The sequence below is a fragment of the Streptomyces sp. NPDC006372 genome, from assembly GCF_040612515.1.
In the GTDB taxonomy this organism is placed as follows: domain Bacteria; phylum Actinomycetota; class Actinomycetes; order Streptomycetales; family Streptomycetaceae; genus Streptomyces.
Genome location: NZ_JBEXQJ010000031.1, coordinates 57672 through 112940 on the forward strand (window position 1 = coordinate 57672; position 55269 = coordinate 112940).

Annotated in this window: 53 protein-coding genes (2 of these 53 running past the window's edge); 16 read left to right on the top strand and 37 right to left on the bottom strand. The window is 70.8% G+C overall.

The window, feature by feature from the left end:
* The 3 genes from ABZ016_RS33135 to ABZ016_RS33145 all read right to left on the bottom strand — a co-directional run.
* Positions 1-241: the start of an LLM class flavin-dependent oxidoreductase gene (locus ABZ016_RS33135; protein WP_356920396.1), read on the bottom strand. It extends 641 nt beyond the left edge of the window; 241 of the gene's 882 nt are visible here — the first part of the coding sequence; the start codon lies at positions 239-241; its stop codon lies off the left edge, out of view.
* A 94-nt stretch (positions 242-335) separates the two neighbouring features.
* Positions 336-1385 (bottom strand): hypothetical protein, encoded by a 1050-nt coding sequence (locus ABZ016_RS33140; RefSeq protein WP_356920397.1) that lies wholly within the window; start codon positions 1383-1385, stop codon positions 336-338.
* On the bottom strand, positions 1373-2032 hold the full coding sequence (locus ABZ016_RS33145) for a hypothetical protein (RefSeq protein WP_356920398.1): 660 nt from the start codon (positions 2030-2032) through the stop codon (positions 1373-1375). Before ABZ016_RS33145 ends, ABZ016_RS33140 begins: the two co-directional genes overlap by 13 nt.
* Before the next feature lie 221 nt (positions 2033-2253).
* Between ABZ016_RS33145 and ABZ016_RS33150 the strand changes: the two genes are divergently transcribed.
* Entirely contained in the window at positions 2254-2643 is a 390-nt protein-coding gene (locus ABZ016_RS33150; RefSeq protein ID WP_356920399.1) for a DUF192 domain-containing protein, read from the top strand.
* 9 nt (positions 2644-2652) lie between these two features.
* On the opposite strand, the gene ABZ016_RS33155 is transcribed toward ABZ016_RS33150, so the two are convergent.
* The 14 genes from ABZ016_RS33155 to ABZ016_RS33220 form a co-directional block, all read right to left on the bottom strand.
* Complete coding sequence (locus tag ABZ016_RS33155; protein WP_356920400.1) at positions 2653-3300, bottom strand: OmpA family protein; 648 nt, start codon at positions 3298-3300, stop codon at positions 2653-2655.
* Positions 3301-3308: 8 nt separating this feature from the next.
* Positions 3309-3884 carry a hypothetical protein gene (locus tag ABZ016_RS33160; RefSeq protein WP_356920443.1) on the bottom strand — a complete coding sequence of 192 codons (576 nt, stop codon included), beginning with the start codon at positions 3882-3884 and terminating at the stop codon, positions 3309-3311.
* Positions 3885-3918: 34 nt separating this feature from the next.
* Positions 3919-4524, bottom strand: coding sequence for a pilus assembly protein TadG-related protein (locus ABZ016_RS33165; RefSeq protein WP_356920401.1), 606 nt, complete (start codon positions 4522-4524; stop codon positions 3919-3921).
* Entirely contained in the window at positions 4521-4754 is a 234-nt protein-coding gene (locus ABZ016_RS33170) for a hypothetical protein (protein WP_356920402.1), read from the bottom strand. The genes ABZ016_RS33165 and ABZ016_RS33170 overlap by 4 nt, the downstream gene beginning before the upstream one ends.
* A 138-nt stretch (positions 4755-4892) precedes the next feature.
* On the bottom strand, positions 4893-5840 hold the full coding sequence (locus ABZ016_RS33175; protein WP_356920403.1) for a response regulator transcription factor: 948 nt from the start codon (positions 5838-5840) through the stop codon (positions 4893-4895).
* Between the two features lie 20 nt (positions 5841-5860).
* The gene (locus ABZ016_RS33180; RefSeq protein ID WP_356920404.1) at positions 5861-7378 is read right to left on the bottom strand and encodes a histidine kinase; all 1518 of its coding nucleotides are present in this window, start codon (positions 7376-7378) and stop codon (positions 5861-5863) included.
* A gap of 17 nt (positions 7379-7395) precedes the next feature.
* Positions 7396-8283, bottom strand: coding sequence for a DUF5936 domain-containing protein (locus ABZ016_RS33185; RefSeq protein ID WP_356920405.1), 888 nt, complete (start codon positions 8281-8283; stop codon positions 7396-7398).
* A gap of 16 nt (positions 8284-8299) precedes the next feature.
* Positions 8300-9244 carry a type II secretion system F family protein gene (locus ABZ016_RS33190; RefSeq protein ID WP_356920406.1) on the bottom strand — a complete coding sequence of 315 codons (945 nt, stop codon included), beginning with the start codon at positions 9242-9244 and terminating at the stop codon, positions 8300-8302.
* 9 nt (positions 9245-9253) lie between these two features.
* Positions 9254-10591 carry a CpaF family protein gene (locus tag ABZ016_RS33195; protein ID WP_356920407.1) on the bottom strand — a complete coding sequence of 446 codons (1338 nt, stop codon included), beginning with the start codon at positions 10589-10591 and terminating at the stop codon, positions 9254-9256.
* A gap of 16 nt (positions 10592-10607) precedes the next feature.
* The gene (locus ABZ016_RS33200; protein ID WP_356920408.1) at positions 10608-10961 is read right to left on the bottom strand and encodes a TadE/TadG family type IV pilus assembly protein; all 354 of its coding nucleotides are present in this window, start codon (positions 10959-10961) and stop codon (positions 10608-10610) included.
* Position 10962: 1 nt separating this feature from the next.
* Entirely contained in the window at positions 10963-11343 is a 381-nt protein-coding gene (locus ABZ016_RS33205) for a pilus assembly protein (RefSeq protein WP_356920409.1), read from the bottom strand.
* Positions 11340-12590 carry an AAA family ATPase gene (locus ABZ016_RS33210; RefSeq protein WP_356920410.1) on the bottom strand — a complete coding sequence of 417 codons (1251 nt, stop codon included), beginning with the start codon at positions 12588-12590 and terminating at the stop codon, positions 11340-11342. Before ABZ016_RS33210 ends, ABZ016_RS33205 begins: the two co-directional genes overlap by 4 nt.
* Before the next feature lie 9 nt (positions 12591-12599).
* Entirely contained in the window at positions 12600-13307 is a 708-nt protein-coding gene (gene cpaB / locus ABZ016_RS33215) for a Flp pilus assembly protein CpaB (protein WP_356920411.1), read from the bottom strand.
* A 70-nt stretch (positions 13308-13377) separates the two neighbouring features.
* Positions 13378-14211 (bottom strand): hypothetical protein, encoded by an 834-nt coding sequence (locus tag ABZ016_RS33220; RefSeq protein WP_356920444.1) that lies wholly within the window; start codon positions 14209-14211, stop codon positions 13378-13380.
* Between the two features lie 283 nt (positions 14212-14494).
* Between ABZ016_RS33220 and ABZ016_RS33225 the strand changes: the two genes are divergently transcribed.
* Positions 14495-16183 (top strand): glycoside hydrolase family 18 protein, encoded by a 1689-nt coding sequence (locus ABZ016_RS33225; protein WP_356920412.1) that lies wholly within the window; start codon positions 14495-14497, stop codon positions 16181-16183.
* Between the two features lie 12 nt (positions 16184-16195).
* Here ABZ016_RS33225 and ABZ016_RS33230 read toward each other — a convergent pair whose 3' ends face one another.
* From ABZ016_RS33230 to ABZ016_RS33250, 5 genes are all read right to left on the bottom strand, one after another.
* Complete coding sequence (locus ABZ016_RS33230; protein ID WP_356920413.1) at positions 16196-16630, bottom strand: hypothetical protein; 435 nt, start codon at positions 16628-16630, stop codon at positions 16196-16198.
* A gap of 17 nt (positions 16631-16647) precedes the next feature.
* Positions 16648-17964 (bottom strand): Nramp family divalent metal transporter, encoded by a 1317-nt coding sequence (locus ABZ016_RS33235; protein ID WP_356920414.1) that lies wholly within the window; start codon positions 17962-17964, stop codon positions 16648-16650.
* 158 nt (positions 17965-18122) lie between these two features.
* Complete coding sequence (locus ABZ016_RS33240) at positions 18123-18605, bottom strand: ATP-binding protein (protein WP_356920415.1); 483 nt, start codon at positions 18603-18605, stop codon at positions 18123-18125.
* 96 nt (positions 18606-18701) lie between these two features.
* A complete protein-coding gene (locus tag ABZ016_RS33245) occupies positions 18702-19613 on the bottom strand; it encodes an MEDS domain-containing protein (protein WP_356920416.1) in 912 nt (303 codons plus the stop codon).
* A 51-nt stretch (positions 19614-19664) separates the two neighbouring features.
* Positions 19665-22418 (bottom strand): LuxR C-terminal-related transcriptional regulator, encoded by a 2754-nt coding sequence (locus ABZ016_RS33250; RefSeq protein WP_356920417.1) that lies wholly within the window; start codon positions 22416-22418, stop codon positions 19665-19667.
* Between the two features lie 278 nt (positions 22419-22696).
* Between ABZ016_RS33250 and ABZ016_RS33255 the strand changes: the two genes are divergently transcribed.
* A complete protein-coding gene (locus ABZ016_RS33255) occupies positions 22697-24049 on the top strand; it encodes a M14 family metallopeptidase (RefSeq protein WP_356920418.1) in 1353 nt (450 codons plus the stop codon).
* Here ABZ016_RS33255 and ABZ016_RS33260 read toward each other — a convergent pair.
* The 5 genes from ABZ016_RS33260 to ABZ016_RS33280 all read right to left on the bottom strand — a co-directional run bounded on the left by ABZ016_RS33260 (position 24046) and on the right by ABZ016_RS33280 (position 28356).
* Complete coding sequence (locus tag ABZ016_RS33260) at positions 24046-24570, bottom strand: hypothetical protein (RefSeq protein WP_356920419.1); 525 nt, start codon at positions 24568-24570, stop codon at positions 24046-24048. The genes ABZ016_RS33255 and ABZ016_RS33260 overlap by 4 nt on opposite strands.
* 65 nt (positions 24571-24635) lie before the next feature.
* The gene (locus ABZ016_RS33265) at positions 24636-26117 is read right to left on the bottom strand and encodes a gluconate:H+ symporter (RefSeq protein WP_356920420.1); all 1482 of its coding nucleotides are present in this window, start codon (positions 26115-26117) and stop codon (positions 24636-24638) included.
* 102 nt (positions 26118-26219) lie between these two features.
* Positions 26220-26630: a RidA family protein gene (locus ABZ016_RS33270; RefSeq protein WP_190902330.1), complete on the bottom strand. Its 411-nt coding sequence runs from the start codon at positions 26628-26630 to the stop codon at positions 26220-26222.
* On the bottom strand, positions 26627-27388 hold the full coding sequence (locus ABZ016_RS33275; RefSeq protein ID WP_356920421.1) for an IclR family transcriptional regulator: 762 nt from the start codon (positions 27386-27388) through the stop codon (positions 26627-26629). Before ABZ016_RS33275 ends, ABZ016_RS33270 begins: the two co-directional genes overlap by 4 nt.
* Positions 27385-28356 (bottom strand): sugar kinase, encoded by a 972-nt coding sequence (locus tag ABZ016_RS33280; protein ID WP_356920445.1) that lies wholly within the window; start codon positions 28354-28356, stop codon positions 27385-27387. Before ABZ016_RS33280 ends, ABZ016_RS33275 begins: the two co-directional genes overlap by 4 nt.
* A 243-nt stretch (positions 28357-28599) precedes the next feature.
* Here ABZ016_RS33280 and ABZ016_RS33285 point away from each other — a divergent pair, with 243 nt between their 5' ends.
* A complete protein-coding gene (locus ABZ016_RS33285; RefSeq protein ID WP_356920422.1) occupies positions 28600-29877 on the top strand; it encodes an amino acid deaminase in 1278 nt (425 codons plus the stop codon).
* Positions 29878-29888: 11 nt separating this feature from the next.
* Complete coding sequence (locus ABZ016_RS33290; RefSeq protein WP_356920423.1) at positions 29889-31502, top strand: D-aminoacylase; 1614 nt, start codon at positions 29889-29891, stop codon at positions 31500-31502.
* A gap of 28 nt (positions 31503-31530) precedes the next feature.
* Here ABZ016_RS33290 and ABZ016_RS33295 read toward each other — a convergent pair whose 3' ends face one another.
* Complete coding sequence (locus ABZ016_RS33295) at positions 31531-32457, bottom strand: serine protease (protein WP_356920424.1); 927 nt, start codon at positions 32455-32457, stop codon at positions 31531-31533.
* Between the two features lie 408 nt (positions 32458-32865).
* Here ABZ016_RS33295 and ABZ016_RS33300 point away from each other — a divergent pair, with 408 nt between their 5' ends.
* Both ABZ016_RS33300 and ABZ016_RS33305 read left to right on the top strand, forming a co-directional pair.
* Positions 32866-34077, top strand: a complete 1212-nt coding sequence (locus ABZ016_RS33300; RefSeq protein WP_356920425.1) for a pyridoxal phosphate-dependent aminotransferase — start codon at positions 32866-32868, stop codon at positions 34075-34077.
* A 125-nt stretch (positions 34078-34202) separates the two neighbouring features.
* Positions 34203-34619 carry a hypothetical protein gene (locus ABZ016_RS33305; protein ID WP_356920426.1) on the top strand — a complete coding sequence of 139 codons (417 nt, stop codon included), beginning with the start codon at positions 34203-34205 and terminating at the stop codon, positions 34617-34619.
* 178 nt (positions 34620-34797) lie between these two features.
* Here the strand turns inward: ABZ016_RS33305 and ABZ016_RS33310 are convergent, their stop codons facing one another.
* Together ABZ016_RS33310 and ABZ016_RS33315 are read right to left on the bottom strand one after the other, a co-directional pair.
* Complete coding sequence (locus ABZ016_RS33310) at positions 34798-36531, bottom strand: Ig-like domain repeat protein (RefSeq protein ID WP_356920427.1); 1734 nt, start codon at positions 36529-36531, stop codon at positions 34798-34800.
* A 242-nt stretch (positions 36532-36773) separates the two neighbouring features.
* Positions 36774-38603 (bottom strand): phosphoenolpyruvate carboxykinase (GTP), encoded by a 1830-nt coding sequence (locus tag ABZ016_RS33315; protein ID WP_356920428.1) that lies wholly within the window; start codon positions 38601-38603, stop codon positions 36774-36776.
* Positions 38604-38931: 328 nt separating this feature from the next.
* Between ABZ016_RS33315 and ABZ016_RS33320 the strand changes: the two genes are divergently transcribed.
* From ABZ016_RS33320 to ABZ016_RS33330, 3 genes are all read left to right on the top strand, one after another.
* A complete protein-coding gene (locus ABZ016_RS33320) occupies positions 38932-39645 on the top strand; it encodes a hemolysin III family protein (protein ID WP_356920429.1) in 714 nt (237 codons plus the stop codon).
* A 181-nt stretch (positions 39646-39826) separates the two neighbouring features.
* Positions 39827-40453 (top strand): TetR family transcriptional regulator, encoded by a 627-nt coding sequence (locus ABZ016_RS33325; RefSeq protein ID WP_356920430.1) that lies wholly within the window; start codon positions 39827-39829, stop codon positions 40451-40453.
* Positions 40454-40486: 33 nt separating this feature from the next.
* Complete coding sequence (locus tag ABZ016_RS33330; RefSeq protein ID WP_356920431.1) at positions 40487-41218, top strand: Mut7-C RNAse domain-containing protein; 732 nt, start codon at positions 40487-40489, stop codon at positions 41216-41218.
* Positions 41219-41293: 75 nt separating this feature from the next.
* On the opposite strand, the gene ABZ016_RS33335 is transcribed toward ABZ016_RS33330, so the two are convergent.
* Complete coding sequence (locus ABZ016_RS33335) at positions 41294-43327, bottom strand: thioredoxin domain-containing protein (RefSeq protein WP_356920432.1); 2034 nt, start codon at positions 43325-43327, stop codon at positions 41294-41296.
* A 226-nt stretch (positions 43328-43553) separates the two neighbouring features.
* Here ABZ016_RS33335 and ABZ016_RS33340 point away from each other — a divergent pair, with 226 nt between their 5' ends.
* Complete coding sequence (locus ABZ016_RS33340; RefSeq protein ID WP_356920433.1) at positions 43554-46751, top strand: tetratricopeptide repeat protein; 3198 nt, start codon at positions 43554-43556, stop codon at positions 46749-46751.
* An 85-nt stretch (positions 46752-46836) separates the two neighbouring features.
* Here the strand turns inward: ABZ016_RS33340 and ABZ016_RS33345 are convergent, their stop codons facing one another.
* Both ABZ016_RS33345 and mca read right to left on the bottom strand, forming a co-directional pair.
* Entirely contained in the window at positions 46837-47115 is a 279-nt protein-coding gene (locus ABZ016_RS33345; RefSeq protein WP_356920434.1) for a hypothetical protein, read from the bottom strand.
* The gene (mca, locus tag ABZ016_RS33350; protein WP_356920446.1) at positions 47108-47968 is read right to left on the bottom strand and encodes a mycothiol conjugate amidase Mca; all 861 of its coding nucleotides are present in this window, start codon (positions 47966-47968) and stop codon (positions 47108-47110) included. Before mca ends, ABZ016_RS33345 begins: the two co-directional genes overlap by 8 nt.
* Before the next feature lie 168 nt (positions 47969-48136).
* Here mca and ABZ016_RS33355 point away from each other — a divergent pair, with 168 nt between their 5' ends.
* Both ABZ016_RS33355 and greA read left to right on the top strand, forming a co-directional pair.
* A complete protein-coding gene (locus ABZ016_RS33355) occupies positions 48137-48535 on the top strand; it encodes a DUF4307 domain-containing protein (protein WP_356920435.1) in 399 nt (132 codons plus the stop codon).
* Positions 48536-48711: 176 nt separating this feature from the next.
* The gene (gene greA, locus ABZ016_RS33360; RefSeq protein ID WP_356920436.1) at positions 48712-49209 is read left to right on the top strand and encodes a transcription elongation factor GreA; all 498 of its coding nucleotides are present in this window, start codon (positions 48712-48714) and stop codon (positions 49207-49209) included.
* Positions 49210-49264: 55 nt separating this feature from the next.
* Here greA and ABZ016_RS33365 read toward each other — a convergent pair whose 3' ends face one another.
* From ABZ016_RS33365 to ilvA, 3 genes are all read right to left on the bottom strand, one after another.
* A complete protein-coding gene (locus ABZ016_RS33365; protein ID WP_356920437.1) occupies positions 49265-50122 on the bottom strand; it encodes an ABC transporter permease in 858 nt (285 codons plus the stop codon).
* Positions 50119-51108 (bottom strand): ATP-binding cassette domain-containing protein, encoded by a 990-nt coding sequence (locus ABZ016_RS33370; protein ID WP_356920438.1) that lies wholly within the window; start codon positions 51106-51108, stop codon positions 50119-50121. Before ABZ016_RS33370 ends, ABZ016_RS33365 begins: the two co-directional genes overlap by 4 nt.
* Positions 51109-51257: 149 nt before the next feature.
* The gene (ilvA, locus tag ABZ016_RS33375) at positions 51258-52487 is read right to left on the bottom strand and encodes a threonine ammonia-lyase (RefSeq protein ID WP_356920439.1); all 1230 of its coding nucleotides are present in this window, start codon (positions 52485-52487) and stop codon (positions 51258-51260) included.
* Positions 52488-52650: 163 nt separating this feature from the next.
* On the opposite strand from ilvA, the gene ABZ016_RS33380 reads away from it, so the two are divergent.
* The 3 genes from ABZ016_RS33380 to ABZ016_RS33390 all read left to right on the top strand — a co-directional run bounded on the left by ABZ016_RS33380 (position 52651) and on the right by ABZ016_RS33390 (position 54284).
* Positions 52651-53157 (top strand): MarR family transcriptional regulator, encoded by a 507-nt coding sequence (locus tag ABZ016_RS33380; RefSeq protein ID WP_356920447.1) that lies wholly within the window; start codon positions 52651-52653, stop codon positions 53155-53157.
* A gap of 349 nt (positions 53158-53506) precedes the next feature.
* Positions 53507-54010 (top strand): sigma factor-like helix-turn-helix DNA-binding protein, encoded by a 504-nt coding sequence (locus tag ABZ016_RS33385; protein WP_356920440.1) that lies wholly within the window; start codon positions 53507-53509, stop codon positions 54008-54010.
* A 25-nt stretch (positions 54011-54035) separates the two neighbouring features.
* A complete protein-coding gene (locus ABZ016_RS33390) occupies positions 54036-54284 on the top strand; it encodes a hypothetical protein (protein ID WP_356920441.1) in 249 nt (82 codons plus the stop codon).
* A gap of 18 nt (positions 54285-54302) precedes the next feature.
* Here ABZ016_RS33390 and ABZ016_RS33395 read toward each other — a convergent pair whose 3' ends face one another.
* Positions 54303-55269: the 3' portion of a cystathionine gamma-synthase gene (locus tag ABZ016_RS33395; RefSeq protein ID WP_356920442.1), read on the bottom strand. 188 nt of this gene lie beyond the right edge of the window; only the last 967 of its 1155 coding nucleotides appear in the window; its start codon lies beyond the right edge, outside the window — the gene reads right to left on this strand; its stop codon occupies positions 54303-54305.

Genomic DNA, 55269 nt, shown 5'->3' on the forward strand with positions numbered 1-55269 from the left:
GCGAAGCGATCTCCATCGCCGTGATGGCGACGTTCCGCAACGGCACGGGCAACAGCCCGACCCCGACCCGAACCCGCTCGGTCCAGGCGAGGGCAGCGGCGGCGGTGGAGACACCTCCCTCTCGGAAGCAGTCCTCCCAGAGCCAGAGCTCTTCGAGCCCGGCTTCATCGGCGACCCGGGCGACGGATCGAAGCCGCTCGGGGGCGAGCTGGGGGCGGAAGACGGCGCCGAGTGTGGTCATGGGGTCTTCCTATCCGGGCCGGGAGGCACCGGACAAGGCATTTTGCGCCTTGCGGGGTCCATCCCTCGGCCACTGGGCCAGGCCCCCGAGCTCGTCAGCGGTTGACGGACTGGATCTCCTGGACGACGACGGCCTGATCGGCGCCGAACGTACCGTCAGGCAGGAGCCGTTCGCCCTGGACACCGGTGCCTGTCCAGTGAATCTTCCAGGTCACCGTCGCCTGGAGCTGGTACGAGCGATCGCCGGAGGAACGCAGGTACTTCACACCACACGGTGGAGTCTCGCCGGCCTTGCCCTTCGCGTACGGTTCACCGATCGAGCCGTCCGCATTGATCCGGCACTCGCCCGAGCCGGGGTAGGTGACGGCGTCATCCGTGCCCGGCTCGATCTTCAGAGAGACCGGTTCAGCGGTGGTCGTCGCCTGAATGTTCAGCAGGGGGACGCTGGCCGTCACCGACACCGGCTTGAACTTCGCCGCGTCCAGCCAGGCCCAGGTCGGCAGGTTCACCTTGGTGGCTTCCTGGGGTGCGAGTTCGACCGTGGTCGAAGGCACACGGATTTCGGCGTACGCGAGTTGGGCGAGCACCTCTGGCGTGATGGCGTCGGGAACGTTGGGGGGCGGCGGGTCTCCATTGTCCACCCAGAAGATCTCCTCGTCGCAGTCGAGGGCCCCTGGATCTCCTTCACGCCCAGGCGTGACATACGAATCCCACCAGTAGCCCTCTCCCTTCTTGTCCTTGTTGAAGTCCTTGTAGGGATGACCATTGACATAGCGGTCGCGTTGCAGGGCGTCCCACTGGTAACCCGTCGACTCCGCCTGCCAGACCGGTTCCAGGGTCTTCTGCAGCTGATCGGGGGTGTACTTCGGGGCGTAGTAGCAGGCAGGCGGTGTCCAAGTCGTAGCTGACTTCACAGAGCCTGCTGACTGGCCCGACCCATTGTCAGAACGATCGAAAACGACGACTCCTGCCGTGGAGGAGAGGGTGCCGCTGCCGTCTGAGTCACCCTTGACATTCGGATTGGCGGGTGCTTGAGCTCCGCCACCGATGATGTTGTCGGCGAAAGCCGGGGTACCACTCAGCAGTAGCGATCCGATCGAAAACGATAGGATCGCGGTCCGGGCAACTCCGCTCAAGGCTGGCATCTGTCGCTCCCCCTCTGCGAGAGAATCTTCTCGATGACCCACACGCCTTCGTCGTTCTTCCGCAGCTGGGTGTTGTAGAGAACGTAACTGTTCTTCGAAGCCGGCGTTTTGTTGACCTTCTTCGTCTTCAGGTACATGTCGTAGGCCTTGCTCTGGTCCTCGCAGTACACGAGCGACCCACGATCCTTGCCCCGGGCGCTCACGACGGGGTCGTAGAAGCGGTACGCGCCCGTGACGCGCGCTTTGGCCTTGACGTACGCCTCGATGAACGTCTGTGTCCCTGCGGCGGCTTCACCCTCGTAGTAGTAGAGGTATGCCTTGTCGAGCGCGTCCTGGTTGACGATCGCCAGGTCGACGGCCTTGATGGACTGCTCACTGTCCGCCAGGATCGCGTCCTTCTCCTTGTTGCCGGTCTTCGGCCAGTCGAACGTGTAGGAGAGGTCGGACGGGAGCTCGATCTTGGGCCGACCGGCGGGGGCCGGGTCGGATGCGGTCGGGGATGCCGACGCCTCACTTCCCGTGTCGGCGCCCGCGATCTTGTCGTTGTCCTTGTTCTTGGAGCTGTCATCGCTCCCGCACGCGGACAGCGTCAGGGCCGCAGCGGCGGTCAGCGTGAGCGCTGCGAGGAGGGTGGGGCGGCGGTTCACGGTCGGCTCCCGGTCAGAGGCGAGGCTTCTCTTGAGCGAACCAAAGCTATACAGCGGTGGGGGGCCGCACCAGGGTGAAGCTGGTGAACTGACGGGGTGTATGGGGAGGAATCGGCGATTCGCCGACCGGTTCGAGCAGTAACGGTTGCGTAATACCTTCGGGGTCGGGCAGGCAGTGCAGTGCACTGCAGTGTCGCGTGCGGCGGTCGGAGGGGGCCTGTATGGCGGGGCGTTGGCGGGACGGGTGTGGCGAGTTGGTGGTGCACGGGGGTGGGCGCGGGGCGAGCGTCACCGTGCCGTTGGAGATTGCCGCCTCATATCGGGCCCGGACGAAGGGGCTGTTGGGGCGGGAGTTTCTCGACGGGGCGATGCTGCTCTCCCCTGCCAGTGGCGTGCACACCTTTCGTATGCGCATGCCGATCGATGTGGCCTACCTCGATCGTCACCTTCGTGTCATCGCCGTGCGCACGATGCCGCCAGGGCGGCTCGGGATGCCTCGGGTGCGGGCTCGGCATGTGGTGGAGGCGATGGCTGGGGCGATGAAGGGGTGGGGAGTGCGGGAGGGGGTGCGGGTTGAGGTCGTCTCGTCCGGGGTGGAGGTCGGGCCGTGAGGGAGGTACTCAGCTCGCCGAGCGCGGGAAGCTGACCTCGACCCGGCGGTTCTTCTTGCGGCCGGATTCCGTGGAGTTGTCCGCGATCGGGTACTGCTCGCCGTAGCCGCGGACCTCGTACGTGACGTTGGAGTCGGTCAGTTCCTGGTCCAGGACGTTCTGTACGGCGTTGGCGCGTTTGCGGGACAGGACGTCGCCGTGGGCGGAGGAACCGAGGTTGTCCGTGAAGCCGAAGACGCGGATCTTCGTCGCGTTCTGGGTCTTGATCTCCTGGGCGATCGCGGAGATCCGGGCCTTCGAGTCGGCGCTGAGTTTCGCGCTGTCCTTGCCGAAGAGGACTTCGGCCTGGAGGGCGAACTTGACGTCGGCGTTGGTGTCTTCACGACGCTCGTCGCCGCTCTGTTCTTCGACGACCTGTTTGATGTCGAGGACTTTGGGTTCGGCGAGGGTGGCGCCTTCGGGGAGCTTGAGGTCGGGGTCGTTCCGGTCGACCTCGACGGGGGCGGAGGCGGTGGCCTCGGTGCCAGGGGGGACGCCGGGCGTTTCGTCCGCGTGGGCCGACACGGCGCCGTGAATGTTCGTGGCGACCATGAGGGCGGCGGCGGTGAGGACCAGGGCGAGGCGTGGAGTCGCCGTCCGGGTGTGCGTGGGGGTCATGGTCGGCCTCACCCGGAGATCTTGATGGTGCCGCTGGAGAATGTCGGTAGTTGCAGGGTGAGGTCGGTTGCGCTCGTGGGCGGGGTGGGGAACTGCATGAAGACGGGGATGGTCGATCCGGACTCGATCGTCGTGAGCCCCGTGGTGGTCAGTGGGCGTCCGTCCGTGTCACGCAGCACGTAGTAGCGCTTCTTTCCCTGCGAGTCCACGAGCGTCGCGCCGCCGAGCGAGGTGCCGTGCTTGAGGATCTCCGTTTCGTCACCGCGCAGTGCGGCGGGGATGACCAGTGAACCTGATCCGTCGTTCTTGAACTGGCCGTTCACCGTGATGAAGCCACCTGCGTCCCGCTGTGCTGAAGTGATCTGGAGAAGCAGGCCGTCCTTCCCCTTGAGTTCGGCCAGAGGCGCCTCTGACTTCCCGTTCTGAGTATCCGGCGCGGAGCCACGTTCCTTGGAAGCGGAGGTCGAGGTGTCCGGCTTCTTGTCATCCCCACCACCGCAGCCGGCCGTGCCGAGGGCCAGTCCGGCCACCACGGTCAACGCGACCATCATCCTGCGGGCCCCCGCAGTGAACCGAATACTCATCTGTCCGCTTCCTTCGTCACTCGTCGTTCGCTTCTCAGTCGGCCAGGTGGACGTCAAACAGGTCCTCAGGTCCCGGAAGATCGGTGAGATCGTCGGGATTCAGGTCCCAGTTCTTGTTGTCCCTGCAGGTGAGTCGCGGCAACACGTCATCCTCCGCGTCCTCAGCAAGAGGCTTGAACGTGCAGAGGGGCTCAATGACGGCCTTGGCGTTCGCTGTCGACCTCTTCTGCGCGGTGGCTGGGACGATGGACTCGCCCATCGGCTTCCTGGTCTGCACCTCGACCTGGTAGCCCAGGGGCGATCCATTGTCCACGCATCCGCGAACATCGGCGTCGTTCTGACCGGCGAGTTGACCTGCGCGCTCACACGGGTCCTCTGCCAGTTGCACGTCCCCTTCGAAGATGTCGTTCCACGCATCAGGGTCGAGAACGGCCTCGACCCACTCGTCCGCAAGCTGGTCCCGGAGGTCTTGGGCCGCTGCCAGCGCCGCAGCGTCAGCCGCTGTCTGAGCGCCACCCCGATTCACCGTGGCCTGACCTACAGCGAAGTACGCGAGCGCAAGGAAGAGCAGGCCCCCCACCACCGTGATGTAGATGGGGAAGGCCTGCCCTTGGTCGCCGTACTTGCGAGGTCGGGTCAATTTCCAACCCGGTTGACCAGCGCCGTGATCTTGTCGAGGATCGTCGAGCCGATACTGGTGCCCGTGATCGCCAGCACAATAGCCACCACCACCGCGATGATCCCCAGATACTCGACCGCCGTCTGCCCCCTGTCGCCCGCGCGGCGGCGCATCGCCCCGGTGGTCGTGTTCTTCCAGCCGTTCACACGGACCTTGGTCGCGACGGCCGTCTTCAGCATCAGGTCGCTCATGTGGTTCCCCTCCGGTTACGGCGGTGCCGACATCGATAGGGGGAACGTACGGTTCGGCCGCCCGCCCCCGTAAGGGCCCCAGGGCCCAATTGCGGGCCCAATCGCGTGCAGACGGCCTCCGGTTCCTCCCCCAGGGCGTCACCGGAGGTCACCCCGGACCGCGGTGTGCGTCCCGTGCCGTGCCGTGCCGAGCCATTTCGCGGCGGCCTCGGAGCGGCTGGTGCTGTGGAGCTTGGCGAAGATGCGGTTGATGTGGTTCTTGACGGTCTTTTCGCTGATGAAGCACGTGGCGGCGATCTGCTGGTTGTTCATGCCGGACGCGATGAGGTCCATGATCTCCGCCTCCCTCGTACTCAGCTGGAACCGCGACCTGTCGGGAGCGGCCGGACGGCCACTCGTCCACTCCGAGGAAAACTGTCCCACATGCGGTTGCGCTTGCGAAGTGTTTTCCGGAGAAGTGGGTGGGAGCGGGATGTGCGGCAGGTTGAAGTCTGCTGGTGGAGCAGCTGTTTGGGGACTTGTATGCGGTTTCGCGGAGGTGGTGGTTCCGTATGCAGTCGCACTCGGGGGTTGAGTGACCAGGCCCTCGGACTCTCGTAGGCGGGCCAGGAGCGCGCCCGCTGCCGTGGGGGTGAAGTGGGCCCTGCCCTGCCTGATGTCCCGGACCGCGTCGATCAGCTGGTCGGCGGTGAACTCGCCGTGGACGAGGTAGCCGCCGGCGCCTCGGCGGAGGGCCTCCTGGACGATCTCCGACTCCCTGCTGTACGTCAGCATCACGACCGGGGCGATCCGCACCAGGTACGGGAGGGCCGAGATGCCGTCCACTCCGGGCATGCGGACGTCCAGGAGGACCACGTCCGGGCGGTGCTGGTCCGCCGCCTCGCAGGCCTGGCGGCCGTCCGCCGCCTCCGCCACGACCGTGATGTCCGCACGGCCGGAGAGGAGCGCGGTGAGGCCGGCCCGGACCACGGGGTTGTCGTCCGCCACGACGACTCGGAGGCCGGACGACGGCTGTGCGGACGCGGGCTGGGGTGGCGGTGATGGCGGGGGTGCGCCCGGGTGGGGGTGCGGTGTCCGGTCCGGCATCGGGTGCCTCCTCTCGGGGGTCAACGCGGTTGTTCCGTCGGGGTGGTCAGGGCCGCCAGAGGGAGTTCCAGGCGGACTTCCGTGCCCTGGGGGTGGGCGCCGCGGCCCATGCGGATGCGGGCTCCCACCGCGGCGGCGCGTTCCACCATGCCGACCATGCCGAAGTGGCCCGAGCGGCGGAGTTCTTCCAGGGTGGTGGAGGAGGGGAGGCCGCAGCCGTCGTCGTACACGCTGATGCAGAGCTCGGCGCCCTGGATGCCTGCGCTGACCTCGATGCGGCTGGGCTGGGCGTGGCGGTGGGCGTTCTCCATGGCCTCGGAGACGATGGTGAGGAGCTGGCGGGCCACCGCGGGTGGGACGGAGGGTACGGGTCCGTGGCCGGTGGGGCGGTAGACCGTCGGCAGGCCGGTCGCGGCGCTGAAGGCGTGGGTGCGGGCGGCCAGTTCGGCCAGGACGTCGGTGGCCCGATCCGGGTCCGCTTCGCGGCGCAGGTCGGCCAGGAGTTCGCGGGATTCGGCGGCTGCCCGGCGGGCCGACCGGGCCACGAGTGCTGCCTGTCGTCTGACGAGGTCCGGGTCCATGCGGTCGGTGTCCGCCGAACCGGCCAGGCTGTCGGCGGCCAGGGCCACGCCGTGCAGGGTCTTGGCCACCGAGTCGTGCATCTCGCGGGCCAGCCGGGCGCGTTCGGCGCTGACCGCTTCGGTGACGGCGAGCCGGGCCTGGACGGTGGTGAGGGCTTGGGTGGCCGCGCCGAAGCGGAACATGAGGGTGCGCAGGCTCGAGCCGACGGCACCGGCGATGACGCAGAGGCCGGGCAGGAAGGACGCCTCGGCGATGCCGGGGTGCGGGTTCTGCTGTGCCGCGTGGATCAGGAGCAGGAGCAGGGCCTGGAGGCTGGCGAAGACCGCGGCTCCCCTCCAGCCGTAGACGAGGCCTGCCAGGAGCGGGGTGCAGACGCTGACGTAGGCCAGGGTGCTGTCGGGGCCTGCGGCGATGAGCAGGAGGGCGCCGAAGAGGGTGTCCGCGGCGAGGAGCGTGGGGTGGCGGAGGAGGAGGGGGCCGAAGCGTTCCCAGTCCCTGAAGAGGACGTAGGAGGTCATGAACGTGACGACCACGGCTGCGCCGACGAGGCGGGTGGCGAGGCCGTCGTTGGCGTTGAGGAGGGCCGTGGGAGTGGCCAGGGCGATCATGGCCAGGCGGAAGCCGAAGACCTGGCGGCACAGGGCTTGTAGCGCGTTGACCTGGAGCGGGATCGCCGGGTTTGCGGGGGCGGGGGCAGGTGCGGGTGCCGGTGCAGACGCTGGTGCGGGTTGGTCTGTGAGTGGGATCGAGTGGGCGTCCACGCCGACCGTGCGGCTTTCGCCGGCAGGTGCGGGTGCCGGGGCGGGTGGCCGCTGGGGGGCCTGGGCGTCGTCGGGGGTCGGTCGGCCGTTCACCTCCCGGCTCGGCGGCGGTGCCGTTGGCTCCGGCGGTGTCGTGGCTGCCGGGCCGCGTCGGCGTAACCGGCGCAGCCCGTGTCGTTCCCCTGTCATCGCCATACCGTCGCCGCCCCTTCCTACTTGCCCGTGACCGCGCCGAAGTCCGTGCCCGAGCCGAGGATCAGGCCGGCGCCGAGGAGGAGCATGGTGGCCGGGACCATGAAGGTGGTGATCATCATCGTGGCCTTGGGGACGGCCCGGGCCGCCTTGCGGCGGGCGTTCTGCGCGTCCGTACGGCGCATGTCCTTGGCGAGGGACACCAGCGTGTCCACGATCGGCGCGCCCAGTTCCTCGCCCTGCTGCAACGCCGTGACGAACATGGCGACCTGCTCGGAGTCGTTCCTCCTCCTCAGCTCCGCGAAGGCCTCGCGGCGGCTCATGCCGAGGTCCATCTGGCGGAGGGTGATGCGGAGTTCGTCGGCCCAGGGACCCTCGTACTTGGACGCGACCCGGTCCAGGGCCTGGCGGAAGCCGAGGCCCGCGCTCACCACGACCGCGAGGACGTCCAGGAAGTCCGGCAGGGTCCGTTCGATGACGTCCTTGCGGATGCGGATGGCGGACCAGATGCCGACCTCCGTCCAGAACGCGCCGAAGGCCAGCAGGAGCAGGGCGACCAGCCACTGGCCCCGCATCAGGAACACCAGGAAGCCCAGGCCCCCGAGGAAGCCGTAGACCGCTCGGCGTGCCGCGTAGCGGTCGATCGTGAGGCCGCCGGGGTTGCCCGCCAGGTCGATCTTGCGGCGGTACCTGGCGACCTGCTTGGGGCCCATCAGGCGGAGCACCGCGGGGGCGTAGCGCATGCCCATGCGGTCGATGAGCGAGTCGACCGCTCCGGTGCGGGTCGCGCCGACCTCCAGGGCGAGGGCGAGATCGCCGGGGAGTTTGGCCTCGGCCCGGTACATGCGGATGCCGGCGAAGACGCCCCAGACGCTGAGGCCCGTGAGCAGGGCGAGAAGCAGTCCCATGGTTTTCCTCCGGCCCTCAGACGTCGATGCGGGACAGTCGGCGGATGAGGACGAAGCCGACGGCGTAGAGGGAGAAGGCGATGATGACCGCTCCCTGGCCCAAGGGTGAGCCGGTCATGCGGTCCAGGGCGCCGTCCTTCACCCCGTTCATCAGGAAGAGCGAGCCGACGCCCAGGACCGGGACGGCGTACGACGTCATGGTGACCTGGGAGAGCTGGGTGCGGACCTCCCGTCGGGTCTCCTTGCGTTCCTCCAGCGTCTCGGTCAGGTTGCGCAGGGCGCTCACCACCTGGCCGCCCGCCCGGTTGGAGAGCACCAGGGTGGTGACCAGGACGACCAGCTCGCGGGAGGGGAGGCGGTCGGCCATCTCGCTCAGTGCGTCGTCCATCGACGCGCCGACGGCCAGCTGGGCGGAGACCTTGCCGAGTTCCTCGCCGGCCGGGGCCTCCATCTCTTCCGCCGCCATGCCGATCGCGGTGCGCAGGGCGAGACCCGCCTGGGTGGCGTTGGCGAGGATCCTGGCCATTTCGGGGAGCTGGTTGATGAACTTCTCGATGCGTTTCTGGCGCTGCCAGTTGAGGAACTGGATCGCCACCCCGATGCCCAGCAGGCCCGCCAGCGGGCCGAAGAACGGCGCCAGGGCCGCCTGGCCGATCAGCCACAGGCCCGCGACCGTGGCGAGCATGTAGACGAAGAACTCGCCCGGCGTGACGTCCAGGCCGGTCGCCGCCAGGCGGAGTTCCAGCTTCCTGCCGAGCCCGGTGCGCCGCAGCCGGCGGTCCAGGTTGGTGAAGTGCCGGCGGCGGCCCCCGTCCGGGTCCTGGCCGGTGGCGGACAGGCGGTCGACCAGCGCCTGCCGCTGTGCCTTGCCGGAGGCGTAGGAGTGCAGGCCGGCCACCGCGAGGACGCAGGTCAGCAGGGTGATGCCGGTGGTGAGCGTGATGAGCTGGTGCAGATCCATCGGTCGGTCCTACCTGGCTTCTCGGGTGGCCAGCTCGTCCGCGGAGCGGGCGATGCCGAAGGCCTGCGGGATGGGCTGGTTCGCCATGTAGAGGCGGTCGGCGGTACGGCGTGGGAGGGGGAAGTGCTCGAAGGTGCCGTGGATCCGGCCGTCGGGCGTCATCGGCCGGGCGTGGAAGCGGGCGACCGTGACCAGGCGGTACGGGTCGCTGCCGTGGCTGTCCATCAGGGCGATCTCGGTGATGCGGCGGGCGCCGTCCGCGAACCGGGTGAGCTGCACGATGACGTCCACCGCGCTGTTGATCTGGTCGTGCAGCGCCACGAAGGGGATCTCCACGTCCGACATGGACGCGAGGGTCTGCAGGCGCATCAGCGCGTCCTCGGCGCTGTTGGCGTGGACGGTGGCGAGGGAGCCGTCGTGGCCGGTGGACATCGCCTGGAGCATGTCCAGCGACTCGCCGCCGCGGACCTCGCCGACGACGATCCGGTCGGGGCGCATCCGGAGGGAGTTGCGGACCAGGTCGCGGATGGTGACCTGGCCCTTGCCCTCGACGTTCGGCGGGCGCGACTCCAGGCGGATCACGTGGGACTGCTGGAGCTGGAGTTCGGCGGAGTCCTCGATGGTGATGACGCGCTCGCCCTCGGGGATGAGTCCGGAGAGCGCGTTGAGCAGCGTCGTCTTTCCGGTGCCGGTCGCTCCGGAGACGATGACGTTGAACTTCGCCTGCACCAGGCCCGCGAGCAGGTACACCATGTGGTCGTCGAGCGAGCCGAGGCCGATCAGTTCGTGGAGCGTGAAGGAGCGGGGGAAGCGGCGGATCGTGAGGGTGGCGCCCGTCAGGGACAGGGGCGGGATGATGACGTTGACCCGCTCTCCGGAGGGGAGGCGGGCGTCGACCATCGGGTTCGACTCGTCGACGCGCCGGTTGACCGTCGAGACGATCCGTTCGATCGTCTGCATCAGCTGGTCGTTCGAGGCGAAGCGCAGGGGCAGTTGTTCGACCCGGCCGCCGCGTTCCACGAAGATCGCGTCCGGGCCGTTCACCATGATCTCCGTGATGGAGGCGTCCTCCAGGAGCGGCTCCAGGATGCCCAGGCCCAAGGCCTCGTCGACCACCCTGCGGATGAGCTGGGCGCGCTCCACCGTCGACAGGACCGGGCCCTCGCGGCTGATGATGTGCCCGAGCACCCGCTCCAGCCGGGCCCGGCGCTCGGCGGCGGCCAGCGAACTCATCTCCGCGAGGTCGATCTCCTCCAGGAGCTTGGCCCGGTAGGAGGTGACCAGGTGGCCGTCCTCACCCCGGTTGCCGTTCTCCTCGGGGGAGTTGATGCGTGCTCGCAGGCTCATGAGTACGGTGCTCCGTTCAGTGGTCGAGCGGCATCGTCGCGGTCTTACGGGCCGGGTCGAAGTTCCATCCGGGCACGAGGGAGGGGATCTCCACCGTGACGGTGACGGTGACCTCGTCCGCACCGTAGGAGGGGGTGCAGCCAAGGACGTTCAGCCGGCTGCTCACCGCCGCCCGGCAGTCCGCCTCGTACGGCCCCTCCAGCGACGCACTGCGCGCCCCGGTCCGGGCCGCCGTGCCGGCCTGCTGGGCCGTGTAGGCGATCAGGCCGAGTTGTACCGCCGCGAGGGCGACGAGCAGCAGGATCGGCAGGAAGCCGATGTACTCGATGGCGACCTGGCCGCGGTCACGGGCCGTGCGGGCACGAGGCATCTCAGTCCGCCTCCTCGACCGCGCCGGCGTGGCCGTGGACGGGGATGGGGACGGACAGTGCGCCCGGGAAGAGGAGGGGGACCTCGAGCGTGACGTCCGCCGTCACATAGCCCGAGCCCCCGCAGGTCACCTCGGCACCGGATCGCCACGCCTGCGACAGGTGCTTGAGGCCCGCGGTCTCGCAGGCGCCCTGGCGGGCGCCCGGCTCGGCCGCCGTGGCCTGCCGTACGGCCTCGTCCGCGGCGTTGCCCGCGAGGATGAAGGTGTAGCCCACGAGGACGACCTGCCACAGGGCCACCAGCGTCACGATGATCGTCGGTGTCATCCCGAGGAACTCGATGGTGACCTGGCCCCGGTCCCGCTCCCTCAAGGGCACGCTCATCCCTCCCTCCGCCGGCGGAAGCTCACCGACCCCCGGTCCCCGCCCCGGAACCGGCTTGCCCGGTGGCCGCCCTCGGCGGCCTTGACCAGGCCGAGTTCGCCCGCGAGACCCCACAGGGCCTGCTTCACCGTGCTCTTGTTCTCCAGTTCGTGGATGCGGCCCGCGTCCACGACGCCCTGGAGTTCCTTGAAGTGGGCGGGGATCGCGGTGGCGGCGACGGCCGTGCCGGTGATCTTCTGGATCAGCGGCGGCTGGATCTCGGTGTTGCGGGTGTGCCGGTTGACGACGACGGTGGTCTCCTCGGCCTTGCGGATCTGCAGCCGGTCCCACATCCGTACCGCCCGTTTGGCGCCCCGTACGGCGACCACGTCCGGCGTGGTGACCAGCAGGGCCCGGTCGGCCATCTCCACGGCCGCCGCCCCCGCGCCGCCGATCTGGGCGCCGCAGTCGACGACGACGACCTCGTAGCGGGAGCGCAGGGCGCTGACGATCTGCCGGGCGGCGCGGTCGGTGACGTCCTCGCCGCGTTCTCCCTCGGCGGGGGCGAGCAGCAGGGCGAGGCCGGTGTCGTGGCGGAAGACGGCGTCGGCCAGGACGCGCGGGGAGATGTCCGTGATGGCGGCTAGGTCGACGACGGAGCGGCGGAACTGCACGTCCAGGTAGGAGGCGATGTCGCCGGTCTGGAGGTCCAGGTCGACCAGGGCGGTGCTGCGGCCGGAGGCCTGGGCGGCCAGGGACAGCTGGATCGCGGTGAGGGTGGCGCCCACGCCGCCCTTGGCGCCGCTGACCGTGACGACGGTGCCGCCGACGCCGGTGAAGACGTCGCCGCCGGCGCCCAGGTGCCGGCGGACGCCGACGGACCACTGGGCGACCGCCTGGACGCGGCTGGCGAGTTCCTCGTAGCTGAGGGGCAGCGCGACCAGGCCGCGGGCGCCGTAGTCCATGGCGGCCTGGAAGAGGCCGGGGCTCGCGTCGGAGGTGATGAGGATGACGCCGACGGCCGGGAAGCGCAGGGCCACTTCGCGGATCAGTTCCAGCGCGGGGACCGGGCCGATCCGCTCGTGCACGACCACGACCTCAGGCAGTTCGTCGACGGACTCGGCGGCCAGCCGGGCGAGGGTGTCGATGAGCTGGGTGGAGTCGACGACCGGGGTGACCGGATCGGCGTCCGGGAGCTGGCTGAGCAGCGTCGTGACGGACCGGACGGCGTCCGCGTCACCGACTGCCGGGAGGATCCTCGTGGGCATGCGAGCCTCTCACTTGTCCTTCGCGAGTTCGTACGTCCGGTCCTGCTCAGGGACGGTGGTGTCGCCGCCGGGTGCGACGAGGGCGAGCCGGACCCGCTGGGCGAACGACTCGGCGTAGGTGATGCGCTGGGCGTCGAGGGCGGACAGCGCGAAGGTGATGGGGACGGCGTCGGTGGGCTGCCGGTCGCGGTTGCTCTCGTCCGGCTTCAGCGCGGTCAGTTCGCCGACGTCGATGACCTTGGCGTTGGTCACGATGATCTTCGACTGGTCGGGGTCGCTCTCGCGCCTGCCCTCGAAGGTGGCGTACACGTTGACCGAGGAGCCGGGGGTGATCTTGCCGGCCACGCCGGTGGCCGCGTCGATCATGATGGCGACCTCCTGCTGGCCCGGCCGCAGGGCCGGCCGGCGGACGATCATGTCGGACTGGAGCAGGGAACCCGCTCGCAGGGTGGTGACGGCGATCTTGCCCCGGATCTCCCGCAGGTCCGTGACCGCGTTGGCCGACAGCCACCGCTCGGGCATCCTGGTCTTCTCGAACTGGCCCGCGGTGAGGGTCGTGTAGGGCGGCACGTCGGACTTCAGCCGGTAGGCGGTGACCTCGGGCCCGACCTTGGACTTCACGTCGTCGATGACGGAGAGCACGCCGGCGAAGGCGCCGAGGGCGCAGAGGACCGACAGGAGCAGGAGAATCACGCCGCGGCGCTGACGGGAGTTCATGAACCGTGCAACCTCGTTGGGGGTATCGGTCGAGCCGGATCGGAACAGTGCTGACGAGCGGTGTCAGGGCTCACCCGACGGCCGTTCGGTTCTCGAGCTGTCCTGGGGGCGGGCCGTCGTGGGCGGGTGGCGTGGCCGAGCAGAAGACGCAGCGGTCGCCGATCACGTCGATGCCGCACCAGTGGCAGCTGCCGCGCCGTACGGAGGTCACCAGTTGGTAGAGGACCGAGAGGTCGGGCAGGTAGCTGCAGAACTCGACCATCTTGCCGGTGCCCCACCAGCCGGGCGATTCGGCGGACAGAGGGACCTCGCGCAGCCCCTGCACCTTCCAGGAGGGGGCGAGGGTGCCGGTGACCCAGTCGGACGGGAGCTGTCCCTTGGCGAGCAGCATCCAGGTGCCGAACTCGGGTCCGGGGAGGGCGGCTTCGGGGGTGATCCGGACGAGCTGTGGCTCGGGGTGGGCGAGGACGCCGAACTGGCTGCCCGGGACCCAGGACTTGGCGTGCGACTTCAGGCCGACAGGGACGCGGTCGAGCCGGGCGACGGAGCCCAGCAGCGCCCCGGCGTGGATGTAGTGGACGAGCAGCCGGCCGGCGGAGGCGAGCACGCCCGGGCTGATGTCGCAGGACGCGAGCTGTCTCAGCTGACGTGCCAGGACGGCGATGCCGAGCGGCGGCAGCTCCGGGCGGAAGAGCGCGATGCGGTCGCTCTCCATGAGGGAGCGCAGGGTGTGCAGGCGGCGTTGCACCGCGGCAGGGGCGGCCGCTGAGCAGACCACGATCACGTGCCCGTGGTGCTCGACCAGGCCTTGCATCTCGGCGAGCGCGTGCTCCAGGGGGCGCCGGTCGACGTCCCGCAGCACGACGGCGGGCAGGGTGCGTTCGTCCTGTGGCGGCAGCGCCATGTCGGCACTGGTCACGGCGATGGCAGTTGACACGCGCGGCTCCCCGACTCCCCCAGCCCGTCGGCGCGCCGGGGGGTCACTCCGGCACACCTTGATGACTTCACTGCGTGACTACCTCAGCACTGTATCCACGGCTCTGTGACCGGAGAACAGCGTTTGTGTAGCTCGCGAGGAACTGCCGTTGCACAAGGTGCGTCAAAACGGGGCAGGTTGAGCATCTCACCGTTCCCCGAATTGGTCTGAACCTATTGACAGCCTCGTTGGTCTGGACCATTTTCTTGTCATGTCCAGATACAGGCGGTACCCACGACTGTGGCCGGGCGCCCTCATGGCCGCCCTGGCCCTCACTGTCACGACCGTCGGCCAGGCCTTGGCCGCCGACGTCAACAACGTCAGGAACGCCGGCTTCGAGTCGGGCCTGAGCGACTGGACCTGTTCCGCGGGCAGCGCCGCGGCCGTCTCCTCTCCGGTGCACACCGGCACGGCCGCGCTGCAGGCGACCCCGGCGGGACAGGACAACGCCCGCTGCGGCCAGACGGTGAAGGTGAGGCCCGACTCGACGTACACGCTGGGCGCCTGGGTGCGAGGCGGGTACGCCTACCTGGGCGTGACGGGCACGGGCACGACGGACGTGTCCACCTGGACCCCGGACTCCGCCTCCTGGAAGCAGCTGTCGACGACCTTCAGGACGGGCCCGTCGACGACGTCGGTGACGGTGTACACGCACGGCTGGTACGGGCAGGCCGCTTACTACGCGGACGACGTCTCGGTGTACGGCCCCGACGGGGGCGGCGGCACCGGCCCGGGGCCCACGGTCCCGGCCGCGCCGAGCGGCCTGAACGTCTCCGGTACGACGTCCTCGTCGGTGTCGCTGGCGTGGCAGCCCGTCTCCGGCGCCACCGGCTACCACGTCTACCGCGACGGCACCAAGGTGACCGCGGTGACCGGAACCTCGGCGACCGTCACCGGGCTCGCGGCCTCGACGGCCTACTCCTTCCGTGTGACGGCGGTCAACGCCGCCGGTGAGTCGCCGAAGTCGGCGGCGGTGACGGGGACGACGAACACGCCGAGCGGCCCGGGACCGGCCCTGCCCAAGCACGCGGTGACCGGCTACTGGCAGAACTTCGACAACGGGGCCACCGTCCAGAAGCTCGCCGACGTCCAACCCCAGTACGACATCATCGCCGTCGCCTTCGCGGACGCCACCTCGACGCCGGGCACCGTCACCTTCAACCTGGACTCGGCCGGGCTCGGCGGCTACACCGTCGACCAGTTCAAGGCGGACATCAGGGCGAAGCAGGCCGCCGGGAAGAAGGTCGTCGTCTCGGTGGGCGGCGAGCGCGGCACGGTGGCCGTGAACGACTCCGCCTCGGCGGCGAACTTCGCGAACTCGGTGTACTCCCTGATGCGGACGTACGGCTTCGACGGCGTCGACATCGACCTGGAGAACGGGCTGAACGCGACCTACATGACGCAGGCCCTGCGGTCGCTCTCGGCGAAGGCGGGCTCGTCACTGATCATCACGATGGCACCGCAGACCATCGACATGCAGTCGACGTCGAACTCCTACTTCCAGACGGCCCTGAACATCAAGGACATCCTCACCGTCGTCAACATGCAGTACTACAACAGCGGTTCAATGCTCGGCTGCGACGGCAAGGTCTACAGCCAGGGCTCGGTGGACTTCCTGACCGCCCTGGCCTGCATCCAGCTGGAGGGCGGCCTCGCCCCGTCCCAGGTCGGCCTGGGACTGCCGGCCTCGACCCGGGGCGCGGGCAGCGGGTACGTGTCGCCGTCGGTCGTGAACAACGCCCTGGACTGCCTGGCCAAGGGCACGAACTGCGGTGCGTTCAAGCCGCCCAGGACCTACCCCGGCCTGCGGGGCGCGATGACCTGGTCGACGAACTGGGACGCCACGGCGGGCAACGCGTGGTCCGACGCGGTGGGGCCGCATGTGCACGGGCTGCCGTAGCCACCGCCGGTCTCACCCCGTCGGACGGTAATGGCCGAGCACCCAGGCCAGCTGCGGGAACCACTCCTGGAGCCGCGACCTGGGCTTGGCCTCCACCACGCACTCGAAGAACCGGCCGTCCACGTGGATGACGGCGACCATCAGCGCCTTGCCGCTGGGACTCGCCTGGTAGTGCACGCTGCGGATCTCGGGCCAGCGGAACTCGATCGACAGGCCCGACGACTCGAAGGCCACACCGGACGCGTCGACGACGACCGCGTTGCGTTTGTCGACGGCGAGGAAGTCCGGTCCGGCCGGGGCCGGTTGCTGGGGCGGGGCCTGGGCGTACACGGGTGGCGCGGGCGGGTACGGGGAGGGCGGGGGCGCGTAGGACGGCTGCGCGGGCGCGTACTGCGGCGGGGGCGGGCCGAAGCCGGGGCCGGGAGGTGGAGGTGGCTGCTCGGTCATCCGTCGATTCTCCCTGCCTAGAAGAACTCCCCCCACGGCTGGTCCCAGATCTGCTTCACGCACAGGACCAGGAACAGCAGGCCGGCGATGCCGAGCATCGCGTTGCTCACCGGACCGTTGCGCCACTCCCGTGGCGTACGCGAGGAGTTCAGCAGCCAGATCAGGGTGGCGGCGAGGAACGGCATGAAGGCCGCGCCCAGGACGCCGTAGATGATGACCAGGCGGAACGGCTGGCCCTCGAAGAGCAGGATCATCGGCGGGAAGGTCAGCCAGAGCAGGTAGGCGCGGAAGGGCCAGGAGCGTTCACGTGCACCCGAGGCGACCTCCTCGCCCTTGGCCCGCCCCTTGCCGGACAACCGGGCCACGAAGTCCGCGAACATCAGGCTCACGCCGTGCCAGACGCCGATCAGCGAGGTGAAGGACGTGGCGAAGAAGCCGACGAGGAAGAACTTCGCCGTGGCCGCGCCGTACTCCTTCTCCAGGATGTCGCTCAGCTGGACCAGGCCCTTGTCGCCGCTCGCGATCGCGACGTTCGCGGAGTGCAGCATCTCCGCGCCGACGAAGAGCATGGCGATCACGAAGATGCCCGTCGTGATGTAGGCGACGCGGTTGTCGAGGCGCATGACCTTCATCCAGCCGGTGTCCGTCCAGCCCTTGGCGTTGACCCAGTAGCCGTACGCCGCGAGCGTGATCGTGCCGCCGACACCGCCGATCAGGCCCAGGGTGTTGAGGATCGAGTCCTTCTCGTCGGGCAGCACCGGGAGGAGCCCCGCGAAGGCGTCGCCGAGATTCGGCGTGACCCGGATCGCCAGGTACACCGTCACCACGAACATGACGCCCACCAGGACCGTCATGACCTTCTCGAACACCGCGTACTTGTTGAACCAGACGAAGACCAGGCCGACCAGACCGCAGGCGATGCCCCACCACTTCAGGTCCATCACGTCCGGGAACAGCGCCTGGAGCGGCAGCGCGCTCGACGACATCGCCGCCGCGCCGTAGACGAAGCCCCACACGACCACGTACACGGCGAAGAACCAGGTGGTCCAGCGGCCGAGGCTGGCCCAGCCGTCGAACAGGGTGCGGCCCGTGGACAGGTGCCAGCGGCCCGCCGCCTCGGCGAGTGAGATCTTGACCAGGCAGCCGATGATCGCGGCCCACAGGAGGGTGTAGCCGAAGTTGCTGCCCGCGATCAGCGTGGCGACCAGATCACCGGCGCCGACGCCGGTCGCCGCCACGACGATGCCCGGACCGATGTACTTCCAGCTGGCCTTGCGGGGTTGAGGTGAGTGCGCGGCCTTGTGGTCCGTGGAGTTTCCCGTGGTGTCCGCCATGAAGGTCAAGAAACATCAAAGACGCCGGACCGGCAAGAGGGCGTGAGGCAATCGGCCTAGGGGCGCGGGGAACTGCGCGAGCGACCCCGGACCACCCGCACCCCGGAGACAGGCCGAGGCGGCACAACGCACCGCCAACGACCCACCCCAGCAATGCATCACGGCTGTCGCCGACCACAGCCGTCCGCCCCGCACGTGCCGAGCTCGAACCACACGGTCTTGCCCGGCCCCTCCCGATGACAGCCCCAGCGCAGGGCGAGCGCGTCCACCAGGAACATCCCACGGCCGTTCTCCCCGGTGCCCGCGTCCAGCACCCGGGGCACCCGGCGCTCCGTGTCGGCCACCTCGCAGCGCAGTACGCCGTGCGCGGCGAACAGGGTGAGGCGGAAGCGGCTCCGGCCGTGCAGCACGGCGTTGGTGGCCAGTTCACCCACGAGCAGTTCGGCCACGTCCGCCACCTCACCGCGCTCCGCGATCCCCCACTCCTCCAACTGTCTGCGCACCTGCGCGCGGGCTTCGCGGACGGCGGCGGTCCCGGGGGCGTACTCGACACTCAGGTGGCCCGCTCCCAGGGGTGGTTGCGGGAACGGGCCGTGGTGGGCGTCGGGGTCCGGGAGGTGTCGCCCGGAGAGTCGCAGCATGGGTCCAGGGTGTCCCCCGGGGTGGTTCGGCGCAGGGGGAGGACTACCCGATCCCCTACCCGCTTGTGCAGGTGGGGGCCGCCGGTGAGGAGGGCGTCATGCGTACTGGAGGCGGACCGTGGCCCCCTCGGCGTCGTCGCGGATGTCGACGTAGGCGCAGACCTGGCGGGCATACCACAGGCCCGGTGCGGGTTCCTGGCCGGTGGCCCGGGGCGGGACGAAGCCGGCGAGCGGGTCACCGACGGGGCGGGCCGAGCGCAGTTCGCAGACGCAGGCGGGCGCCTCGCCCCACAGCAGGGCGGCGCCGTCCAGGGGCGCCAGTGCGGCGGCCGCTTCGGCGACGGCCGTGGCGAACAACTCGGCGTCGGCGGCGGCCAGTCCCCGGGTCTCCGCCCAGGTCTGCACGGCGGCGGCGTGCGGCCCGGCGAGGGGCTGCGCGCCGGCGGGGGGCAGCGGGAGCGGTACGGCGTCGAGTTCGGCCGCGAGCCGCACCGGGTCCTCGTACACCTCCGTGTCGGGGTGGGCGCGGCGCGCCGCGGCGACGACCGCGGGCCCCGCGGTGCGGGTGTCGTAGGCGCACAGGGCGATGGTGGCCATGGGGGCGAAGAGGAGGTTGGCGAGGGACTCGTAGCGGATCCACTCGGTGGTCTCACGGGCCGAGCGGCCGGCGCGGCCGCTCCAGACGGGCTCCATGAGCAGGTGCATCCGGCCGTCCGGGCCCGCGTTGCCGGTGAGGTACGTAGCGGCCCGGGCGACGGCGTTGGCGGCGGAACCGGTGTACCAGTCGGTGTGCGGGACGCTGACGACGTCCTTCGCGTCGCTGCCGAGGGCGTCGCGCAGGAGGTCCAGGTTGCGGGGGTCGGCGATGGCGACGGGCGGTGGTTCGCCGGGGGCGGCGAGGCCTTCGCCGAGGAAGGGCAGGGCGGCGGCCACGAAGGCGTCGTCGGAGTCGAAGACGGCCATGCGGTGGTCGAACGCGGCGGGTGGGGCGGGCTGTCGGACGGTCATACGGTCCCCTCGGGAGGTGGGCGGTTCCGCCTGGTCTGCGGTGGGGGCGGGTCAGCGCTGTGCCGTCACCCAGGCGGCGATCTGGCTGCGGTTGCTGAAGCCGAGCTTGCTGAGGATGCGTTCGACGTGGCCTTCGGCGGTGCGGCGGGCGATCACCAGACGATCGGCGATCTGCTGGTTGGCGAGCCCTTCGGCGACGAGGCGGGCCACCTCCGTCTCGCGGCGGGTGAGGCGGACCGTGGTGTCCTCGAACGGCACCTCGAACGGCACCTCGGACGCTCCGGGGCGGGGGCGGGCCGGTTCCTGGAGCGCCTGGGCGACGAGTTCCGCGAGGCCGAGGGCCGCGCCGCGCCGGTGCGCCCGCTCGAACGCGTCCGGTCCGAGGGCCAGGCGGGCCCGCTCCTCGGTGTCCCTGCGTACGGAGGTGAGGGTGCGCGCGCCCCAGCGGGCGGCGTCGATGTCGGCCCAGACGCGGTCGGCGCCGCCGAGCAGCACGGCCGCTTGCCGGTGGGCGCCGCGTTCGACGGCGATCGACGCGAGCAGGTCGAGGGTGAGGGCGATGCCGATGACGTCGTGGACGGCGAGTTTCAGGCGCAGGGCGTCGCGGGCGTGCCGCTCGGCCCGGGGCCAGTCGCGCCGGACGGTGTGCGCGAGGGCCAGCATGCGCAGCACGTACGACCGTACCCACTGCTCCCCGTGCCGCTCGCACAGCCGCAGCGCGTCCTCGCACACCTCGACGGCCCGGTCCGCCTCGCCCAGGAAGCCCAGCGCGCAGGCGAGTTCCACCTGGTCGAGGCCGACGAAGCTCAGGTGCTGGCCGGGCACGGGGCCGCGGGCGACGGTGGCCTCGAAGTGCTGAAGCGCGCCGGGCAGGTCGTCGCCGAACAGCCTCAGGACGCCGATGACGTATTCGGCGTGGGCGGCCTCGGCGGCGTCACCCAGCGCGCGGGCGAGGGCCAGGGCGTCCCCGGCGTGGCGGCGGCCCAGCGGGAAGTCCTGGGTGGCGGCCGCCAGCAGCCCGGCGACCCACAGGCCGCGGGCCCGTTCCCGGGTCGGCTCGGGGTTGGCGGCCAGCGCCCGGTCGAGCCAGTACAGGCCCTCGCGGGGGGCGCCGCAGGCGTGCCAGTAGAACCAGAGGGCGCCGGCGAGGCGCAGCCCGGCGAGACCTTCGCCGGGGGTGGCAAGGCTGAAGTCGAGGGCGGCGCGCAGGTTGTCCCGGTCGGCACGCAGCCGGGCGACGGTCTCCGGCTGCCCGGGCCCGAACCAGCCCCGCTCGCACTCCTCGACCCGCCGCAGCATCCAGTCCCGCTGCCGCCGCCGGGCGGTGTGCTCCTCCCCCTCCGTCCGCCGCAACTGCTCCAGCCCGTACTGCCGCAGCGTGTCGAGCATCCGGTACCGGACACCGCCGGGCCCCGGCTCCCGGCCCAGCACGGACTTGTCCACGAGCCCGGCGAGAGCGTCGAGGACTTCGTCGGCACGGAGTCCGACCGGGTCGGTCGCGGCATGCCAGTCACCTGCGGCGGCAAGGGCCGGGGGTGCGGTGACGCCGCCTTGACCGGACACGGCCGAGGGCAGTCTCAGGGTGCCGGGGCACGGCACGGGCCGGGGCGGTGCGCCGCTGCCGGGGATGACGGCGGGGCGGGAAGCAACCGGGGGGTCGAGGCGCGGCACGGGCAGCGGCAGGAGCCCCCCGGCCGGGCCGGGCACGGACGGCACCACGGCCCCGGGAGCCCCGGCGAGAGGTGGCAGCGTCACGGTCACCGCGAGCGCCTGCGCGGGCCGGGTACGTTCACCGGAGGTCGCTCCCCGTACCGCCCCGCCGGTGAGGCCCGCCGCACTCTCCGGCCGGAGAACCTGCGCCGGCACCAGACCGGACCCCCGCCCGGCCTCCCCCGCCCCGGCCTCGGCCGCGCACACCGCCTCGGCCGTCTCCAGGTCGAAGCTGCCCGCGAGGACCGACAGCCGGGCCCACACCGACTGCTCGGGCCCGGTGCACAGGTCGTGGCTCCAGGCGACCGCCGCCCGCAGGGTCTGGTGGCGGGGCAGGGCGGCGGGGCTGCCGGTGGTGAGGAAGCGGTAGCGGTCGTCGAGGCGGTCCAGGAGCTGGTCGACGTCGAGGACGCGCATCCGGACCGCGGCGAGTTCGATGGCGAGGGGCAGACCGTCGAGGCGGCGGCACAGGCGGGCCACGGACTCGAGGTTGCCGCGCGTGAGGCGGAAGCCGGGGACGACGGCGGCGGCACGGTCGGCGAAGAGGGTGAGGGCCGGATACCCCTCGGCGGCGGAGAGGTCGCCGTCCGGGTCGGGCACCGGCAGCGGCCGTACCTCCAGCAGGTGCTCCTCGGTGAGGCCGAGCCGGTGCCGGCTGGTGGCGAGAACGCGGACTCCCCCGGTGCCGTGCAGCAACGCCGCGGCGAGCTGCGCGCAGGCGCCCGCCAGATGCTCGCAGTTGTCGACGACGAGGAGCAGGCGTCGCTCCCGCACCTGCTCGACGAGGGCGTGCAGCGGCGGCTGGGCGGAGTGGTCGTGCAGCCCGAGCGCGTCGGCGGCGGCGAGGGGGACGAGTGCCGGGTCGTGCAGCCCGGACAGGTGCACGAAGCGCACCCCGTCCGGGAACGCCCGGCGCACACGGGCCGCGATGCGCGCGGCGAGCCGGGTCTTGCCGACGCCGCCCGGCCCGGTCAGTGTCACCAGCCGTGCGCGGGCCAGCAGCTCGCGGCCCTCGTTCAGTTCGCCACGCCGGTCGACGAAGCTGGTCGTCTCGACCGGCAGGTGGTGATCCCGTCGTGGCGCTGATCCGCCCATGATCAGCCAGTCCTCTGGGGGGGGATGTGGTCCGAGGAGGATCCGGGCACTCCGGCTCCCCTTACGCGAACCTTCACTCTCTCCCGCTGCGTACGCATATGCACGCGCGAGTCACACCCATGGGTGTACTTCGCCCGGGACACCTCGCCCACAACGCCGCACGCGTACACTGCACGGCCACTTTCAGTCTTGACCTGCTCATGCCATCCACAGAACGATATGCCCCACCCGCACCAGCACGTCGCACGGAACAACCCCACCTCCCACAAGGAGATTTCATGCGACTTCGCACACGAGGCGCCGGCGCCCGCACCGGCAGACGCACCGCGGCCCTCGCCTCGCTTCTCGCCCTCGCCCTGGCGGCGCCCCTCTACTCGACGACGACCGACGCCACAGCCGACAGCACGCCCAGGGCGACCGCCCCGGCCGACGACGTCCGGCAGTACGAGGTCCATCTGCACTCGACGGCCGCGGACCGCACGGCGCTTCAACGCACCGGCGTGACCGTGGACGAGGTACACGGTCACGGAGTGGTCGTCTCCGGCCGCGCGGACCAGATCAGGAAACTGCGTGCCCAGGGCTACGAGGTCACCCCGCTCGGCGCCGTCCCCGACCGGTCCGCCGGGAGGGGCGACGTCCGGCTGTTCGACTTCCCGTCAGGTGACTCGAAGTACCACAACTACGCGGAAATGACGAGCGAGATCAACTCGATCGTCTCGGCCAACCCGTCCATCGCGAGCCAGCGCGTGATCGGCAAGTCGTACCAGGGCCGGAACATCGTCGCGATCAAGATCAGCGACAACGTCGGTACCGACGAGTCCGAACCGGAGGTGCTGTTCACGCACCACCAGCACGCCCGTGAGCACCTCACCGTCGAGATGGCGCTCTACCTGCTGCGCGAGCTGACCTCCGGCTACGGCTCCGACTCGCGCGTCACCAGCATGGTGAACAACCGCGAGATCTGGATCGTCCCGGACGTCAATCCGGACGGCGGCGAGTACGACATCGCCACCGGGTCGTACCGGTCGTGGCGCAAGAACCGCCAGCCCAACTCCGGTTCCTCGTACGTCGGTACGGACCTGAACCGCAACTGGAATCACCGCTGGGGCTGCTGCGGCGGCTCCTCGGGCTCGACGTCCTCCGAGACGTACCGCGGTGCGTCCGCCGAGTCGGCGCCCGAGGTGAAGGTCGTGGCCGACTTCGTGCGCAGCCGGGTCGTCGGCGGCAAGCAGCAGATCAAGGCCGGTGTCGACTTCCACACGTACAGCGAGCTGGTGCTGTGGCCGTTCGGCTACACGTACTCCGACACGACGACGGGGATGACCGCGGACGACAACGCGGCGTTCAAGGCGGTCGGGCAGAAGATGGCGGCGAGCAACGGGTACACGCCGGAGCAGTCCAGCGACCTGTACATCACGGACGGGTCGATCGACGACTACCTCTGGGGCGCGCACAAGATCTTCGCGTACACCTTCGAGATGTATCCGCGGTCCGGGGGTGGGGGGTTCTACCCGCCCGACGAGGTGATCGAGCGGGAGACCTCCCGTAACCGGGACGCGGTGCTGCAGTTGCTGGAGAACGCGGACTGCATGTACCGGTCGATCGGCAAGGAGAGCCAGTACTGCGGCTAGCCGGCGTCTTCCTCGAAGTAGGCGTCCAGCACCGCGTCCAGCTGGCTGTCCCACTCCGTGAAACGGCTCCTGGCCGGCGCCTCGATCTCGATCGGGTACCAGCGCCGGTCAGGGGTGTGGACGGTGACGGTGTAGCGCTTGCCGAAGCGGGCGGTCTCGGTCTCGACCGCGCCGATCTCGTCCCAGCGGAACTCGCACTCCTGGTCGTCCAGGACGAGCCGGACGCCTCTGTGGTCGGCGGTCATTCTCGCGCGGCGGTCGGACGCCTCGAAGACGGGCCCGTCGGGCACGGCGTCCTCTTCGGACTCCGGGGCGGCCTGCTCCGCCTCCTCGACCTCCTCGGCCTTCTCGGCGTCCTCGACCTCCTCGGCGTCCAGTGCGTCCGCGACCTCAGGCTCCTTCTCCGGCCCGTCCTCCCCCGCCTTCTCTGCGGACGCGGGTGACGTGAGCCCGGGGATGAAGGCCGGGTCGAATCCGGCGCCTTCCAGGGGCTGGCTGCTCGAACCTATGCGCTGCTCCACAGCGGAGCAGTATGGTCGACAAACCTGTGCCGCACACAGTCAGCCCCTGCATCGTTATCAGACGCCTACAAGAACAAGCTGAGCACAGCCGCCACCACGAACCCCGCCACCGACAGCACACTCTCCAGCACCGTCCACGACTTGAGGGTGTCCCGCTCGCTGATGCCGAAGTACTTGGCCACCATCCAGAAGCCCCCGTCGTTGACGTGCGAGGCGAAGATGGAGCCGGCGGAGATGGACATGATGACCAGGGCGACGAAGGCCTGGGAGTGGTCGCCCTCCGAGAGGAGCGGGGCCACGATGCCCGCCGTCGTCACGATCGCCACCGTCGCCGAGCCCTGGGCCACGCGCAGGACCACGGAGATCAGGTAGGAGAGGACGATCACCGGCAGGCCCACGTCGTTGAACGTGTCGGAGAGGGCCTGGGCGACGCCGCTGGCCTTGAGGACGGCACCGAAGATGCCGCCCGCGCCGACCACCAGCAGGATGTTGCCGACCGGCTTCAGGGACGCCGTGGACACCGTCTCCAGCGACTTGCGGGACCAGCCGCGCCGGATGCCGAGCAGGTAGTACGCGAGGAACAGGGCGATCGTGAGCGCCACGAAGGGGTTGCCGAAGAACTCGATCACCGAGCGGAGGGTGGACGGGTCCAGGGCGATCGAGGAGAACGTCGCGGCCAGGATGAGGACCAGCGGCGTGCCGATGATGGCGAGGACCGTCGACAGGGACACCGGCTGCTCGCGCGGCGCCACCCCGGCGGCCCGCTGCTCGTCGATGACGGCCCGCTTGGCCTCGTCCGCCGCCTCGACCATGTCCTGCGGCACGGCGACGAAGATGCGGCGGCCGATCCACGCCGAGTACGCCCACGCGGCCAGCACGGCCGGAAGTCCGCAGACGATGCCCATGAGGATGACCCAGCCGAGGTCGACGTGGAGGAGACCGGCGGCGGCCACCGGGCCGGGGTGCGGGGGCAGGAAGGCGTGGGTGACGGAGAGGCCCGCGAGCAGCGGCAGGCAGTAGAGCAGGATCGACTTGCCGGAGCGCTTGGCGGCGGCGTAGACGATCGGGGCCAGGACGAAGATGCCGACGTCGAAGAAGACGGGGATACCGAAGATCAGGCCCGTGAGGCCCATGGCGAGCGGGGCGCGCTTCTCGCCGAACAGGCCGAGCAGACGGCTCGCCAGCACCTCGGCGCCGCCGCTGACTTCGAGGATCGCCCCGAGCATGGTGCCCAGGCCGATGATGATCGCGACATGGCCGAGGATGCCGCCCATGCCGGACTCGATCGTGGAGACGGCGTCCGACTTCTGGACGGTGCCGAAGAGTTCGGTGACGGACAGCCCGGCCGCGAGGCCGACGGCTATGGAGACCGCGAGCAGGGCGACGAACGGCTGGAGTCTCATCTTGATGATGAGGAACAGGAGCAGCACGATGCCGAGCGCCGCGGTGAGCAGCAGTCCGGCCGTGCCGTCGACGAGGAGGAGCAGGCCTCCGGTGTGGGGTGGGGCCTCGGGGGCCGGGGCGGACGCGGCGAGCGAAGGGGACATTCGGGGGTCCTCTGGGTAAAGGCATGCGGCTTCTGGGTAGGGGGGAGCGCGGCGCGGCGCATCGGTGGCGCCGCGCCTCATGGAGCGGGAGTGCGGGGGGTGTCAGCCGAGGACGGCCAGCGCGTCGATCTCGATGAGGAGACCCGCGGGCAGGCCCACGTAGACCGTGGTGCGCGCGGCGGGCGGCTGGGTGAGGCCCTGCTCCTCGAAGTACGCGTTGTAGAGGGCGTTCATCTCGGCGAAGTGGTCGACGTCGGTGAGGTAGACGCGGATCATCATCACGTCGTCCCAGGAGGCGCCGCCCTCCTCCAGGATGGCCTTGACGTTGGCCAGGGTCTGGAGGGTCTGCTCGCGCAGGGTGGGCCCGGCGGGGGTGGGCGCCTTGCCCTCCTCGGCGGGCAGGAAGCCGACCTGGCCGGCGACCTGGAGGATGTTGCCCTTCTTCACCCCGTGCGAGAACTTCGCCGGCGGGGTGGTGTGGGTCTTGGGGGTGAGTGCGATCTTGTCCGTCATACGGTGCCCTTCACTGGTGTTCTGCCGGAGTACTCCCCGCTGATGGCGTCCGCCGTACGGCGCACCAGCGGCAGGAGGGCGAGGAGTTCGTCCGCGGTGACGACGACGTTCGGCGCGGAGACCGACATCGCGGCGACGACCCGGCCGTCGGCGCCGCGGATGGGCGCCCCGACGCAGTTGATGGACTCCTCGTGGCCGCCGAGGTCGGTGGCCCAGCCCTGTTCGCGCACCTTCTCCAGCTCGCGCAGGAACGCGGTGGCGTTGGGTGTCGAACGGGCCGTGTAACTGGGGTAGTCGAGCTTCTCCGCGACCGCCCGCCGCTCGTGCTCGGGCAGGTCGGCGAGCAGCAGCTTCGCGACCGCGGCGACGGTGATGGCGACGGGCTTGCCGATCCGGGAGTACATCCGCACCGGGTAGCGGCTCTCGACCTTGTCGATGTAGAGGACCTCGTTCTCCTCGTACACGGCGAGGTGCACGGTGTGGCCGCAGCTCTCGTTGAGGCGCACCAGGTGGGGGTGGGCGATCTCGCGGACGTCGAGGTTCTCCATCGCCTCCTGGGCGAGGGCGAAGAGGCGGGCGCCGAGGCGGTAGCGCTGGTCGGACTGGCGGTAGACCAGGCCGTGCTCGTGGAGGGTGCGCAGCAGGCGCAGGGCCGTGGACTTGTGCACGCCGAGGCGGTCGGCGACCTGCCCCAGGTCGGCGGGGCCCTCGGCGAGCAGCGGCAGGATGCTGAGCGCGCGGTCGACGGTCTGGCTCATGGCGTACGTACCTCCTCCTCGGCCCGCTGGGTGTCCTCGGTCCAGCCGGGGCCGAGTCGCAGTCTCCCCCATGCCGCCTCGTCCAGGGCGACGAGCCGGTCGGCGTGCTCCCGGGCGGGTGGGGTGGCGAGGTCGCCGGGGACGGTGAGGGCGGCGGCGGCCATCAGGTGCCCGTGCCGCAGCCGGTCCCGCACCGGCAGTCCGCGCAGGGTGGCGGAGAGGAACCCGGCGGCGAAGGCGTCCCCGGCACCGACGGCGGCGACGACGTCGACGCGGGGCGCGGGCACGAAGGTGACGTCCTGCTTCTCGAAGACGGTCGCCCCTGCGGCGCCCTGTTTGACGACCAGCACCTCGGGTTCGGGGAGGGCGGCGCGGACGGCCTCCGGGCTGTGCAGCCCCCAGGCCTCGTCCTGCCCGACGAAGACGAGGTCGGCGCCCCGGGCGAGGTCGCGCAGCACCTTCGCGGCGTCCGTGTCGCGCCACAGGCCGGGCCGGTGGTTGACGTCGAAGGAGACAAGGGGGCGGCCGGGGCGGTGGGCGGTCAGCTCCCGCATCAGGTCCAGGCAGGACCCGGAGAGCGCGGGCGTGATGCCGGACAGGTGCAGCACGCGCCCGGCGCGCACCGCCGCCGGGTCGGGGTCCGTCGCGCTCATCGCGGACGCGGCGGAACCGGCCCGGTAGTAGGCCACCTCGTGGGCGTCGGTGGCCCGGTCCCCTGCGGTGCGGAAGTAGATGCCCGTGGGCCGGTCGGGGTCGCGCCGGACGTGGGCCACGTCGACCCCGTACCCGCCGATCGTCTCCACCAGGTGGTCGCCGAACGCGTCGTCCCCCACCCGGCTGATCCACCGCACCGAGTGCCCGGCGGCGGCCAGCACGCACGCCACGTTGGACTCCGCGCCGCCGATGCCCCGGTCGAAGGAGGGGACGTCGGCGAGGCGGCCCGGCCGGGAGGGCAGGAACGTGACCATGGACTCGCCGAGCGCGACGACGTCCACGGCGTCGGGGGCGTTGCAGGGTCCGGTGGGGGTCACGATGCTCGTAGCTCCTCTTCGTGCCGGTCTTGGTGCCGGTCTTCGTCGGTCTTCGTGTCGGTCTTCGTGTCGGTCGGTGGCGGTTTCATTGACCGTGGGTGGCCGAGATGTTAGACAGCGTTGAGCGATATACGCAATGAATGTTGCAAAGACTGCAACACTGCTGATCAGGGAGGCTCCATGACAGCCGACACCGCCGCCGAGTCCCTCGCCCGGCTCGCCGCAGAGCGCGTCGACCACCGCTTCAAGGGCCTCCCGCCGGACGCCGACGGCCTGACCGTGGGCGAGCTGGCCGCCCAGCGCCGCAACCTCTTCACCGGCGGCTTCGCCACGCCCGTGCTCGCGCTGTCCGCCGAGCGGCTGGAGCACAACCTGAAGCTCATGGAGGTGTACGCGGACCGGCACGGCCTGGCCTTCGCGCCGCACGGGAAGACCTCCATGGCGCCGCAGCTGTTCCACCGCCAGATCGAGCACGGGGCGTGGGGCATCACGCTGGCGGTGCCGCACCAGGTGCGGGTGGCGCGGGCGTTCGGGATCCGGCGCGTGTTCCTCGCCAACGAACTGGTCGACCCGGCGGCCCTGCGCTGGGTCTCCGCCGAGCTCGACGCCGACCCGGACTTCTCCTTCGTCTGCTACGTCGACTCCGTGCGCGGGGTGGAGCTGATGGACGCGGCGCTGGGCGCCGCCACGCGCCCCGTGGACGTCGTCGTCGAACTCGCCGCCGGTGAGGGCGCCCGTACCGGGGTCCGCACGGAGGCGGAGTGCGCGGCGGTCGCGGACGCGGTGGCGGGCACACGGGCCCTGCGGCTCGTGGGTGTGGCGGGCTACGAGGGCGAGGTGCCGCAGGCCGATCCCGGGCGGGTGACGGCGTGGCTGCGGCGGCTGGTCGCGCTCGCCGCCGACTTCGACAAGGCGGGCCGCTTCACCGGTCTGGACGAGATCGTCGTCAGCGCGGGCGGCAGCGCCTGGTTCGACGCGGTCGCGGAGGTCTTCGCCGAGATCCCCGGACTCTCCCTGCCGGTGCTGAAGTTGCTGCGCTCAGGCGCCTACGTCTCGCACGACGACGGCCACTACCGCAAGCTCACCCCGTTCAACCGGGTGCCCGAGGAGGGCGCTCTGGAGCCGGCGTTCCGCCTGTGGACGCAGGTGGTGTCCCGGCCGACGGCCGAGCAGGCCTTCGTCAACGCGGGCAAGCGGGACGCGGCCTACGACCTCGACCTGCCGTTCGCGCAGGTGATCCGCCGGGACGGCACCGAGCGCCCGGCCGACGGTGTGACGGTGACCGCCCTGTCGGACCAGCACGCCTGGCTGCGCACCACCTCCGAGGCGGATCTGGAGGTCGGCGACTGGGTCGGACTCGGGCTGTCCCATCCGTGCACGTCGTTCGACAAGTGGCCCCTGATCCCGGTCGCCGAGGCGGACGGCACGGTCGTCGACTACGTGCGTACCTACTTCTAGGAGGCCGCGGCATGGAAGAGCTCGTCATCCGGGACGCCGACGTCGTGGACGGCTCCGGCGCGGACTCCTACCGGGCCGATGTCGTGGTCGACGGCGGCCGGATCGTGTCCATCGTCAAGGAGGCGTCCGCGGCCGGCTGCCAGCGTCCGAAGGCGCGCCGGGAGCTGGACGCCGAGGGGCTGGTCCTCTCCCCCGGCTTCGTCGACATGCACGCCCACAGCGACCTGGCCCTGCTGCGCGACCCCGACCACAGCGCCAAGGCCGCGCAGGGCGTCACGCTGGAGGTCATCGGGCAGGACGGGCTGTCGTACGCGCCGGTGGACGACCGCACGCTCGGCGAGGTGCGCCGCGCGATCGCCGGGTGGAACGGCTCCGGTGACGACATCGACTTCGACTGGCGCTCGGTGGGCGAGTACCTGGACCGGCTGGACCGGGGCATCGCCGTGAACGCGGCCTACCTCATCCCCCAGGGCACGGTCCGCGCGCTCGCCGTCGGCTGGGAGGACCGGGAGGCCACCCCGGCCGAGCTGGACCGGATGCGGCAGCTGGTCGCCGAGGGCATGGAGCAGGGCGCGGTCGGCATGTCGTCGGGCCTGACGTACACGCCGGGCATGTACGCGAAGGACGCCGAACTGACCGAGCTGTGCCGGGTGGTGGCCTCCTACGGCGGCTACTACTGCCCCCACCACCGCTCCTACGGCGCGGGCGCCCTGGAGGCGTACGAGGAGATGGTCGCCCTGACCCGGGAGGCGGGCTGCTCCCTGCATCTCGCCCACGCCACCATGAACTTCGGTGTGAACAAGGGCCGGGCGCCGGAGCTGCTGTCCCTGCTGGACGAGGCGCTGGCCGCCGGGGCCGACATCAGCCTCGACACCTACCCCTACACGCCCGGCTGCACGACCCTCGCGGCGATGCTGCCGAGCTGGGCGAACGAGGGTGGCCCGGAGCGGACCATCGAGCGGCTGGCGGACGAGGAGACCGCGGCACGCATCCGCCACGACCTGGAGGTCACCGGCTCGGACGGCTGCCACGGCGTGCCCATCGAGTGGGACACGATCGAGATCTCGGGGGTGGGCGACCCGGCCCTGGCGGAGTTCGTCGGCCGGACGGTCCAGGAGTCGGCGGACATACGGGGCGAGGTGCCCTGGGTGACGGCGCGCGGCCTGCTGCTGGCCGACCGGCTGGCCTCGACGATCCTCCAGCACGTCGGCCACGAGGAGAACGTCCGGGCGATCATGCGCCACCGGGTGCACACCGGCGGCTCGGACGGCATCCTCCAGGGCGCGAAGCCGCACCCGCGGGCGTACGGCACGTTCCCGCACTATCTCGGACACTACGTGCGGGAGTTGGGGGTGATGTCGCTGGAGGAGTGCGTCGCGCACCTCACCTCGCGGCCGGCGGCCCGCCTCCGGCTGCCCGACCGGGGCCTGGTCCGCGAGGGGTACGTCGCCGACCTGGTGCTCTTCGACCCGGCGACGGTCGCGGCCGGGTCGAGTTTCGCCGAGCCGCGGGTGCTCCCGACGGGCATTCCCCATGTGCTGGTCGGCGGGCGGTTCGTGATCGAGGACGGCCGGCGCACGGACGCCCTGGCGGGCCGGGCGGTCCGCGGGATCCCTCCCGCGTGACCGCCCGGCCCCGGGCTCGCGCTCTGCCCTACGGCTTGGGCAGGGTGCAGCCGCTCGCGCTCAGGTCGAGCTTGTTGTCGATGCCGAAGCAGGACGGGATCTGGTAGGTCTCCTGGGCGTAGTTGATGCCCTTGCGGACGGTCACGTTGCCGTTCGCGTCGACCTCGCAGGGGTTGTTCACCGTGCAGCGCTCGCCGTCCTCGTTGCCGGTGTTGTTGATGGCGACGACCTTGCCGCTGGCGGCGTCGACGACGGGCGAGCCGGACGTGCCGCCGATGGTGTTGCAGGCGGAGGTGTAACGGACCGAGTCCTTCCAGGTCCAGTCGCCCTCCTTCAGGGTGGGCACGAACCCGTCGATGTTGCAGCTGTAGATCCGCTTCCAGTAACCGGAGGGGATGCCGATGGCGGAGCCGGCGACCGGGTGCGAGTCGTTCAGCGTCAGGGCGTTGATGCCGTACGAGCTCTTGATCTGCCCGTACGTGGTGGTGAGCTGGTAGAACGCGACGTCCGTATCGGTCATCGTGCCGTACGCCAGCTTGGCGGCGCGCAGGGTCGCCACACGCGCGCCGGAGGCGTTGAGCAGCCCGAAGGTGCGGCTGGAGGCCTGGTCGACGCGGACCTCGCCGGGGGCGGGGAAGCCGCTCTCCAGACAGTGCCCGTTGGTCATCACCAGCGCCGGGTCGTTGTCCTCGGAGTCCGGCATGCGGACGACCGAGCCGGAGCAGTTGCTGAGCGCGACCGTGCCGGCGAAGTTCACGGCCTTGGCCGACGGGCCACGGAGCCCGGACAGGGTCTCCGTTGCGGACGTGACCACGTCGGTTACGGCAGACGTGACCTCGCCCGCGTCCGCGGCCTTGCCGACGCCCGTGGGGGCGGTGTCGGCAGCGGTCGCGGGAGCCGCGCCGGCCCCGGCTATCGCCAGGGCGAAGAACGCGGCGGCGAGAGGTTTTCTCATGGGGGGTCCCCTCTTGCGACGGAGGCGGCCGGAAATCTTCCGGCCGCCCGCAGTGTTGTCATGCGCATTGTGATAGTCGCAAGGCGGGCGGCACAAGAACCTGTTCCACAGACGGAACCCCGAGATCCTCGCCCGACCCTACGCAACCGCCTTGATCCGCCGGTCACTTGGGGGCCGATGTTGGGGGAGTTGATACCGGCTTCCGGCGTTCGCCCGGTTTCGCCCGCGTGACGCCAGACCCCTCGAAGACGGGGAGCACCACCCCCTTGGCCTAAACCGCATCCCCGTACACCGCTGATACGCGCGTGGCCAATGAGGCAGCGTATGGCGATATCGCACCAAACCGGCGCGTCTCACGTGGCGGAAAACACGACCCGCGAGGCGTTACCGGGCCGTAAGCTCCCAGACATGCAGGTGATCCAGTCGACCAAGCTCGCCAACGTCTGTTACGAGATCCGGGGCCCGGTGCTCGAGGAGGCGATGCGGCTGGAGGCGGCCGGGCATCGGATCCTCAAGCTCAACACCGGCAATCCGGCCGCGTTCGGCTTCGAGTGTCCGCCCGAGATCCTGGAGGACGTCCTCCGGAACGTGTCCTCGGCGCATGGTTACGGCGACGCGAAGGGGCTGCTGGCCGCGCGCCGCGCCGTCGTCATGCACAACCAGACCCTCGGCATCGAGACGGACGTCGAGCACGTCTTCATCGGCAACGGCGTCTCCGAGCTGATCGTGATGGCGATGCAGGGCCTGCTGGACGACGGGGACGAGGTGCTCGTGCCCGCCCCGGACTACCCGCTGTGGACCGCCGCCGTCTCCCTGTCCGGCGGCACCGCCGTGCACTACCGCTGCGACGAGCAGTCCGACTGGATGCCGGACCTCGCCGACGTCGAGCGCAAGGTCACCGACCGCACCAAGGCGATCGTGATCATCAACCCGAACAACCCGACGGGCGCCGTCTACGACGAGGCGATGATCAAGGGCCTGACCGACATCGCCCGCCGCCACAACCTCCTCGTCTGCTCCGACGAGATCTACGACAAGATCCTCTACGACGAGGCCACGCACACCCCGACCGCCTCCGTCGCCCCCGACCTGCTGACCCTCACCTTCAACGGCATGTCGAAGGCGTACCGGGTGGCCGGATACCGGGTGGGCTGGATGTCGATCTCCGGGCCGCGCGCGCACGCCGACTCCTACATCGAGGGTCTGACGATCCTGGCGAACATGCGGCTGTGCGCCAACATGCCGGGGCAGCACGGCGTCGTCGCCGCGCTCAGCGGACGGCAGACGATCAACGAGCTGGTCCTGCCGGGCGGCCGGCTGCGCGAGCAGCGGGACGTCGCCTACGAGCTGCTGACCCAGATCCCGGGCGTGACCTGCGTGAAGCCGAAGGGGGCGCTGTACCTCTTCCCGCGTCTCGACCCGAAGGTCTTCAAGATCAAGGACGACCGGCGGATGGTCCTGGACCTGCTCCGGCGGGAGAAGATCATGGTCGTCCAGGGCACCGGCTTCAACTGGCCGGAGCCGGACCACTTCCGGGTCGTGACCCTGCCGACGGTCGGTGACCTGAGGGACGCGGTGGGCCGGATCGGGCACTTCCTGGACGGCTACAGCCAGACCTGATCCGTACCGACGCCGGAACCGCCCGCTCACCCTATGTGTGCGGGCGGTCCGGTTTTGTGAACAACTCAACTTTAGACGAATTCTAAGCTAGGATGGCTTCCTGAAAGAATCCAGGAGGCCCTCCCATGTACGAGCCGATCCGCGACAAGTCGGTCCACAACACGGTGGACGGCCCCAACCCCGACTTCCCTCACCGCTCCCGTGAGGAAGAGCTGGACATCCAGCTCGCGGGCCATCTCGCCGCCCTGCTCGCCGTCACGGACGAGCTGCGCGCGGCAGCGCCGTCGGCCGGCCTGGACGTCGCGGCGGAGCGGCTCGCGGAGCAGGTGGCCCGGCTGCGGGGCGGACGGACGCCGGCTCGTGTCCCCGGCGGCCGGCGCGAGCACGGTGCGGCGGCGCTGCACCGGCGGGCGCACGCCCTGGCGGGGCGTGCGCTGGTGGTGGCCGCGTCCCGCGCCGACACCGCGGCCGCGATTCTGGCCGCCGAGCAGATGGACGCGCACTCGGCGGCGCTGGAGCCGCGCGAACTCGCGTCCCACTGAGCCTCTTCGGGCTCCCTTCGACGGCCCCGGCCCGCGCGCACCCGCAGCGACGCGCGGGCCGGGTGCCACGCACTGCGTTGGCTTGAGCCGTGTGTCGCCGTGGGGGTCATTGGCCGTGGGCCTGTGCGGGTGAGCTGTGGCTGATCGCGCAGTTCCCCGCGCCCCCAAGGAAAGCCACTCAGCGTCTGACGTAGACCTCCGCCGAGGCCGATGAGCCCTCGTGCAGGGCGTCGCCCGGCCAGGTGACCGTGTAGGTCGCCTCGCGGCGGGTGCGGGGGATGTCGTTGATCTTGAAGGTGCCATCGGCGGCGACCGTCACGGACGACAGGGTGCCCGTGCCCAGGCGGTCCTCGCGTACGACCTTGAGCACGGCCCGCTCCGGCAGTGCCTTGCCCTGGGCGGTGAACCTGCCGGTGATCTCGATGCCGTCGGACATGCTCGCCTCCTCCGGTGCGGTGAGCGAGAGGGAGGTGGGCGCCTTGCCGACGGTCACGGTGTGGGTGACGTCCGTGGCCGGGCGGTGGGTCAGGTCGCCGAGGTAGGACACGGTGTACGTGGCCTCGCCGACGAGGTCGGGCTCGTCGAGGACCGTGAAGGTGCCGTCCGCCTTGACGGTGGCGGTGCCCAGGTCGTGGGTGCCGTCCGCGTCGGTGCGGGTCGCCTTGACCTTCAGCGGCTCGGCGGGCGCCGGCCCGTCCTGCTCCAGCCTGCCGCGCACGGCCAGCGGCTCGCCCGCCACGGCCTGGCCGGGGCTGTGGGTGAGGTCCCCGGTGAAGCGGGTGTCGTACTGGACGGCCGGCGGCTTGATGACGTGCAGCCAGTACTGGCCGCCCGCCGTGTCGGTGGTGACCGCGAACAGCCGGGAGCCGTCCGCCGACCACTCCATGCCACGCGGTACGACCCGGTCCCCGTCGAGGCTGCCCTCGAAGACGAACTCCAGCGGGGCGGTGGAGTCGCCCGGGTCGGCGGGCTGCACCAGCAGGTCGGGGACGGCACCGGTGGCGGAGGCTCCGCGCGCGATGTACTTGCCGTCGCCGCTGAAGGCGACCGCGCCGGCGGTGGCACCGTCGGGCAGGGGCCGGTAGCCGGTGGCCGCGTCCGACAGGTCGTCGGAGTTCAGCAGCCGCGTGCCGGCGGTGGCGTCGGCGAGGGCGACCTTGTTGCCGTCGGCGGAGAACGCCAGGTCCTTGAGGTTCAGGGCGCCGTCGCCCTGGCCGTCGGCGAAGCGCCGTGCGGCCTTGCGGACGATGGCGCTGTCGCCGGTGTCGTAGACGGCCACGAAGGGGTCGGCGGCCTTCGCGTTGCGCGGCTGGCCCATGAGCATGCGGTTGCCGGGCCCGGCCTCCAGCAGCAGATCGCCGTAGTCGTTCCAGCCGGTGCGCGTGTGGACGCCGTTCACGAACCCGTCGAGCTGGGTCTCGGAGGTGGCGCACTGGGAGGTCGAGGACGCGTACGGCGTCGTGAACCAGAGCTGGCCGCCGGACTGGGCGAGCTCCCGGCCGCACGTGTCGGTGCTGACGTAGGCCAGGACGGTGCGTTCGTAGGTGGTGGTGTCGTAGGCCTCGACACGGTCGCGCAGACCCGCGTACAGCTTGCTGCCGTCGGCGCTCACCGCGAGGCCGGAGACATGGGCCTGGTTGGTGGTGAGGGTCGTGAGGCGCTCGCCCTCGAAGTTGTAGACGGCGATGGTGCCGGAGTTCAGGTAGTAGCCGACATTGCTGTCCGCCACGAAGACACGCTGGTGGACGTTGTCGACGGCCAGCGCCGAGTACGACGAGATCGGCAGCTTGGCCACGGCGTCGGAGGCCGCCGCGTGCGCCGCGGGTGCGGCGGCGACAGTCAGTCCGGTCCCCGCGAGTAACGCGGCGGACAGGGTCGCCGCGAGCCGTCTGGAACGGTGTGCAGTGTTCAACTGTGCCCCCCACAGGCTGCGTCGAGCGCCTCGCCGGAACAGGCGAGGCACCTGTAGAGGGAATGAAACAGGCGTGAAGATCTCGTGAGCAAGGGGGCGCGACCAACCCCGCGGAACAGGGGCCCGCACGCCGTTGTGCGGGCCCCTGTCCGAAGGTGGTGCTGTCACCGCGGCCGGCCGTGACGATGTTGCTGGTCAGGGCACTGTCGGTTCCGGCCGGCCGCGGAGTTCCGGGGTGGGGCTCAGCCCAGGCGCTTGACCAGCGCGTGGTACTCGTCCCACAGCTCCTTCGGCGTGTGCTCGCCGAAGGTGTTGAGGTGGTCGGGGACCAGGGCGGCCTCCTCGCGCCAGACCTCCTTGTCGACCGTGAGCAGGAACTCCAGGTCGCCGTCGGACAGTTCCAGGCCGCCTGTGTCGAGGGCGTCCTTCGTCGGCAGGACGCCGATCGGGGTCTCGACGCCCTCCGCCGTGCCGTCCAGGCGTCCCACGATCCACTTCAGGACGCGGGAGTTCTCGCCGAAGCCGGGCCAGACGAACTTGCCCTCGTCGTCCTTGCGGAACCAGTTGACGTAGTAGATCTTCGGCAGCTTGGACTGGTCCTTGTCCTTGGCCACGTCGACCCAGTGGGCCATGTAGTCGCCCATGTTGTAGCCGCAGAACGGCAGCATCGCGAACGGGTCGCGGCGCAGCTCGCCGACCTTGCCCTCGGCGGCGGCGGTCTTCTCGGAGGCCACGTTGGCGCCGAGGAAGACGCCGTGGTTCCAGTCGAAGGACTCCGTCACCAGCGGCACGGCGGTGGCGCGGCGGCCGCCGAAGAGGATCGCCGAGATCGGCACGCCCTTGGGGTCCTCCCACTCCGGCGCGATGATCGGGCACTGCGAGGCCGGGACGGTGAAGCGGGCGTTGGGGTGGGCGGCCGGGACGCCGGACTCGGGGGTCCAGTCGTTGCCCTTCCAGTCCGTCAGGTGGGCCGGGGTCTCCTCCGTCATGCCCTCCCACCAGATGTCGTTGTCGTCGGTGAGGGCGACGTTGGTGAAGACGGAGTTGCCCCACAGCGTCTTCATCGCGTTGGCGTTGGTGTGCTCGCCGGTGCCGGGGGCGACACCGAAGAAGCCGGCCTCGGGGTTGATGGCGTAGAGGCGGCCGTCCTCGCCGAAGCGCATCCAGGCGATGTCGTCGCCGATGGTCTCGACCGTCCAGCCGGGGATCGTCGGCTCCAGCATGGCGAGGTTGGTCTTGCCGCAGGCGCTCGGGAAGGCCGCGGCGACGTACTTGGCCTCGCCGCGCGGCGGGGTCAGCTTGAGGACCAGCATGTGCTCGGCCAGCCAGCCCTCGTCACGCGCCATCACGGAGGCGATGCGCAGGGCGTAGCACTTCTTGCCGAGCAGGGCGTTGCCGCCGTAGCCGGAGCCGTAGGACCAGATCTCGCGGTCCTCGGGGAAGTGCGAGATGTACTTGGTCTGGTTGCAGGGCCAGGGGACGTCCTCCTGGCCGGGCTCCAGCGGGGCGCCCAGGGTGTGCACGGCCTTGACGAAGAACCCGTCGGAGCCGAGCTCGTCCAGGACGGGCTGCCCCATGCGGGTCATGGTGCGCATGGAGACGGCGACGTACGCGGAGTCGGTGATCTCCACGCCGAGCGCGGACAGCGGCGAGCCGAGCGGGCCCATGCAGAAGGGCACCACGTACATGGTCCGGCCGCGCATCGAGCCGCGGAACAGGCCGCCCTCGCCACCGGACCCCTGGAAGATCTCCCGCATCTCGGCAGGGGCCTTCCAGTGGTTGGTCGGGCCGGCGTCCTGCTCCTTCTCGGAGCAGATGAACGTCCGGTCCTCGACGCGTGCGACGTCCGTGGGGTCGGATGCCGCGTAGTAGGAGTGGGGGCGCTTGATCGGGTCGAGTTTCCGGAAGGTGCCCTTCTCGACGAGCTCCCCGCACAGTCGCTCGTACTCGGCCTCGGATCCGTCACACCAGACCACGTTGTCCGGCTGCGTCAGTTCGGCGATCTCGTTCACCCACGAGATCAGCCCCTGATGGGTGGTGGGGACGGTGGGAGCCGCGATGTCGCGCGCCACGATTGCTCCTAAATGAGGGTTTTTTGGTGATGTGGAGGCCCCGTGGGGGCTGCGACCCGGATGCTTCACGGTGAAACCTGGCGCTCATCCGGTGCCGACCGCACTCATTTGATCATCCGACGTACGCGCCCATCTGTCCAGAGGAGCGCACAGGTGAGCAACGTGAGGATCGCCACGGTTTCTCGCGCACGCTTTGCGTGCACGTTGGGTTCATCAGACCGTCCGTTTGCGTAACCACTGGTCGGACACGGTGAGAGGATGGCCACTCTTCGCCGGTCAATCGGCCTGAGTGATACGTCACTTACGGTTCCGTAGCTACCATTCGGCCATGACTGCGTTCGCCCCCGACGCGCCCACGGACACGCCGGACGACGGCAGCGGTCCGAAGGCGCTGCACTTGCCTCACCCGGTGAAGCCCAAGCTCCGCGGCTGGCTGCACCTCGGCATGTTTCCGGCCGCCCTCGTCGCGGGCCTGGTGCTGACCGCCCTCGCCGACTCGACCAGAGGGCGCATCGCCTGCGGTGTCTACGCTCTGACCGCCTGCCTGCTGTTCGGCGTGAGCGCGCTGTACCACCGGGGTGACTGGAGTCCGCGCATGGACGGCGTCCTGCGCCGTCTGGACCACGCCAACATCTTCCTGATCATCGCGGGCACGTACACTCCGCTGACCATGCTGCTGCTGCCGGGCGCCAAGGGCGAGTGGCTGCTGTGGGGCATCTGGGCCGCGGCGGTGGCCGGCATAGCCTTCCGCGTCTTCTGGGTCGGCGCCCCGCGCTGGCTCTACACGCCGTGCTACCTCGCGATGGGCTGGGCGGCCGTGTTCTACCTGCCTGACTTCATGCGGACCGGCGGCATCGCCGTCCTGGTCCTGGTCATCGTCGGCGGCGTGCTCTACAGCGCGGGCGGTGTGGTCTACGGACTCAAGCGGCCCAATCCGTCACCGCGCTGGTTCGGCTTCCACGAGGTGTTCCACTCCCTCACCCTGGCCGCCTTCATCACGCACTACGTGGGGATCTCCCTGGTGGCGTACCAGCACGCCTAGCCCGCTCGCTCGACCTTCCCGGCCACGGCTCCCAGCCGTGGCCGTTTTCGTTGCGTCGAAAGCGACTTCCGATTGACATTCACTACTTTTTGAAATCTGCTATCAATTTCTGGGGGACGGACACGGGGAGCGAGACCCCGGCCGTGGCCGAGCCTGGGGCCGATGCCCGACAATGACCTTCATGACGGCCCCACGCACCACCCCCGCCGACCGCCCTCACCTGGGACTCCGGGAGCGGAAGAAGATCAAGACCCGCGAGGCGATCCGCACCGCGACCTACGCGCTGATCGAGGAGCAGGGCTACGAGGCCACGACGATCGAGCAGATCGCCGACCGCGCCGAGGTGTCGCCGTCGACCGTCTTCCGCTACTTCCCGACCAAGGAGGACATCGTCATCACCGACGAGTGGGACCCGGTGATGCCGGCGGAGCTGCGGGCCCGGCCGGAGGACGAGTCCTGGGCCGACGTCCTCAGGCACGTGATGCGCACGGCCCTCGACCTGAGCCTCGCCCAGGAACCCGAGGTGACCCGGCTGCGGGCGCGGCTCGGGGTCGAGGTGCCCGCCGTCCGGGCCCGCATGATCGAGAGCATGTCCGCCACCGGCCGGCTGCTGCGCGAGGCCCTCGCCGAGCGCTCCGGGCTCGACCCCGACAGCCTGGAGCTACGGGTCTTCGCGATGTCCGTGATGGGCGGGCTGATGGAGGTCTCCCACTACTGGGCGGAGACCGGCCACCGGGACGACATCAGGGAACTCGTGGACCGCGCCCTGGACGTCCTGGAGCACGGCCCGCCGACCGGAAAACCCTGAGGCGACGGCCGGTCACCGTGACATCCTGACCGCGTGAACGGTCCCGAGATCCACGTCGAGTTCGCCCCCGAACTGCACGTCTTCGTCCCCCGCGCCCGGCGGTCGGACACCGTACGGGCCGCCACCGACGGCGTCGCCGGCCTGGGCCATGTCATCGAGTCCCTCGGTGTGCCGCTGACCGAGGTGGGCGCGCTGTTCGTCGACGGCCGCGAGGTGTCCGTCTCGCACGTCCCGGCGGCCGGCGAGTCGGTGGCCGTCCGGGCCGTCGCCCGCCCGCAGGAGGTTCCGGGCGCTCCCCTGCGGTTCCTCCTCGACGTGCACCTCGGCACGCTGGCCCGCCGGCTGCGGCTGCTCGGCGTGGACACGGCCTACGAGTCGACCGACATCGGCGACCCCGCCCTCGCCGCGCGTTCGGCCGCCGAGCAGCGGGTCATGCTGAGCCGCGACCGGGGGTTGCTGCGCAGGCGGGAGCTGTGGGCGGGGGCGTTCGTGTACAGCACGCACCCCGAGGAACAGCTGTGGGACGTCCTGGGCCGGTTCGAGCCCGAGCTGCTTCCCTGGACGCGGTGCACCGCCTGCAACGGGGTGCTCCGCGAGGCCTCCAAGGACGACGTCGCGGACCAGCTCGAACAGGGCACGCACCGGACGTACGACGTGTTCGCGCAGTGCGGCGCGTGCGGGCGGGCCTACTGGAAGGGCGCGCACCACGAGCAGTTGGAGGCGATCGTGGAGCGGGCGATGGAGTTTCGGTCCGAGCGCCGCTGACGGTGGTGCGACGTCGGGCTGCCCCCCTGTGACACCCGCTCCCCTCCGGTAGCGCTTCTCCCTCGGTTCCCGGCCTCAGTCGCTCAGCGCCGCACGCAGCCGGTCGACTTCCGTGGTCGGCGCATCGCATGTGAAGTTGCGGCAGACATACGCGGCCGGTTCACCGCCGACCAGCGGACGGTCCGCGAGCAGCGGGAACTCGTCGCTCCCCGGAGCGCCGACGGCGACGACCGCGCCGGGCGCGGTGGCCAGAAGTGCCGTGCGGTGCAGGGTCTTCGTGCCCTCGTGTTCGAGGGACGGTCCCACGATCGCGACCTCGCGCGGCCCGTCCAGCGCGGCCTCCGCTGCGGCGAGCCCCCAGCCGATGAACCGGGGCACGCGCGGCCCGAGCGCCTTGACGACGCCCAGGGCCTTCCCGGCGGCGGTGCGGTGGGGCTCCGATCCGGTGTGCGCGGCGTACGCCAGTAGGGCGCCCGCCGCCGCGGTCCAGCCGGACGGGGCGGCGTTGTCGGTCGGGTCCTGCGGACGGCGGATCAGCCGCTCGGCGTCGGCGGCGGTGTCGAACAGGGCGCCCGACTCCTCGTCGGTGAAACGCACCAGGACGTGGTCGAGGAGGAACCCGGCGAACTCCAGCCAGACGCCCTCACCGGTGACGGACGCCAGCGCGAGGAAGCCCTCGGCCACGTCGGCGTAGTCCTCCAGCACGCCCGCGTTGGCACCGGCGTGGCCGTCCTTGCTGGTACGGGTGAGCCGGGCCTGTTCATCGAGGTGCAGCCGGACCAGGAGGTCCGCGGCGGCGACGGCGGCCTCGACCAGATCGGGCCGGTCGAAGTAGGCACCGGTCTCGGCGAGCGCGGCGATCGCAAGTCCGTTCCAGGCGGCGACGACCTTGTCGTCCCGGCCGGGCGCGGCCCGCTCCGCCCTCTTCGCGAGCAGCCGCTCCCGGACGGAGGCGACCTTCTCGGCATCGAACAGACCGTCCTGCTGCGGAAGCTGCAGGACCGACTGGCCGTGCTCGAAGGTGCCCTCCTCGGTCACCCCGAAGTACCGCGCGGCGAGCTCGGCGTCCTGCTCGCCGAGCACCTCACGCAGCTGCCCGGGCGTCCACACGTAGTACGCGCCCTCGACGTGCTTGCCGGTCCCGTCGTCACTGTCGGCGTCCAGCGCCGAGGCGAAACCGCCCTCCTGGGTGCGCAGTTCACGCACCATGAAGTCGGCCGTCTCCAGGGCGACCCGGCGGGCGAGCTCGCTGCCCGTCGCGCGCCAGAGGTGGGCGTAGACCCGGCACAGCAGGGCGTTGTCGTACAGCATCTTCTCGAAGTGCGGCACGACCCAGTCACGGTCGACGGAGTAGCGGGCGAAGCCGCCCCCGAGCTGGTCGTAGATACCGCCCCGGGCCATGCGCTCGCAGGTGTCCCGCGCCATCTGCAGGGCGCCCTCGGCACCGGTGCGGGCGTGGTGGCGCAGCAGGAACTCCAGCACCATGGACGGCGGGAACTTCGGCGCCCCGCCGAATCCGCCGCGCTGCGGGTCGTACTCGCGGGTGAGCGCGAGCAGCGCCTGCGCAAGTTCCTGCTCACCGGGGGCCTGGTCGCCACCGTAGGAGATCTCCCGCCCGGCCAGGTCCCGGACGATCTTCCCGGCGACCTCGGTCACCTCGTCCCGCCGCTCGTCCCACGCCTGCCGCACACCCTGGAGGACCTGCTGGAAGGACGGCATGCCCTGACGGGGGGCGGGCGGGAAGTACGTGCCGAAGTAGAACGGCTCGGCCTCCGGGGTGAGGAAGACGGTCATGGGCCAGCCACCGTGACCGGTCGCGGCCTGCACGGCCTCCATGTAGACGGCGTCCACGTCGGGACGCTCTTCGCGGTCGACCTTCACGCTCACGTAGTGCGTGTTGAGGTACTCGGCGGTCTGCTGGTCCTCGAAGGATTCGTGCGCCATGACGTGGCACCAGTGACAGCTGCTGTATCCGATGCTGAGCAGCACGGGCACGTTCCGCTTGCGGGCCTCCTCGAAGGCCTCCGCCGACCAGGGCCACCAGTCGACGGGGTTGTCGGCGTGCTGAAGGAGGTAGGGGGACGTCTCGTGCGCCAGTCGGTTCGGCATGGTGTCCATCCTGCCGCAGTACCCCGCCCGGCACGCGTCAGGCGGTGCGCGGACGTCGCTCGCGACGCCCGGCCGACGGTCGCGCCGCACCCCAACACACCCGTCTCTTCACATAATCGGTCCGGGCACGCCCCCTCGCCCCGATGCTCCGTCCACAGCACACTTGACCAAGGAAACGACCGAGGGAACGACCAGGGAACGGTGTTTCGCCGGAGGGGGACGTGACATGCGGGACGGTCATCGGGCGGAGGCCGAGCGGCTGTTGGCGCGGGCCGTGGAGGAGGAGGTGCGCCGGACGGGCGGGCGTACCGACGGGAAGGTGCTGCTCGCGCGGGCGCGCGGGGCGCTCGACGGGATGGCGCAGAGCGCGGCCGAGGAGTACGAGGCCTACACGCGCGCCCTGGACGAGGCGGCGGCCGGACAGCTCACCTTCGGACAGCGCTACGCCCGGGAGGGCGCCGGGACGCCACTGCTGGTGGCCGGGGTCGCGGCGGTCACGGCCGTCGTCGCCGACCTGGCCCTCGGCACCGCTGCCGGGACGGCGGTGAGCGCGGGTGTGACCGTCGGGGTCGTGGGCGCCGCGGCGACCGTGGCCAAGGTGGTCGGCTCGCATCTGCCGGCCGCGCACCGCCGGGCCGGGGCCGTGAGCCAGCCGGGCGGGCCGGAGCAGCTGCGGTTGCAGTGGCTGACGGCGCTGGAGGTGCGGGGCATCCGGCCGTTCCTGGACCAGCAGCGGGTGCGTGCCGCCTCCACCGGGCCGAAGACCACGGGGCCGCGGCTGCGGGGCGCGGACAAGAGCGCGGCGGCACGCGGCCGCAATGTGCTGTCGCAGTCCTTCGGGCAGCTTCCGGAACCGGCTCAGCCGTTCGCGGGGCGGCGCCAGGAGCTGGCGCGGATCCGGCAGTGGGTGCAGGCGGCCCGGGCGAGCACGGAGACCCAGCCGACGGTGGTGGTCCTGCACGGCACGCCCGGCAGCGGCCGCACGACGCTCGCGGTGCACGCCACGCACGGACTGAAGGACTACTTCCGCGGCGCCTGCCTCGTCGACCTGCGCGCCGAGGGCCCGGGCGAGTCCCCGCTGTCCACCCGCAACGCCCTGCTGCACCTGCTGAACCGGCTCGGCGCGCCCCGCGAGCAACTGCTGTTCCGTGAGCGTTCCTCCCCCGACCAGCAGGTCAAGCGGCTCAGCGAGCTGTACCACCAGCATCTGACCGGCCTGCCGGTCACGGTCGTCCTCGACGACGCCTCGGACGCCGAGCAGGTCCGCGCCCTGGTCCCGGAGCGGTCCGACAGTCTGGTGCTGGTGACCGCGCGGGGGCCGCTGGAGCTGGGCGACCTGCCCGCGCGGGTGCACCATCTGGCGGTGGAGCCGCTGGACGCGGCGGGCGCGGAGGAACTGCTGGGCGCGGCGGCCCAGGACCGTTCCGGACCGTACGACGCCGATTCCGCCGACCGGGTCCGGGAGCTGTGCGGCGGGCTGCCGCTGGCGCTGCGCATCGTGGGGTCGTGCCTCGGCCCGCGCTCGCCGCGGACGCTGGCCACGGACCTCGGCGCGTACGGCCCGGTCGAGCCGGTCGAACGCGCCCTGTGGCTGCGTTACTCCGACCAGTCGGAGACGGTACGGCGGCTGCTGCGCAGGCTGGCTCTCGCCGGCCGGGCCTCGCTCGGCGCCGCCGCGGCCGCCGCGCTGCTGGCCACCGACGAGGCCGAGGCGAAACGCCATCTCCAGGCCCTGACCCGCGCGGGGCTGATCGACCACGTCCGGGGCGACCGCTACCGGCTGCACGACCTGGTCCGCGCCTTCGCGCAGGCCCGGCTCCTCGACGAGGAGGAACCGGCCGAGCGCACGGCGGCGCAGGAGCGGCTGATCGTGAACTACGCCGAGCTGGCCGACTCGGTGCTGCGGATGGTCGACGGCAACATGTCGACCCGCACGAACCGCTTCAGCCCGTACGGCTTCACCTCCCTCGACGAGGCGCTGCGCTGGCTGGACGACGAGTCGAGTTTCATCACGGCGGCGCTGCGGCACGCCGAGGGCGTGAACCAGGCGGCGGTCCTGAACCTCCTGGGCGCCCTGTGCGACTACTGCCTGCTGCGCGGCGACCTCTACCGCCTGGGCGAGATCAGTGAACTCGCGCAGGCCGTCGACGAGGGGCTGCTGGTCCGCTCGGTGCAGTGGCGCACCGGCATCGCGGCGCGGCAGCTCGGTGAACTGGACAAGGCGCGTGCCACCCTCGCGTCGGTGGTCGACCTGTACCGGGAGGCGCATCACGACGCGGGCGCGGCCCGTGCCCTGTGCTCCCTCGGCATCACCCTGCACCACCAGGGCAATCTGACGGAGGCGTCGGCGAAGCTCCGTGAGGCCCTGGCGCTGCAGGCCTCCCCCGAGCTGGCGACGGACCGGGCCTGGACGATGCACGCCCTGGCGGCCGTCGAGCGGGACCGCGCCCGGGTGGCGGAGGCCCTGGAGCTGCTGACCGAGTCCCTGGTCCTGCACCGCCGGGGCGAGTCCGTGCACGGCCAGGCCTGGGCCCACTTCCAGCTCGGGCAGCTGGGCCTGCGCATGGGCGACGTCCCGCGGGCCGAGTCCGAGCTGCGGGCGGCCCTCGATCTGTACGGCCGGACCCGTGACGCCCGCGGCGAGGCCTGGGCGCTGACCCAGCTGGCCCGGGCCCGGCTGGTCGACGGGGACGCGTCACCGGCCGTGGAGGAGCTGCGCGGGGCGGCCGCCCGGCACCGCGACAACGAGGACGCGCGGGGCGAGGCGTGGACGCTGTACTACCTGGGCCAGGCGCTGGAGGAGACGGGCAACCTCGACCAGGCGGTCCGTGAGCTGGAACGCTCCCGCACGATGTTCTCCCGTATGCGCGACGTGTACGGCCTGGCGTGCGCCCGCCACCACTCCGCCCGTGCCACCCGTGACCTGCGCGCGGCCCAGACGGGCTCGCTGCGCAACTCGGGTTTCGCCCGGCAGCTCCTGGTGGACGCCCGCGCCGACTTCCAGCGCATCGGCGTCGCCCACGGCGAGGCCTGGACCTGCCTGGAGCTGGCGGTGGTGGACGCGGGCAACGCCCGCACCCAGCAGGCGCTGGCCCTGTGCGACGAGGCGGCGGCCCTGTTCACGTCGTACGGCGACCGCCGGGGCGAGGACTGGGCCCGCTTCCTGCGCTGCACGCTGCTGCCCTATGCGGCACCGGGCGGCGTGGAGGTCGGTACGGCGGTGGCCCAGGAGGAACTGGCCGAGCTCTCCCGGTCGGGTCATCCGCTGCGCGACGAGAAGCTCGACGAGTACGCGGACGCGTGGGCGCTGCTGCTGGAACGGGGCGTGAGCCTGGAGGCCGGCTGGCAGGCCTGGGAGCTCGGGATGACACCGCGCAGGCATGCCCGGGAGGTCATGGGGGTGGCCGTGGAGTCGAAGGCGTAGCTCGTGTCCGGTCCGGCGCGCAGGGTGCGCGCGGTACCCGTCGGCGGCGGACCGCCGCTGACGGGTACCGCCCCCGGAAGGGGCGTCAGCCTTGCTTCTTGCCCTGGCCGGAGGTTTCCGTCTCGGGCTCCGTTGCCGCGGGGTCCGCCTCCGCATGCTCGGCCTTGGGGTCCGGGACCTGTGTGAAGTCGACCCTGTTCATGTGCCGGCTCATGGACTTCATCAGGGCCCACACCGCCAGGGCCATCGCCGCGAAGACGATGAAGCCGAGGACGCCGGGGGTGACCTTGTCCTCGTCGACCTCCTTGGCGAAGGAGACGAGATGCGTCATTGCCAGGCTTGCGCTTGCGCTCATGTCAGGCATTGTCGCGGATGCCCGCAAAGAGGTCGTCCTCGGGGAGGGAGGTATCGACGAGGGACTTGGCGAGCTCGTACTCCTCCGTCGGCCAGACCTCCTTCTGGATCTCCATGGGCACCCGGAACCAGCCCCCGTCCGGGTCGATCTGCGTGGCGTGCGCGATCAGTGCCTTGTCGCGGATCTCGAAGTAGTCGGCGCAGGGGATGTGCGTGGTGAGCGTGCGCTCGTTGCGGCCGAACTCGTCCCAGCGCTTGAGCCACTCCCCGTACGGCGACTCCATGCCCCGGTCCAGCAGCGCCTGGTGCAGCGCCTCGGTGCGGGGGCGGTTGAAGCCCTGGTTGTAGTACAGCTTCTGCGGCTGGTAGGCGGCGCCGTACTCCGCCTCCGGGAACTTCTCGGTGTCCGCCGCGCCCTCGAACGCCACCATCGAGATCTTGTGGGTCATGATGTGGTCGGGGTGCGGATAGCCGCCGTTCTCGTCGTAGGTGGTGATCACCTGGGGGCGGAAGGCGCGGATCTTGCGCACCAGTTCACCGGCCGCGTGGTCGACGTCCTCCAGGGCGAAGCAGCCCTCGGGCAGCGGCGGGAGCGGGTCGCCCTCGGGCAGGCCCGAGTCGACGAAGCCGAGCCACTCCTGCTTGACGCCCAGGATCTCCCGGGCCTCGTCCATCTCCTTCTTGCGTACTTCGTGGATGTGCTCCTCGATGTACGTGTCCCCCTGGAGCTTCGGATTGAGGATGGAGCCGCGCTCCCCGCCCGTGCAGGTCACGACCAGCACGTCCACCCCCTCGGCCACGTACTTCGCCATGGTCGCCGCGCCCTTGCTCGACTCGTCGTCGGGGTGGGCGTGGACGGCCATCAGTCGCAACTGGTCAGTCAAGACTCAATCCTCAGTAAGTCGGCGCCCTGTGTGCGTCGGCGCAATCAGCGGCTTCTATAGTGACCGAATCGGCGGGCGAATAATTCCGGGACCCGGTCCCGGGGCCGCTTCCGGGGCGTTCGTCCCGGCCCTGTCTGGAGGACGATCATGAGCACGGCGAGCACGCGACTGCCCGAGGGGCGCTACGGCCGCACCTCGGACGAGCGCGCCGACCACAAGCTCAAGATCATCGGGGCCGTGCTCGCGGCGGCGCTGCTGGGGCTCGTCGGCTGGTTCGGCTACCACTACGTCGGCCAGAACGAGATCAGCGCCGAGGTGATCAGCTTCGAGCTCGGCGAGAAGTCGGTCCAGGTGCATCTCCAGGTGCACAAGGACGCCGGTACCGACGGCTACTGCACCGTGCGCTCGCAGGCCGAGAGCGGCGAGGTCGTGGGGCGGGCCGAGTTCCACTTCGACGGGGACGCCACCCGCATCGACAAGGTCGTCACGCTGCGTACGACCTCTCCGGGGACCACGGCCGAGCTGCTGGGCTGCCACGCCGACTGACGACAACCGGCCACCCGGAATACGTAGGGCCTGACCTGCGTTGACGTGAATCTGGTGGCTTATGTCCTCCCCCTTGCGCCCCTGAATTGTTAGGCTCGTGGTTTCGCCCATCCGTGGAGGAACATTCTTCTGGGTAGGGCGATGCTTTGTATTCCCAGTACCTACGAGGAGCACCTGTGACCCAGACCAGCGAGAACGTCACCTGGCTGACCCAGGAGGCGTACAACAAGCTCAAGGCTGAGCTTGAGTACCTTACTGGTCCCGCGCGGGCGGAGATCTCCGCGAAGATCGCTGCCGCGCGCGAGGAGGGCGACCTGCGTGAGAACGGCGGGTACCACGCGGCCAAGGAGGAGCAGGGCAAGCAGGAGCTCCGTGTGCGCCAGCTCACCCAGCTCCTCGAGAGCGCCAAGGTCGGTGAGGCGCCCGCTGCGGACGGTGCGGTGGCGCCCGGCATGGTCGTCACGATCGCGTTCGACGGTGATGAGGACGACACGCTGACGTTCCTGCTCGCCTCCCGTGAGTACGCGAGCGCCGAGATCGAGACGTACTCCCCGCAGTCCCCGCTGGGTGCCGGCGTGATCGGCCACAAGGTCGGCGAGGACGCGGAGTACGAGCTGCCGAACGGCAAGAAGGCCTCGGTGAAGATCATCAAGGCCGAGCCGTACGAGGGCTGACCGGTCACGAAGAAGCTTGACGTGCCCCCGGCGTCCTTCGGGCGCCGGGGTTTTGTCATGCGGTCGCGGAGCGGTACTTGCGCACCGCCAGCGTCCGGAAGACGACCAGGATCAGGATCGAGTAGATCAGCGAGGCCCAGACGGGGTGCTGCATGGGCCAGGCGTCGGACGGTGACTGGCCGGGGTTGGCGAACAGCACGCGGCAGGCCTGGACCGTGGCGCTGAACGGGTTCCACTCGGCGATGTGACGCAGCCACGGGGTCATGTGGCTGGTGTCCACGAAGGCGTTCGAGATGAAGGTGACCGGGAAGAGCCAGATGAGGCCGCTGGACGTGGCCGCCTCGGGGGTCCGGACGGACATGCCGATCAGGGCGCCGATCCAGGTGAACGCGTAACCGAGCAGGAGCAGCAACCCGAAGGCCGCGAGGACCTTGGCGGCGTTCGTGCTGCCGTACGAACCGACGCGCCAGCCGACCAGCAGGGCGACCACCGCGAGGACGACCAGGGTGAGGGCCGTCTGCACGGAGTCGGCGAGGGTGCGCCCGGTGAGCACCGCGCCACGGGCCATGGGCAGGGAGCGGAAGCGGTCGATGAGTCCCTTGTGCATGTCGTCGGCGATGCCGGCGCCGGAACTCGCGGTCGCGAACGTGACGGTCTGCGCGAAGATGCCCGCCATCAGGAAGTTCTTGTAGTCGACGGCGCTCGTGCTGGTGCCGATCTGCATGGAGCCGCCGAAGACGTAGGTGAACAGCACCACGAACATGATCGGCTGGATCAGCCCGTAGATGATCATCTCGGGGATCCGGGACATGCGGATCAGGTTCCGCTTGGCCACGACCATCGAGTCGCGGATCGACTGGCTGACCGGGTTCGCGGCCGGCGCGACCCGCACGGTGTCGGTGACGGCGCTCACTTCGCGGCCTCCTTGTCCTTCTCCTTGTCGTTCTCCTCGCCCTTCACCTCGGCCACGTGTCCCGTCAGGGACAGGAAGACGTCGTCGAGGGTCGGCCGGCGCAGGCCGATGTCGTCGATCTCGACGCCCCGCGTGTCCAGTTCCCGGATGACCTCGGCGAGGAGTTTGGCGCCGCCGGTCACGGGCGCGGTGAGCTTGCGCATGTGCTCCTCGACCGTGGTGTCGCCCTTGCCGAAGCCGGCGAGGACCTCGGCGGCGGCCTGGATGTGCTCATGCTCGTGCACCACGACCTCGACGCGCTCGCCGCCGGTGCGGGCCTTGAGCTGGTCGGAGGTGCCCTGGGCGATGACCTGGCCGTGGTCGACCACCGCGATGTCGTGCGCGAGGTGGTCGGCCTCTTCCAGGTACTGCGTGGTCAGCAGCAGCGTCGTACCGCCGGAGACCAGCTGCTTGATGACCTCCCACAACTGCTGGCGGTTGCGCGGGTCGAGGCCGGTGGTCGGCTCGTCCATGAACATCACGGGCGGCGAGACGACGAGGGCCGCGGCGAGGTCGAGCCGGCGGCGCATGCCTCCGGAGTAGGTCTTGGTGGGGCGGTCGGCGGCGTCCGCGAGATGGAACTGCTCCAGCAGCTCTGCCGCGCGCTTCTTCGCCGCCTTCGCTCGCATCTGGTACAGCTGACCGACCATCTGGAGGTTCTCCCGGCCGGTCAGATACTCGTCGACGGCCGCGAACTGGCCGGACAGGCCGATGGAGCGGCGGACGGCATCGGGCTGCTTCAGCACGTCGATGCCCGCGACGACCGCACGTCCGCTGTCGGGCCGCAGCAGGGTGGTCAGGCAGCGGACGGTGGTCGTCTTGCCCGCGCCGTTCGGCCCGAGCAGGCCGAGGACCGTGCCCTCGGGCACGTCGAGGTCGACGCCGTCCAAGGCCTTGACGTCACCGAAGGTCTTGACCAGACCTTCGGCATAGATGGCGCCTGGCATATGAGTCTCCACGTCTTCGGGGATCGCCGGACAGGTGAGTGATGGATCGCACGAACACACCATAACGCGATGTATCGCGTCTCTCAATGAGTTTTTCCGTGTCGCGTTTCCGGGGAGATGAAGGGATCTTGAACGGTTCGTGCGCCGGCTCAGCCCATGACCGTGTAGCCCGCCTCGCGCAGCGCCTGACCCACCTCGGCGCAGTGCGCCGGGCCCTTCGTCTCCAGGTGCAGCTCGACCTCCGCCTCCGTGAGTCCGAGCCGCGGGTCGGTTCGCACATGACTCACATCGAGGACGTTAGCGTCAACCACTGACAACGCACCCAGAAGTGTGGCGAGAGCTCCCGGACGGTCCGTCAGCCGCAGCCGGACGGCCAGATAGCGGCCCTGTGCGGCCATGCCGTGCCGCAGCACTCGTTGCATCAGCACCGGGTCGACGTTGCCGCCGGACAGCACGGCGACGACCGGCCCCTCGAAGGCGCCGGGCTCGCTCAGCAGCGCCGCGACCGGGCTCGCCCCGGCCGGCTCCACGACCAGCTTGGCCCGCTCCAGGCAGAGCAGCAGCGCGGCGGACAGCTCGTCCTCGCTGACCGTGCGCACCTCGTCGACCAGCTCGCCGACGATCCCGAACGGCACGTCGCCGGGCCGCCCGACCTTGATGCCGTCGGCCATCGTCGCCGGGTTCTCGACCGTGACCGGCCGGCCCGCCGCCAGCGAGGGCGGATAGGCCGCCGCGCCCTCCGCCTGCACACCCACGATCCGCACGTCCGGACGCAGGGCCTTCACCGACACGGCGATCCCGGCGGCCAGCCCGCCCCCGCCGATGCCGACGACGACCGTGCGCACCTCGGGGCACTGTTCCAGGATCTCCAGGCCCACCGTGCCCTGACCGGCGATGATGTCGGGGTGGTCGAAGGGGTGGATGAACACCGCGCCCGTCTCGGCGGCGTACTCCTGCGCCGCGGCCAGTGTCTCGTCGACCACCTGGCCGTGCAGCCGCACCTCGGCCCCGTAGTCCCGGGTGGCGCTCACCTTGGGCAGCGGGGCGCCCTTCGGCATGAACACCGTGGAGCGCACGCCGAGCAGCGCGGAGGCCAGGGCGACACCCTGCGCGTGGTTGCCGGCGCTCGCGGCGACGACACCGGCGGCACGCTCCTCGGGCAGCAGACCCGCGATCCGGACGTACGCGCCGCGCAATTTGAACGAACCGGTCCGCTGGAGGTTCTCGCACTTGAGGTGCACCGGCGCGCCGACCATCTGGGACAGGTGCCTGCTGCCCTCCATCGCGGTCACCCGCGCCACGCCCGAGAGCATCTTCTGGGCTCCGCGCACGTCATCGAGGGTGACGGGGCGCAAGGAGTCAGCCGTGCTGTAGCTCATGGCTCCAGCATCGCAGTTCACGGGTGGGAACGAACGTTGTGACCAACCTCCGAGACCCGCTTTGCGCAGCGCCGGTACGGCCCGCCTTCCAGCCGCGTACCCTGTCCCCCAATCAGCCAGCCCTCCACGAAGTGAGCCCCCGGCCATGCCCACAACACCTGAAATGTCGATGGACATGACGACCGTCGGTGACACCGGTCTCCTCGACACGCTGCAGCACGAGGTGGCGCTGTTCGCCCGCCGTGCCGAACAGACCCGGCTCGGCGGAGTCGGGCAGGTGCGCAACTCCATGGACCGCGCCGCGTACCTGCTGCTCAACCGGCTCGACAAGGAAGGCCCGATGGGCGTCAAGGCGCTCGCCGCGAGCATGGGCATCGACTCCTCGACGGTCACCCGGCAGGTGGCTCCGCTCGTCGACACCGGCCTGGTCAAGCGCACCTCGCATCCCGAGGACGGGCGGGCCGTGGTGCTCCAGCTCTCCCCGCGCGGGCAGGCGCGACTGGAGGAAGTGCGCTCCTCCCGACGGCAGTTGATGGCCGAACTGACCCAGGACTGGGAGCCGGAGGAACGCGAGGCGTTCTGCTCGCTGCTCACGCGCTTCAACAGCGCGCTGTCCGCCCGGATGGCGGTACCGGGGGTGCCGGGGCCTGAGGGGCAGTCGCAGTCCTGAGGACGGGCCGCCGGTTCGGGGCCGTCCCTGGGGTCGGGGGTCTGCCTGAGGACGGGGGTCTGCTGGGGCGAGGGTCTGTCTGAGGGCGAGGGTCGTTCTGAGGGGCGAGCCGCTCTGAGGGCCGGGGGCCGGGTTCCGAGGGCAGGGCCGAGCCGGGTTTGAGGGCCTTGGGCCCGTTCGTCGCCGTTCTGAGGGCCGTGCGCCGCGGGCCCGTCGCGCCGACCCGGTGCGCGGCTCTTGACCACGGGGCCGCCCCTGGCCTGATATGAGACCGGGGCCCCGTCGTGGGCGGGCGTCGTGTCCGTGCCGGGCCCCGCATCCTCAGGGTCGCCGGCAGGCGGGAGGCGCGGTGCGACAGCGGCATGCGTCCCGGGCAACCCGTCGGGCCCGCGAGTTCGAGGCGTTCGTCGCGGGCGCGGCCGGGCGGCTGCTGCACGCCGCCACGCTGCTCACCGCGGAGGCACCGGACGACAACCCGCGCGCCCGGCGGCTGCTGACGCTGTCGCTGGCCCACACGTACGCGGGCTGGGACCGGCTGCGCGGTGAGGATCCGTACGACCGCACCCGCCAGTACCTGGCGACCCGCTTCGCCCGCGGCGCATGGCACCAGTACGGCGGATTCGGCCGCTCCCGCCCGCACCCCGCGAGCCCGCTCGCCCCGCTCAGCCCGCAGGAGCGGCTGATCCTGGTGCTCAGGCTCTACGAGGGCGTCGGCGAGGAGCAGACGGCGGCGCTGCTGGGCCTGTCGACGGAGCGCGTCCGGGCCATCTGCCACCGGGCGACGACGACCCTGCTGCACCGGTCGCGGAAGGCCGGGGTTACGGCGCCGGCCGCGAAGGCGGTGCCGTCATGAGCTGTGCGCGGCACCGGAGCCGGGTATGAGGGGGAACGACCGTGAGGCCGCCGTGCGGCGGCTCATGGAGCAGACGCCGCGGGCCGTGCCGCCCGAGATCCACGCGGAGGCGGTGCGCCGGGGCGGCCGCATGCTGCGGCGCAGGGCGCTCGCCCGCCGCGTGCTGTGGCTGCTGGCGTTCGCGGCGGCCGTGGCGTTCACGGTGTGGGCGATGACGGCCCACCCGTGGGTGGAGCCGCCGTCGGACACGACTCCACCCCTCACCGGCTGGTGACCCCGCGGGCGGGCGCCTCTAGCCGAGCGCCTGCTGCAGGTCCTCCAGCAGGTCGTCGGCGTTCTCGATGCCGACGGACAGCCGCACCAGGTCGGCGGGGACCTCGAGGGCCGAACCGGCCGCGGAGGCGTGCGTCATGCGGCCGGGGTGCTCGATCAGCGACTCGACGCCGCCCAGGGACTCGCCCAGGGTGAACACCTTGGCGCGGTTGCAGACCTCGACGGCCGCCTGCTCGCCGCCCTCGACACGGAACGAGACCATGCCGCCGAACGCCTTCATCTGCTTGGCGGCGACCTCGTGGCCGGGGTGCTCGGGCAGGCCCGGGTAGAGGACGCTGGTCACGCGCGGGTGCCGGGTGAGCATGTCGGCGACCTTGGTGGCGTTCTCGCTGTGCCGGTCCATGCGCACGGAGAGGGTCTTGGTGCCGCGCAGCACCAGCCAGGAGTCGAAGGGGCCGGCGACGGCGCCCATCGCGTTCTGGTGGAAGGTCAGTTCCTCGCCCAGGTCGGCGTCGTCGGTGATCAGCGCGCCGCCGACGACGTCGGAGTGGCCGCCCATGTACTTGGTCAGCGAGTGCACGACGACGTCCGCGCCCAGGGAGAGGGGCTGCTGGAGGTAGGGCGTGGCGAAGGTGTTGTCGACGACGAGACGGGCGCCTGCGTCCCGGGCGACCTGAGCGACGGCGGCGATGTCGGTGATGCCGAGCAGGGGGTTGGAGGGGGTCTCCACCCACACGACCTTGGTCTTCGGGGTGAGGGCGGCCCGTACGGCGGCCGGGTCGCTGGTGTCGGCGACCGACCACTCCACGCCCCAGCGGGCGACGACCTTGGCGAAGAGCCGGAACGTGCCGCCGTAGGCGTCGTTGGGGATGACCACGTGGTCGCCCGGGCTGAGCAGCGTGCGCAGCAGGCAGTCCTCGGCCGCCAGTCCGGACGCGAACGCGAGACCGCGGCGGCCGCCCTCCAGGGCGGCGAGGTTCTCCTCC

What these genes read in the sequence shown, in the direction of transcription:
- ABZ016_RS33265 (WP_356920420.1), bottom strand. Translation starts at nt 26,117, where the DNA reads ATGTCCCCTTCGCTCGCCGCGTCCGCCCCGGCCCCCGAGGCCCCACCC.
- ABZ016_RS33325 (WP_356920430.1), top strand. Translation starts at nt 39,827, where the DNA reads ATGACGGCCCCACGCACCACCCCCGCCGACCGCCCTCACCTGGGACTC.
- ABZ016_RS33250 (WP_356920417.1), bottom strand. Translation starts at nt 22,418, where the DNA reads ATGGGCGGATCAGCGCCACGACGGGATCACCACCTGCCGGTCGAGACG.
- ABZ016_RS33220 (WP_356920444.1), bottom strand. Translation starts at nt 14,211, where the DNA reads ATGGCGCTGCCGCCACAGGACGAACGCACCCTGCCCGCCGTCGTGCTG.
- ABZ016_RS33370 (WP_356920438.1), bottom strand. Translation starts at nt 51,108, where the DNA reads ATGCCAGGCGCCATCTATGCCGAAGGTCTGGTCAAGACCTTCGGTGAC.
- ABZ016_RS33190 (WP_356920406.1), bottom strand. Translation starts at nt 9,244, where the DNA reads ATGGATCTGCACCAGCTCATCACGCTCACCACCGGCATCACCCTGCTG.
- ABZ016_RS33230 (WP_356920413.1), bottom strand. Translation starts at nt 16,630, where the DNA reads ATGACCGAGCAGCCACCTCCACCTCCCGGCCCCGGCTTCGGCCCGCCC.
- ABZ016_RS33290 (WP_356920423.1), top strand. Translation starts at nt 29,889, where the DNA reads ATGGAAGAGCTCGTCATCCGGGACGCCGACGTCGTGGACGGCTCCGGC.
- ABZ016_RS33170 (WP_356920402.1), bottom strand. Translation starts at nt 4,754, where the DNA reads ATGAGCGACCTGATGCTGAAGACGGCCGTCGCGACCAAGGTCCGTGTG.
- ABZ016_RS33140 (WP_356920397.1), bottom strand. Translation starts at nt 1,385, where the DNA reads ATGCCAGCCTTGAGCGGAGTTGCCCGGACCGCGATCCTATCGTTTTCG.
- ABZ016_RS33390 (WP_356920441.1), top strand. Translation starts at nt 54,036, where the DNA reads ATGAGGGGGAACGACCGTGAGGCCGCCGTGCGGCGGCTCATGGAGCAG.
- ilvA (WP_356920439.1), bottom strand. Translation starts at nt 52,487, where the DNA reads ATGAGCTACAGCACGGCTGACTCCTTGCGCCCCGTCACCCTCGATGAC.
- ABZ016_RS33245 (WP_356920416.1), bottom strand. Translation starts at nt 19,613, where the DNA reads ATGACCGTCCGACAGCCCGCCCCACCCGCCGCGTTCGACCACCGCATG.
- ABZ016_RS33285 (WP_356920422.1), top strand. Translation starts at nt 28,600, where the DNA reads ATGACAGCCGACACCGCCGCCGAGTCCCTCGCCCGGCTCGCCGCAGAG.
- ABZ016_RS33340 (WP_356920433.1), top strand. Translation starts at nt 43,554, where the DNA reads ATGCGGGACGGTCATCGGGCGGAGGCCGAGCGGCTGTTGGCGCGGGCC.
- ABZ016_RS33320 (WP_356920429.1), top strand. Translation starts at nt 38,932, where the DNA reads ATGACTGCGTTCGCCCCCGACGCGCCCACGGACACGCCGGACGACGGC.
- ABZ016_RS33210 (WP_356920410.1), bottom strand. Translation starts at nt 12,590, where the DNA reads ATGCCCACGAGGATCCTCCCGGCAGTCGGTGACGCGGACGCCGTCCGG.
- ABZ016_RS33155 (WP_356920400.1), bottom strand. Translation starts at nt 3,300, where the DNA reads ATGACCCCCACGCACACCCGGACGGCGACTCCACGCCTCGCCCTGGTC.
- ABZ016_RS33255 (WP_356920418.1), top strand. Translation starts at nt 22,697, where the DNA reads ATGCGACTTCGCACACGAGGCGCCGGCGCCCGCACCGGCAGACGCACC.
- ABZ016_RS33295 (WP_356920424.1), bottom strand. Translation starts at nt 32,457, where the DNA reads ATGAGAAAACCTCTCGCCGCCGCGTTCTTCGCCCTGGCGATAGCCGGG.
- ABZ016_RS33195 (WP_356920407.1), bottom strand. Translation starts at nt 10,591, where the DNA reads ATGAGCCTGCGAGCACGCATCAACTCCCCCGAGGAGAACGGCAACCGG.
- ABZ016_RS33275 (WP_356920421.1), bottom strand. Translation starts at nt 27,388, where the DNA reads ATGAGCCAGACCGTCGACCGCGCGCTCAGCATCCTGCCGCTGCTCGCC.
- ABZ016_RS33205 (WP_356920409.1), bottom strand. Translation starts at nt 11,343, where the DNA reads ATGAGCGTGCCCTTGAGGGAGCGGGACCGGGGCCAGGTCACCATCGAG.
- ABZ016_RS33200 (WP_356920408.1), bottom strand. Translation starts at nt 10,961, where the DNA reads ATGCCTCGTGCCCGCACGGCCCGTGACCGCGGCCAGGTCGCCATCGAG.
- ABZ016_RS33380 (WP_356920447.1), top strand. Translation starts at nt 52,651, where the DNA reads ATGTCGATGGACATGACGACCGTCGGTGACACCGGTCTCCTCGACACG.
- ABZ016_RS33345 (WP_356920434.1), bottom strand. Translation starts at nt 47,115, where the DNA reads ATGCCTGACATGAGCGCAAGCGCAAGCCTGGCAATGACGCATCTCGTC.
- ABZ016_RS33305 (WP_356920426.1), top strand. Translation starts at nt 34,203, where the DNA reads ATGTACGAGCCGATCCGCGACAAGTCGGTCCACAACACGGTGGACGGC.
- ABZ016_RS33180 (WP_356920404.1), bottom strand. Translation starts at nt 7,378, where the DNA reads ATGGCGATGACAGGGGAACGACACGGGCTGCGCCGGTTACGCCGACGC.
- ABZ016_RS33270 (WP_190902330.1), bottom strand. Translation starts at nt 26,630, where the DNA reads ATGACGGACAAGATCGCACTCACCCCCAAGACCCACACCACCCCGCCG.
- ABZ016_RS33150 (WP_356920399.1), top strand. Translation starts at nt 2,254, where the DNA reads ATGGCGGGGCGTTGGCGGGACGGGTGTGGCGAGTTGGTGGTGCACGGG.
- cpaB (WP_356920411.1), bottom strand. Translation starts at nt 13,307, where the DNA reads ATGAACTCCCGTCAGCGCCGCGGCGTGATTCTCCTGCTCCTGTCGGTC.
- ABZ016_RS33240 (WP_356920415.1), bottom strand. Translation starts at nt 18,605, where the DNA reads ATGCTGCGACTCTCCGGGCGACACCTCCCGGACCCCGACGCCCACCAC.
- ABZ016_RS33225 (WP_356920412.1), top strand. Translation starts at nt 14,495, where the DNA reads ATGTCCAGATACAGGCGGTACCCACGACTGTGGCCGGGCGCCCTCATG.
- ABZ016_RS33235 (WP_356920414.1), bottom strand. Translation starts at nt 17,964, where the DNA reads ATGGCGGACACCACGGGAAACTCCACGGACCACAAGGCCGCGCACTCA.
- ABZ016_RS33335 (WP_356920432.1), bottom strand. Translation starts at nt 43,327, where the DNA reads ATGCCGAACCGACTGGCGCACGAGACGTCCCCCTACCTCCTTCAGCAC.
- ABZ016_RS33160 (WP_356920443.1), bottom strand. Translation starts at nt 3,884, where the DNA reads ATGAGTATTCGGTTCACTGCGGGGGCCCGCAGGATGATGGTCGCGTTG.
- ABZ016_RS33355 (WP_356920435.1), top strand. Translation starts at nt 48,137, where the DNA reads ATGAGCACGGCGAGCACGCGACTGCCCGAGGGGCGCTACGGCCGCACC.
- mca (WP_356920446.1), bottom strand. Translation starts at nt 47,968, where the DNA reads ATGGCCGTCCACGCCCACCCCGACGACGAGTCGAGCAAGGGCGCGGCG.
- ABZ016_RS33280 (WP_356920445.1), bottom strand. Translation starts at nt 28,356, where the DNA reads ATGGTCACGTTCCTGCCCTCCCGGCCGGGCCGCCTCGCCGACGTCCCC.
- ABZ016_RS33175 (WP_356920403.1), bottom strand. Translation starts at nt 5,840, where the DNA reads ATGCCGGACCGGACACCGCACCCCCACCCGGGCGCACCCCCGCCATCA.
- ABZ016_RS33300 (WP_356920425.1), top strand. Translation starts at nt 32,866, where the DNA reads ATGCAGGTGATCCAGTCGACCAAGCTCGCCAACGTCTGTTACGAGATC.
- ABZ016_RS33185 (WP_356920405.1), bottom strand. Translation starts at nt 8,283, where the DNA reads ATGGGACTGCTTCTCGCCCTGCTCACGGGCCTCAGCGTCTGGGGCGTC.